At 33.8% G+C, this 57,671-nt stretch carries 57 protein-coding genes and 2 tRNA genes (1 of these 59 running past the window's edge); 25 read left to right on the top strand and 34 right to left on the bottom strand.

The window, feature by feature from the left end:
• Nucleotides 1-841: the 5' end (the start) of an alanine--tRNA ligase gene (gene alaS / locus DMA14_RS01545; protein WP_111422582.1), read on the bottom strand. 1,799 nt of this gene lie to the left of the window's left edge; 841 of the gene's 2,640 nt are visible here — the first part of the coding sequence; the start codon lies at nucleotides 839-841; the stop codon falls past the left edge of the window.
• 276 nt (nucleotides 842-1,117) lie between these two features.
• On the opposite strand from alaS, the gene DMA14_RS01540 reads away from it, so the two are divergent.
• From DMA14_RS01540 to DMA14_RS01505, 8 genes are all read left to right on the top strand, one after another.
• Entirely contained in the window at nucleotides 1,118-2,095 is a 978-nt protein-coding gene (locus tag DMA14_RS01540; protein WP_111422581.1) for a M23 family metallopeptidase, read from the top strand.
• Nucleotides 2,096-2,142: 47 nt separating this feature from the next.
• Nucleotides 2,143-2,475, top strand: coding sequence for a MerR family transcriptional regulator (locus DMA14_RS01535; RefSeq protein WP_111364203.1), 333 nt, complete (start codon nucleotides 2,143-2,145; stop codon nucleotides 2,473-2,475).
• A 34-nt stretch (nucleotides 2,476-2,509) separates the two neighbouring features.
• On the top strand, nucleotides 2,510-3,094 hold the full coding sequence (locus DMA14_RS01530; protein ID WP_111422579.1) for a LemA family protein: 585 nt from the start codon (nucleotides 2,510-2,512) through the stop codon (nucleotides 3,092-3,094).
• Nucleotides 3,095-3,187: 93 nt separating this feature from the next.
• Nucleotides 3,188-3,625, top strand: a complete 438-nt coding sequence (locus DMA14_RS01525; protein ID WP_111422578.1) for a TPM domain-containing protein — start codon at nucleotides 3,188-3,190, stop codon at nucleotides 3,623-3,625.
• Nucleotides 3,626-3,628: 3 nt separating this feature from the next.
• Nucleotides 3,629-4,462 (top strand): TPM domain-containing protein, encoded by an 834-nt coding sequence (locus tag DMA14_RS01520; RefSeq protein ID WP_111422576.1) that lies wholly within the window; start codon nucleotides 3,629-3,631, stop codon nucleotides 4,460-4,462.
• 93 nt (nucleotides 4,463-4,555) lie between these two features.
• A complete protein-coding gene (locus DMA14_RS01515) occupies nucleotides 4,556-4,969 on the top strand; it encodes an RrF2 family transcriptional regulator (protein ID WP_012023964.1) in 414 nt (137 codons plus the stop codon).
• Nucleotides 4,970-5,219: 250 nt separating this feature from the next.
• Nucleotides 5,220-7,781 carry a TonB-dependent receptor gene (locus DMA14_RS01510; protein WP_111422574.1) on the top strand — a complete coding sequence of 854 codons (2,562 nt, stop codon included), beginning with the start codon at nucleotides 5,220-5,222 and terminating at the stop codon, nucleotides 7,779-7,781.
• Between the two features lie 146 nt (nucleotides 7,782-7,927).
• Nucleotides 7,928-8,671, top strand: coding sequence for a DUF2490 domain-containing protein (locus tag DMA14_RS01505; RefSeq protein WP_238989905.1), 744 nt, complete (start codon nucleotides 7,928-7,930; stop codon nucleotides 8,669-8,671).
• A gap of 128 nt (nucleotides 8,672-8,799) precedes the next feature.
• Here DMA14_RS01505 and DMA14_RS01500 read toward each other — a convergent pair whose 3' ends face one another.
• The 3 genes from DMA14_RS01500 to era all read right to left on the bottom strand — a co-directional run bounded on the left by DMA14_RS01500 (nucleotide 8,800) and on the right by era (nucleotide 14,143).
• Nucleotides 8,800-11,553 (bottom strand): outer membrane beta-barrel protein, encoded by a 2,754-nt coding sequence (locus tag DMA14_RS01500; RefSeq protein ID WP_111422573.1) that lies wholly within the window; start codon nucleotides 11,551-11,553, stop codon nucleotides 8,800-8,802.
• 155 nt (nucleotides 11,554-11,708) lie between these two features.
• The gene (gene der / locus DMA14_RS01495) at nucleotides 11,709-13,019 is read right to left on the bottom strand and encodes a ribosome biogenesis GTPase Der (protein ID WP_111422571.1); all 1,311 of its coding nucleotides are present in this window, start codon (nucleotides 13,017-13,019) and stop codon (nucleotides 11,709-11,711) included.
• A gap of 242 nt (nucleotides 13,020-13,261) precedes the next feature.
• The gene (gene era, locus DMA14_RS01490; RefSeq protein ID WP_111422569.1) at nucleotides 13,262-14,143 is read right to left on the bottom strand and encodes a GTPase Era; all 882 of its coding nucleotides are present in this window, start codon (nucleotides 14,141-14,143) and stop codon (nucleotides 13,262-13,264) included.
• A gap of 117 nt (nucleotides 14,144-14,260) precedes the next feature.
• On the opposite strand from era, the gene DMA14_RS01485 reads away from it, so the two are divergent.
• Nucleotides 14,261-14,333: transfer RNA gene (locus DMA14_RS01485), tRNA-Met, on the top strand.
• A 227-nt stretch (nucleotides 14,334-14,560) separates the two neighbouring features.
• Here the strand turns inward: DMA14_RS01485 and DMA14_RS01480 are convergent.
• The 4 genes from DMA14_RS01480 to DMA14_RS01465 form a co-directional block, all read right to left on the bottom strand.
• Nucleotides 14,561-15,355 (bottom strand): hypothetical protein, encoded by a 795-nt coding sequence (locus DMA14_RS01480; protein WP_238989904.1) that lies wholly within the window; start codon nucleotides 15,353-15,355, stop codon nucleotides 14,561-14,563.
• Between the two features lie 333 nt (nucleotides 15,356-15,688).
• Nucleotides 15,689-16,189 carry an anthrone oxygenase family protein gene (locus DMA14_RS01475; RefSeq protein WP_111422565.1) on the bottom strand — a complete coding sequence of 167 codons (501 nt, stop codon included), beginning with the start codon at nucleotides 16,187-16,189 and terminating at the stop codon, nucleotides 15,689-15,691.
• Between the two features lies 1 nt (nucleotide 16,190).
• Nucleotides 16,191-16,817: an NAD(P)-dependent oxidoreductase gene (locus DMA14_RS01470; protein WP_111422564.1), complete on the bottom strand. Its 627-nt coding sequence runs from the start codon at nucleotides 16,815-16,817 to the stop codon at nucleotides 16,191-16,193.
• 80 nt (nucleotides 16,818-16,897) lie between these two features.
• Nucleotides 16,898-17,668, bottom strand: coding sequence for a helix-turn-helix domain-containing protein (locus DMA14_RS01465; RefSeq protein ID WP_111422562.1), 771 nt, complete (start codon nucleotides 17,666-17,668; stop codon nucleotides 16,898-16,900).
• A 235-nt stretch (nucleotides 17,669-17,903) separates the two neighbouring features.
• Here DMA14_RS01465 and DMA14_RS01460 point away from each other — a divergent pair, with 235 nt between their 5' ends.
• Entirely contained in the window at nucleotides 17,904-18,668 is a 765-nt protein-coding gene (locus DMA14_RS01460; protein WP_111422561.1) for a ThuA domain-containing protein, read from the top strand.
• 67 nt (nucleotides 18,669-18,735) lie between these two features.
• Here the strand turns inward: DMA14_RS01460 and DMA14_RS01455 are convergent, their stop codons facing one another.
• The 7 genes from DMA14_RS01455 to DMA14_RS01430 all read right to left on the bottom strand — a co-directional run bounded on the left by DMA14_RS01455 (nucleotide 18,736) and on the right by DMA14_RS01430 (nucleotide 23,953).
• Entirely contained in the window at nucleotides 18,736-19,287 is a 552-nt protein-coding gene (locus DMA14_RS01455) for a GNAT family N-acetyltransferase (protein WP_111422560.1), read from the bottom strand.
• A gap of 105 nt (nucleotides 19,288-19,392) precedes the next feature.
• Nucleotides 19,393-19,860, bottom strand: a complete 468-nt coding sequence (locus DMA14_RS01450) for a CPBP family intramembrane glutamic endopeptidase (RefSeq protein ID WP_111422558.1) — start codon at nucleotides 19,858-19,860, stop codon at nucleotides 19,393-19,395.
• A gap of 378 nt (nucleotides 19,861-20,238) precedes the next feature.
• A complete protein-coding gene (locus DMA14_RS22700) occupies nucleotides 20,239-20,394 on the bottom strand; it encodes a hypothetical protein (protein ID WP_157957641.1) in 156 nt (51 codons plus the stop codon).
• Nucleotides 20,395-20,810: 416 nt separating this feature from the next.
• Complete coding sequence (locus DMA14_RS01445; RefSeq protein ID WP_111422556.1) at nucleotides 20,811-22,142, bottom strand: DUF6734 family protein; 1,332 nt, start codon at nucleotides 22,140-22,142, stop codon at nucleotides 20,811-20,813.
• A gap of 189 nt (nucleotides 22,143-22,331) precedes the next feature.
• The gene (locus tag DMA14_RS01440) at nucleotides 22,332-23,129 is read right to left on the bottom strand and encodes an SDR family NAD(P)-dependent oxidoreductase (protein ID WP_111422555.1); all 798 of its coding nucleotides are present in this window, start codon (nucleotides 23,127-23,129) and stop codon (nucleotides 22,332-22,334) included.
• Between the two features lie 12 nt (nucleotides 23,130-23,141).
• The gene (locus DMA14_RS01435) at nucleotides 23,142-23,474 is read right to left on the bottom strand and encodes a helix-turn-helix domain-containing protein (protein ID WP_111422553.1); all 333 of its coding nucleotides are present in this window, start codon (nucleotides 23,472-23,474) and stop codon (nucleotides 23,142-23,144) included.
• Nucleotides 23,475-23,584: 110 nt separating this feature from the next.
• Nucleotides 23,585-23,953: an AraC family ligand binding domain-containing protein gene (locus DMA14_RS01430; protein WP_157957640.1), complete on the bottom strand. Its 369-nt coding sequence runs from the start codon at nucleotides 23,951-23,953 to the stop codon at nucleotides 23,585-23,587.
• Nucleotides 23,954-24,351: 398 nt separating this feature from the next.
• Between DMA14_RS01430 and DMA14_RS01425 the strand changes: the two genes are divergently transcribed.
• From DMA14_RS01425 to DMA14_RS01410, 4 genes are all read left to right on the top strand, one after another.
• A complete protein-coding gene (locus DMA14_RS01425; protein ID WP_111422549.1) occupies nucleotides 24,352-25,449 on the top strand; it encodes a Ppx/GppA phosphatase family protein in 1,098 nt (365 codons plus the stop codon).
• 124 nt (nucleotides 25,450-25,573) lie between these two features.
• Entirely contained in the window at nucleotides 25,574-25,900 is a 327-nt protein-coding gene (locus tag DMA14_RS01420) for an ArsR/SmtB family transcription factor (protein ID WP_111422548.1), read from the top strand.
• A gap of 59 nt (nucleotides 25,901-25,959) precedes the next feature.
• Nucleotides 25,960-26,433: a DUF6428 family protein gene (locus DMA14_RS01415; RefSeq protein WP_111422546.1), complete on the top strand. Its 474-nt coding sequence runs from the start codon at nucleotides 25,960-25,962 to the stop codon at nucleotides 26,431-26,433.
• A gap of 131 nt (nucleotides 26,434-26,564) precedes the next feature.
• Nucleotides 26,565-26,984, top strand: a complete 420-nt coding sequence (locus DMA14_RS01410) for an arsenate reductase ArsC (protein WP_111422544.1) — start codon at nucleotides 26,565-26,567, stop codon at nucleotides 26,982-26,984.
• A 32-nt stretch (nucleotides 26,985-27,016) separates the two neighbouring features.
• On the opposite strand, the gene DMA14_RS01405 is transcribed toward DMA14_RS01410, so the two are convergent.
• From DMA14_RS01405 to DMA14_RS01375, 7 genes are all read right to left on the bottom strand, one after another.
• Nucleotides 27,017-27,313, bottom strand: coding sequence for a hypothetical protein (locus tag DMA14_RS01405; protein ID WP_111422543.1), 297 nt, complete (start codon nucleotides 27,311-27,313; stop codon nucleotides 27,017-27,019).
• A 192-nt stretch (nucleotides 27,314-27,505) separates the two neighbouring features.
• Nucleotides 27,506-28,573, bottom strand: a complete 1,068-nt coding sequence (locus DMA14_RS01400) for a hypothetical protein (protein WP_238989902.1) — start codon at nucleotides 28,571-28,573, stop codon at nucleotides 27,506-27,508.
• Between the two features lie 73 nt (nucleotides 28,574-28,646).
• Nucleotides 28,647-29,126: a hypothetical protein gene (locus tag DMA14_RS01395; protein ID WP_111422541.1), complete on the bottom strand. Its 480-nt coding sequence runs from the start codon at nucleotides 29,124-29,126 to the stop codon at nucleotides 28,647-28,649.
• Between the two features lie 16 nt (nucleotides 29,127-29,142).
• Nucleotides 29,143-29,622: a YybH family protein gene (locus tag DMA14_RS01390; RefSeq protein WP_111422539.1), complete on the bottom strand. Its 480-nt coding sequence runs from the start codon at nucleotides 29,620-29,622 to the stop codon at nucleotides 29,143-29,145.
• 140 nt (nucleotides 29,623-29,762) lie between these two features.
• Nucleotides 29,763-30,830 (bottom strand): type II asparaginase, encoded by a 1,068-nt coding sequence (locus tag DMA14_RS01385; protein ID WP_111422537.1) that lies wholly within the window; start codon nucleotides 30,828-30,830, stop codon nucleotides 29,763-29,765.
• 23 nt (nucleotides 30,831-30,853) lie between these two features.
• Entirely contained in the window at nucleotides 30,854-32,302 is a 1,449-nt protein-coding gene (locus DMA14_RS01380) for an aspartate ammonia-lyase (protein ID WP_111422535.1), read from the bottom strand.
• A 37-nt stretch (nucleotides 32,303-32,339) separates the two neighbouring features.
• Nucleotides 32,340-33,461: a DcaP family trimeric outer membrane transporter gene (locus DMA14_RS01375; RefSeq protein WP_238989901.1), complete on the bottom strand. Its 1,122-nt coding sequence runs from the start codon at nucleotides 33,459-33,461 to the stop codon at nucleotides 32,340-32,342.
• A gap of 543 nt (nucleotides 33,462-34,004) precedes the next feature.
• Between DMA14_RS01375 and DMA14_RS01370 the strand changes: the two genes are divergently transcribed.
• Nucleotides 34,005-35,585 carry a tetratricopeptide repeat protein gene (locus DMA14_RS01370; RefSeq protein ID WP_111422533.1) on the top strand — a complete coding sequence of 527 codons (1,581 nt, stop codon included), beginning with the start codon at nucleotides 34,005-34,007 and terminating at the stop codon, nucleotides 35,583-35,585.
• A 71-nt stretch (nucleotides 35,586-35,656) separates the two neighbouring features.
• On the opposite strand, the gene DMA14_RS01365 is transcribed toward DMA14_RS01370, so the two are convergent.
• The gene (locus DMA14_RS01365) at nucleotides 35,657-35,902 is read right to left on the bottom strand and encodes a hypothetical protein (RefSeq protein ID WP_111422531.1); all 246 of its coding nucleotides are present in this window, start codon (nucleotides 35,900-35,902) and stop codon (nucleotides 35,657-35,659) included.
• A 388-nt stretch (nucleotides 35,903-36,290) separates the two neighbouring features.
• Nucleotides 36,291-37,757, bottom strand: coding sequence for a glycoside hydrolase family 130 protein (locus DMA14_RS01355; protein WP_111422529.1), 1,467 nt, complete (start codon nucleotides 37,755-37,757; stop codon nucleotides 36,291-36,293).
• A gap of 189 nt (nucleotides 37,758-37,946) precedes the next feature.
• Here DMA14_RS01355 and DMA14_RS01350 point away from each other — a divergent pair, with 189 nt between their 5' ends.
• The gene (locus DMA14_RS01350; RefSeq protein ID WP_111422528.1) at nucleotides 37,947-38,486 is read left to right on the top strand and encodes a helix-turn-helix domain-containing protein; all 540 of its coding nucleotides are present in this window, start codon (nucleotides 37,947-37,949) and stop codon (nucleotides 38,484-38,486) included.
• Between the two features lie 88 nt (nucleotides 38,487-38,574).
• Complete coding sequence (locus DMA14_RS01345) at nucleotides 38,575-39,513, top strand: hypothetical protein (RefSeq protein WP_111422526.1); 939 nt, start codon at nucleotides 38,575-38,577, stop codon at nucleotides 39,511-39,513.
• Between the two features lie 29 nt (nucleotides 39,514-39,542).
• Here DMA14_RS01345 and DMA14_RS01340 read toward each other — a convergent pair whose 3' ends face one another.
• Complete coding sequence (locus DMA14_RS01340; protein ID WP_111422524.1) at nucleotides 39,543-39,785, bottom strand: hypothetical protein; 243 nt, start codon at nucleotides 39,783-39,785, stop codon at nucleotides 39,543-39,545.
• 375 nt (nucleotides 39,786-40,160) lie between these two features.
• Between DMA14_RS01340 and DMA14_RS01335 the strand changes: the two genes are divergently transcribed.
• Nucleotides 40,161-40,706, top strand: a complete 546-nt coding sequence (locus DMA14_RS01335; protein ID WP_111422523.1) for a DUF4494 domain-containing protein — start codon at nucleotides 40,161-40,163, stop codon at nucleotides 40,704-40,706.
• An 89-nt stretch (nucleotides 40,707-40,795) separates the two neighbouring features.
• Here the strand turns inward: DMA14_RS01335 and DMA14_RS01330 are convergent, their stop codons facing one another.
• On the bottom strand, nucleotides 40,796-41,215 hold the full coding sequence (locus DMA14_RS01330; RefSeq protein WP_111422521.1) for a hypothetical protein: 420 nt from the start codon (nucleotides 41,213-41,215) through the stop codon (nucleotides 40,796-40,798).
• Between the two features lie 231 nt (nucleotides 41,216-41,446).
• Here DMA14_RS01330 and DMA14_RS01325 point away from each other — a divergent pair, with 231 nt between their 5' ends.
• The 3 genes from DMA14_RS01325 to DMA14_RS01315 all read left to right on the top strand — a co-directional run bounded on the left by DMA14_RS01325 (nucleotide 41,447) and on the right by DMA14_RS01315 (nucleotide 43,660).
• The gene (locus DMA14_RS01325; RefSeq protein ID WP_111422520.1) at nucleotides 41,447-42,979 is read left to right on the top strand and encodes a glycosyltransferase family 39 protein; all 1,533 of its coding nucleotides are present in this window, start codon (nucleotides 41,447-41,449) and stop codon (nucleotides 42,977-42,979) included.
• Nucleotides 42,972-43,496: a DUF4269 domain-containing protein gene (locus DMA14_RS01320; protein WP_111422518.1), complete on the top strand. Its 525-nt coding sequence runs from the start codon at nucleotides 42,972-42,974 to the stop codon at nucleotides 43,494-43,496. Before DMA14_RS01325 ends, DMA14_RS01320 begins: the two co-directional genes overlap by 8 nt.
• Nucleotides 43,497-43,587: 91 nt before the next feature.
• Nucleotides 43,588-43,660 (top strand) — tRNA-Met (locus DMA14_RS01315).
• Here DMA14_RS01315 and DMA14_RS01310 read toward each other — a convergent pair.
• The 5 genes from DMA14_RS01310 to DMA14_RS01290 form a co-directional block, all read right to left on the bottom strand.
• A complete protein-coding gene (locus tag DMA14_RS01310) occupies nucleotides 43,620-45,176 on the bottom strand; it encodes a recombinase family protein (RefSeq protein ID WP_111422658.1) in 1,557 nt (518 codons plus the stop codon). The two genes, DMA14_RS01315 and DMA14_RS01310, sit on opposite strands and share 41 nt — an antisense overlap.
• Nucleotides 45,133-45,342, bottom strand: coding sequence for a hypothetical protein (locus DMA14_RS01305; RefSeq protein WP_203418222.1), 210 nt, complete (start codon nucleotides 45,340-45,342; stop codon nucleotides 45,133-45,135). Before DMA14_RS01305 ends, DMA14_RS01310 begins: the two co-directional genes overlap by 44 nt.
• Nucleotides 45,343-45,602: 260 nt before the next feature.
• Complete coding sequence (locus tag DMA14_RS01300) at nucleotides 45,603-45,956, bottom strand: hypothetical protein (protein ID WP_111422516.1); 354 nt, start codon at nucleotides 45,954-45,956, stop codon at nucleotides 45,603-45,605.
• Entirely contained in the window at nucleotides 45,943-46,779 is an 837-nt protein-coding gene (locus DMA14_RS01295) for an RNA-binding protein (protein ID WP_111422514.1), read from the bottom strand. The genes DMA14_RS01300 and DMA14_RS01295 overlap by 14 nt, the downstream gene beginning before the upstream one ends.
• Nucleotides 46,780-46,793: 14 nt before the next feature.
• Nucleotides 46,794-47,642: a hypothetical protein gene (locus DMA14_RS01290; protein ID WP_111422512.1), complete on the bottom strand. Its 849-nt coding sequence runs from the start codon at nucleotides 47,640-47,642 to the stop codon at nucleotides 46,794-46,796.
• A gap of 173 nt (nucleotides 47,643-47,815) precedes the next feature.
• Here DMA14_RS01290 and DMA14_RS01285 point away from each other — a divergent pair, with 173 nt between their 5' ends.
• Nucleotides 47,816-48,223, top strand: a complete 408-nt coding sequence (locus DMA14_RS01285; protein WP_111422510.1) for a helix-turn-helix domain-containing protein — start codon at nucleotides 47,816-47,818, stop codon at nucleotides 48,221-48,223.
• Nucleotides 48,224-48,298: 75 nt separating this feature from the next.
• Here DMA14_RS01285 and DMA14_RS01280 read toward each other — a convergent pair whose 3' ends face one another.
• Nucleotides 48,299-49,360 (bottom strand): hypothetical protein, encoded by a 1,062-nt coding sequence (locus DMA14_RS01280; protein ID WP_111422509.1) that lies wholly within the window; start codon nucleotides 49,358-49,360, stop codon nucleotides 48,299-48,301.
• Between the two features lie 501 nt (nucleotides 49,361-49,861).
• On the opposite strand from DMA14_RS01280, the gene DMA14_RS01275 reads away from it, so the two are divergent.
• The 3 genes from DMA14_RS01275 to DMA14_RS01265 all read left to right on the top strand — a co-directional run bounded on the left by DMA14_RS01275 (nucleotide 49,862) and on the right by DMA14_RS01265 (nucleotide 52,021).
• Nucleotides 49,862-50,098 (top strand): hypothetical protein, encoded by a 237-nt coding sequence (locus DMA14_RS01275; protein ID WP_111422507.1) that lies wholly within the window; start codon nucleotides 49,862-49,864, stop codon nucleotides 50,096-50,098.
• Nucleotides 50,099-50,396: 298 nt separating this feature from the next.
• Nucleotides 50,397-50,789, top strand: a complete 393-nt coding sequence (locus tag DMA14_RS01270) for a plasmid mobilization protein (protein WP_111422505.1) — start codon at nucleotides 50,397-50,399, stop codon at nucleotides 50,787-50,789.
• Complete coding sequence (locus DMA14_RS01265; RefSeq protein WP_111422504.1) at nucleotides 50,777-52,021, top strand: relaxase/mobilization nuclease domain-containing protein; 1,245 nt, start codon at nucleotides 50,777-50,779, stop codon at nucleotides 52,019-52,021. Before DMA14_RS01270 ends, DMA14_RS01265 begins: the two co-directional genes overlap by 13 nt.
• A gap of 105 nt (nucleotides 52,022-52,126) precedes the next feature.
• On the opposite strand, the gene DMA14_RS01260 is transcribed toward DMA14_RS01265, so the two are convergent.
• Both DMA14_RS01260 and DMA14_RS22955 read right to left on the bottom strand, forming a co-directional pair.
• Nucleotides 52,127-52,816 carry a hypothetical protein gene (locus tag DMA14_RS01260; RefSeq protein WP_111422502.1) on the bottom strand — a complete coding sequence of 230 codons (690 nt, stop codon included), beginning with the start codon at nucleotides 52,814-52,816 and terminating at the stop codon, nucleotides 52,127-52,129.
• Nucleotides 52,817-52,864: 48 nt separating this feature from the next.
• Nucleotides 52,865-57,671 (bottom strand): DUF6443 domain-containing protein (locus DMA14_RS22955; RefSeq protein ID WP_162536271.1); only part of this gene is annotated, 4,807 nt, incomplete at its 5' end.

Here is a 57,671-nt window from a genome sequence, read left to right as displayed (position 1 = left end):
TGCCTGTTACATCATTAGTTGTATATTTTGCTCCAGTAATGGTTTCGATTTCTCTAATTAAAGGCATAAAAACATCCGTATCATAGTTTGATGTTTTCCCTTGTAAAGCCATACACAAACGCTCAAATCCCATTCCAGTATCTACGTGCTGTGCAGGGAGTTTTTCTAACGAACCATCTGCTTTACGGTTGAATTCCATGAATACGTTATTCCAGATTTCAACAACTTGCGGGTGATCATTGTTTACCAAACTTTTTCCTGAAACTAGTGCTTTTTCTTCTTCAGAACGTAAATCAACGTGAATTTCAGAACAAGGTCCGCATGGTCCTTGATCTCCCATTTCCCAGAAATTATCTTTTTTATTTCCAAGAATAATTCTATCCTCGTCGATTAACGTTTTCCAGATATCCCAAGCTTCTTGGTCAAACGGAACGTTATCTTCTTTACTTCCTTCAAAAACAGAAACATAAAGATTCTCTTTTGGAATTTTGTACACTTCTGTTAATAGTTCCCAAGCCCAGTTGATTGCTTCTTTTTTGAAGTAATCTCCAAAAGACCAGTTTCCTAACATTTCGAACATTGTGTGGTGGTACGTGTCAATACCTACTTCTTCAAGATCGTTGTGTTTTCCTGAAACACGAAGACATTTTTGCGTATCGGCTATTCTTGGACTTTTTGGAGTTCCGTTTCCTAAGAAAAATTCTTTAAACTGGGCCATTCCCGAGTTGTTGAACATTAGGGTTGGGTCGTCTTTAAGAACAATAGGAGCTGAAGGAACAATAGTATGCCCTTTACCCTCAAAAAAATCTAAAAATTGTTTACGTACGTCTTGTGATTTCATATTTAAATTAGAAAAATGTGTCAATTTAATGTGTCAATTTGATAACTAGATGATTAGCTAATTTATTCATTTGATGATACGTTAAGTTTTTTATAATGAAATTAAAAAACTTATATTTTAAACAATAAATTGCCTATTTTGCGCATTATCTAATGATAAAATAGCCCCAATATCTAATCATTAATCCTGGTAAAAAAGTGTCGAATAACTGAAACAATTAGCAGTTTTATTCGACTAACCTATTTTACAAGGTGCAAAAATAGCGTATTTTAAAATATGGCGAAAGTAAAATATTATTACGACCCAGAAAATCTGGCTTATACAAAAATAAAAACCAGAAAAAGAATAAAAATAGGTTACGCATTCTTGTTTTTACTGGCATCGGCACTGTTTGGTTTCTTAGTTTTTGTTCTTTTAATTAACACCCCTTATTTCGAAACTCCAAAAGATCGTTTACAGGCTCGTGAAATTGAAAATTTGAAACTTCAATATGCCATTTTGAATAAAAAACTGGACGAAATTGATGAAGCCGCAGATGCATTAGAAGAACGTGACAATAATATTTATCGTGTATATTTTAACAAAGCTGAAATTCCAGATTCGATTCGAAAAGCTGGTTTTAGAAGTTCTGACAAATACAAAGCGCTAGAAGGATATAACAATTCTCAATTGGTTTTGAATGCGACAAAAAGAGTTGACAAACTATCAAAGCAGTTGGCAATTCAGTCTAAATCTTTAGATGAAATTTTAAAATTAGCAGGAGCTAAAGAAAATTTATTATTAGCAATTCCTGCCATTCAGCCAGTTCGAAATGAAAATTTGAAACGTGTCGCGTCAGGTTTTGGGTATCGCATTGACCCTTTCACGAAAGTGAGAAAAATGCATAACGGAATGGATTTCACCGCCAATACAGGAGCTCCAATTTACGCAACAGGAGATGGCGTAGTTGAAAGAGCTGACAATACGGCTTCGGGATACGGAAACCATATTGTGATCAGGCATGGTTTTGGATACGAAAGTCTGTATGCCCATTTAAGCAAATACAATTGTCGTCCGGGACAAAGAGTGAAACGCGGCGATGTGATTGGTTATGTTGGAAGCACAGGAAGATCTGAAGGTCCGCATTGTCATTATGAAGTCCATAAAGACGGAAAAGTAGTCAATCCGCTGAATTTTTATTATGGAAATATTTCAGCTGTGGAATATGTGGCGATTTCGCAAATGGCAAACCAAGAAAATCAATCATTAGATTAATAGTACAAAAAATACTATTTTTGAAGTAAAATAGAAAAAAACGAATCATGCATATTGAACTTTCTAAAGACAAAAGATATTACAGTATTGGCGAAGTTGCCAAGGCTTTTAATGTCAATGCCTCTTTGATACGATTTTGGGATAGCGAATTTGACATTCTAAAACCTAAAAAAAATGCAAAGGGAAACAGGATGTTCACACCAGACGATATTACAAATCTTCAATTGATTTATCACTTAGTAAAAGAAAGAGGATTTACGCTTGAAGGTGCCAAAACACATTTAAAAGAAGGTCAGAAGAAAACGTTAGATAAATTCGAAATAATACGTAAATTAGAGTCGATAAAAACGCAACTGAACGACATCAAAAACGAATTGTAATTAAAAATAGAAATAAACTTAAATCAAAACAAATATGAAAAAGTGGTTAATCCCTGTAGGAATTATTGTAGTGCTTATTGCTATTATCGCATTTTGGTCGATTGGTATTAAAAACACTGCTTTGCAACACAGCCAAGCTGTAAATAAAGAATGGGGAAATGTTCAAACGGCTTACCAAAGACGTAATGATCTTATCGGGAATTTAGTAAACACTGTAAAAGGTGCTGCTGACTTTGAAAAAGGAACTTTAACAGCAGTTATTGAAGCTCGTGCAAAAGCTACTTCGGTAACAATTGATCCAAGCAACGTAACTCCTGAGCAATTAGCAGCATTTAACCAAGCTCAAAGCGGAGTAAGTTCTTCTTTATCAAGATTATTGGTTTCTGTTGAACAATATCCAACTTTAAAAGCTAATGAGAACTTCTTGAAACTTCAAGATGAATTGGCAAGTACTGAAAACCAAATTTTAACGGCTAGAACTCGTTTCAACGAAGCTGTACAAGTTTACAACGGTTACATCTTGTCTATTCCAAACAAATGGTTCTTGAGCGAATACAAAGAAAAACCATATTTTGAAGCTTCTACTGGAGCAGACAAACCTGTTGAAGTAAAATTCTAAAGATTTAATATTTTTGATTAACGATTTTAGATTTCAGATGTAATCTGAAATCTAAAATCTAAAATCTACAATCTAAACTCTAAAATAATTTCCATGTCAAAAGTAGAAGATTTTTTAACCAAAGAAGAAGAACACGAAATTGTTGAAGCTATTCGCATGGCCGAAAATAATACTTCTGGCGAAATTAGAGTACATATAGAAAAAACAACTTCTAAAGTCCATTTTGATAGGGCTTTAGAAGTTTTTCATGATTTACGAATGGATGAAACCAAACTAAAAAATGGCGTATTACTCTATTTTGCAGTTGAAGACAAAAACTTTGTGATTTGTGGAGACAAAGGAATTAATGATGTGGTAGCCAACGATTTTTGGGATTGCACCAAAGACATTATGGTGAATCATTTTAAAGCCGGCAATTTTAAACAAGGAATTGTTGACGGTATTTTGAATGCCGGAGAACAGCTCAAAAAATACTTTCCTTCTCAGGAAGATGATGTCAACGAATTATCTAACGAAATCTCAAAAGGATAAATAATGAAAAATTCCCAAATTAAAATCTTAAATTCTAATCGAATTTTTCAGCTTACTTTTTTGTTTATCGCATTTTTTATTAGCAATACTATTTTTGCGCAATTTGAGATTCCGCCAAAACCTAGTTTTCAGACTTCTGTTTACGATTACGCTAACATTTTAAGCTCTACTGAAAAAGCTCAGTTAGAAGAAAAACTAATTCGTTATTCAGACTCCACTACAACTCAAATTGTAGTTATTACTATTGAAAGTTTAAAAGGAGAAGATGTAAGTCAGTTGGCCACAAAATGGGGACAAACTTGGGGAATTGGAGGAACTAAAGAAGACGATAATGGAGTTGTGATTCTTTTGGCAAAAAACGAAAAAAAGATTGCAATTAATCCTGGATACGGGCTAGAAGATCGTTTGACGGCGGGAATTGGAGGAACAATCATCAGAAACATTATTATACCAGAGTTTAAAGCAGGAAGCTTCTACAACGGTCTTGATAAAGGAACTGATGCTATTATTGATGTTTTTAAAGGAAAATTTAAAGGTGAACGCAAACAAGCAAAAGGACAAGACTTCCCTATTTTGCCTTTTATCGTAATTGTTGTAATTGTTTTAATCTTAATGTCTCGAAATAAAAGAGGCGGAGGAGGAAATTCTGGCAACAATGGCGGTGGTGGCCCTAGCCTACTTGACGCTATTATTCTGAGTAATCTTGGAAGAAGCAGTGGTGGATTTGGAGGTTTCGGCGGAGGATCATCTGGTGGTGGTTTTGGCGGAGGCGGAGGCTTCGGCGGCGGATTTGGCGGTGGAGGTTTCTCTGGTGGCGGATCTAGCGGAGGCTGGTAATTTATTCTGGTTCTAATTTTCTTTGTTTGAGGTTTCAAGTTTAGGTTTCAATCTTAAAATATCATACATTTACATTTTACAATTTATTAATAGATGTTATCACATAAAGCAAAATACGCCCTTAAGGCCTTACTTTATTTAGCAGAACAAGACGAAAATCACATTTCTAGAACTGTAGAAATTGCTGATGGCGCTAACATTCCTAAAAAGTTTTTAGAGCAAATTTTATTAGATCTAAAACGCGGTCGTTTTGTGAGCAGTAAGCAGGGAAAATTTGGCGGGTACTATCTAATTAAATCCAAAAATGACATCACTTTGGCAGAAATTCACCGATTATTTGACGGTGCAATTGCACTTTTGCCATGCGCTTCTTTAAATTTTTACGAGCCTTGCTCTGATTGTAAAACCGAGTCTGAATGCAGTCTGCGTCACGGCTTGATGCTAATTAGAGACAAAACTTTGAAGGCTATGGAAGGCATTACAATCGCTTCATTGGTAAAAAAATAAAAAAATATTTTCTAAAGTCTAGTAAATCGATAGAATTAATTATATATATTTGCCAAAAATAATTAACTAATCATTTACAAAATTTTAACTCATGAAAGTACATTCTAGTAAATCAGGTGGACAAAATCTTTTGCAAAAAAAACATAATTATAATTTCACAAGAGTGAATACTACTTCATCTATGATGTGTATGTGTTGGTAAAAAAAATTTAATTTTAAATTCTACTAATCACATATACTTAATATAAAAATGAAAACATCTATAAAAAATATATTTACAATACTTGCCGTTTTAACGTTCTCAATCTCATTCGCACAAAAAATTGAAGGGGTTGTAACTACAGATCAAAATATTCCTTTAGAAGCAGCCAATGTGGTAATTAAAGGAACAACTTTTAGCTCCATTACAGATTCTGAAGGACGTTTTTCGATAGAATCACAAGGAAAATTACCTATTACTCTTTTAGTTCAATATATTGGTTACAATACTGCCGAACTCGAAATTACAGCTATCCCAGCTTCTCCATTATTAATCACTTTACGTGAAGAAAACAAACTTGTTGAGGTTGTAGTTTCTTCTAGAAGAAGAATCGAAAAAGTACAAGATGTGCCCATTGCCGTTTCTGTTGTTACAGGAAAACAAGCTGAAGCAGCAGGAGCTTTTAACGTAAACCGTATTAAAGAATTGGTTCCTTCTGTTCAATTATACTCTTCTAACCCAAGAAATACTGGAATCAACATTAGAAGTTTAGGTTCACCATTCGGACTTACCAACGATGGAATCGATCCTGGAGTTGGTTTCTATGTAGACGGTGTTTACTATGCACGTCCAGCAGCGACTACTTTAGATTTTATCGATGTAGAACAAATCGAGGTATTACGTGGTCCACAAGGTTCTTTATTTGGAAAAAACACAACTTCTGGAGCTTTCAATATTACATCTCGCAAACCAAGTTTTACAACTGGTGCCGATTTTGAATTGAGTTATGGTAATTATGCTTTTTTACAAGCTAAAGCTTCTATCACAGGAGCCTTAGGAAAAAAAGTTGCGGGTCGTTTATCTTTCTCAGGAACACAACGCGATGGTTTAATTGATAATATTGTTACAGGAAGACCAACTAACACTTTAAACAATCAAGGTTTTAGAGGACAATTATTATGGACTCCAACAGAAAATACAAACGTAACTTTTGCAGGAGATCTTACGACACAGCGTCCTGACGGATATGCACAGGTTGTTGCTGGTGTTGCTCCTACTCAGAGAGCTGCATACCGTCAGTTTGATGCTATTATTAAGGATTTAAATTATCAATTGCCAAGTTTAAATGCGTTTGACCGTAAGATCGATCATGATACTCCTTGGCGTTCTGGTCAAGATTTAGGAGGTGTTTCGTTAAACATTGACACCAAAATTGGAGGTGGAACACTTACTTCTACAACAGCTTGGCGTTTCTGGAATTGGGATCCATCAAACGACAGGGATTTTACAGGATTACAAGTTTTAGCTAAATCTCAAAACCCAACAAGACAAACTCAGATTACGCAAGAGGTGCGTTACGCTGGACAATTAACTTCAAAAATTAGTGGTGTTGCAGGTGTATTCTTCATTGATCAAACTTCTCAAACAAATGGTACAGAAGAATCTGGAAATGCTCAATGGAGATTCTCTCAAAGCTCAACTAGTCCGTTATGGAAAACTCCAGGTCTTTTTGAAGGTTACGGCATCCATACTGATGCAAGAATTAGAGCTTCTAGCGCTGCAGTTTTTGGTCAAATTGACTGGGCTATTACAGAACGTTTCCATATTTTACCAGGTTTAAGATATAACTTTGATAAAAAAGATGCTCATTATTCTCGTAAAACTTATGGAGGTCTTCAAACTACAGATCCAGCCTTATTGGCTCTAAAAAAATCAGTTTACTCTGATCAGGCATTTGATTCAGATACAGATAACACAGACTTTTCTGGAAATATAACACTTACTTATAAAGCGTCAGACAAAATTAATGTTTATGGTACTTTTGCCAAAAGCTACAAACCTGTTGGAGTTAACGTTGCAGGACTTCCGTCAAACTCTGCTGGACAGCCAATGACTGAACTTGCGGTAATTAAACCTGAAAAAGTGTATCATTATGAAGTTGGCGTGAAAACGTCTCCATTTAAAAATTCAATCTTCAACTTAACGTTCTTTAATACTGATATCAAAGATTTTCAAACCAACGTTCAAGCAGCTGAATTAGGAGTAAACCGTGGCTATCTTGCCAACGCAGATAAAGTACGTGTAAGAGGTGCAGAATTGGATGCAAGTTTTGTTATCAGTTCGCATCTAACAATAAATGGTGCTGCGACTTATACAGATGGTAAATATGTAAAATTTACAAATGCACCACTTCCGTTAGAAGAAACAGGACTTGTTGTTAATGGAGTTCAAGTAGCTTACAAAGATGTTTCTGGAACTGAATTGCCAGGTGCTTCAAGATGGGCAGGTTCTCTTGGAGGTGAGCTTTCTGACAAAGCAAGATTCTTTGGTAATGCTGGAAAAATTTTCTTCGCTGCTGACGGATATGCTCGTTCTGAATTTTCTTCAAGCCCTTCGGCTTCAAAATATTTAGTAGTGCAAGGTTATGCTATCTTTAATGCTCGTTTAGGTTTCCGTGCTTCGCAAGGTTTATCTATTCAGATTTGGGGAAGAAACCTTTTAAATAAAGATTACTATGAACAATTATTGCCTGCAAGTGGTAATACTGGGCAATATGCTGGAGTTCTTGGCGATCAAAGAACTTATGGAGTTACATTTAAGTATTCGCTGTAAGGTGGTTAGTTAGTTTTAGTATTAAAAAGAGATACATTTCAAAATGTGTCTCTTTTTTTTATTTCACAAAAAAACTGTCGAAACAAATTTTAAAATAAAAATAAATAAGATCATTTGTATAAATTCGCAGCCTGAATTTATTGCAATTGAACAGAAGCTTTAAAATTGTATTTTATTTACTCTTTATTAGCCAACTAATTACAGGGCAAAACCAAAGAAATATCGACCATCAGACTTTGACATGGATTCGGTACTATAATATTTTTCCATTATCCGAAAAATGGGCGCTACATTCTGAATTTGATAATCGAAGCTTTGTAAACCCTATTCATGAGAATCTTTTTGTTATAAGATCTCAAGCTCGATATAGAGCAAATAAAATGACAGAATTAGGTGCTGGATTTGCTTTTTTCAATGTAAATACTCAAAATCCGTATGTTGATCCTGATTATTCTGTACCCGAATATAGAGGCCAACAAGATGTAACATTGATTAATGATATTGCCAAAATCACTTTTCATAACCGTTTTCAGCTGGAAGAACGATTCATACAAAAAGCAGATAAAAACGGACTTTTAGATGAATTCTCATATGCTTTCCGATTTAGATATCGTTTACAATCCATGTTTACCCTTTGGGAAAAAGAAGGAAGAAGCATAAAAGGTACTATTTCAGATGAAGTTTTATTCAATTTCGGAAGAGACAATCGCAGAAACACATTCGATCAAAACCGTTTCTACGTTGCTTTACGTTATCATTTCAACCCAAATCTTGGATTAGAATTAGGCTATCTAAAAAATTTTCAAAGACGCGCCAGCGGTTTAGATTTCTACGATCGTGATATTATCCGATTTACAGTGTATCATAAAATTAATCGGAAAAAGTTATGAATTATGAGTTATGAGTTATACAAAAAATGCCTATCAAATTAATTTGATAGGCATTTTTTTGCAACCTTTAAACCTTTGTCCCTTTGAGCCTTTGCTCCTTAGAACCTTAGTACCTCAGAACCTAAAAATCAAGATCCTCTCTGTCTCCTTCCTCCTTTTTTGCTTTCTGCAAAGTTTCCGATTTTATAGGCTAAAGAAAACATTACATATCGTTTTAAAACTGTATTTTCTTCATCTCTTATTGAGGTTGGCGAAATAGTTCTTGTTGCACTTTGATTCTGATTTAAAACATCATAAACTTTCACTTTAGCATATAATTTTTTATCTAAAAATCCGTACGATAAACTCGTATTCCAAAGGAAGAAATCCTTTTTAAAATCGTCTGAAATGTTCGAATTATAAGTATATCCAAAGTCATTTCCGAATATTAAATTAGCTGGCCAATATGATGTTGTCTGCATATTAATTCTGTGAATCACGTTTGAAGTCGCATCTCTTGAATAGTTTTCATATCTCGTTTCGTTATACGATAAACTATAAGATGGCGCAATCGAAAGCACTTCACCATAATCGTAAGAAGCATAGACACTTGGTGTAACTACAACAGATTTTGCATAATACAGAACAGCATTAGTAAATCCTTTATCAAAATTATAATTACCGCTTAAACGCAAACCGTATCTTAAAGTATGAGCATCTTTTTTAACCTGTTGATTCCAGTTTCCTCCAATCGAAGCCGAATAAGTTCCCGAAATATTCACATAAGTTGTATTTCTTTTTCCGCTATCATCATAAATTGAAGTAGAAACGACATCATTGTTATAGTAATCACCTTTAAGAAATAAACTATATCCTGAACGCGTTCTAAAATCAAAATTCTTAAAATCGATGCCTGCTGTACTTTTCTCAATCGGATTAAGATTTGGATTTCCGATTACACTGTTCAACGGATTATTCAAATCTGCAACTGGCATTAATTGTGTTGCTGACGGAAGCGCATTAGAATAATCGTATTTAAAAGTTAAGTTTTTAGAACGGTTGAATTTGTATCGAAGCTGTGCCGTTCCGTAAGGCAACATATATCTCTTATTCAAATCTGTTGCTTGATTTAAGTAAAAAGAATGATTATCAAACTCTACAATTGATGTTCTTGAATTCACATTCAGCGTAAATTTACTTTTCTGCCAAGTAATACCCACTTTTGGCGTAATAGAATTTTGCTTAGATGTAGTATAATTGGTTAACGATAAATTTAAATCTGAATATTCTTGTGAGGCATCATCAAAATTAAATGTCTTTTGATCATTCATCGAACTCTGCCAATCAAAATCGGTTCCGAAACGCAACCTCAGCGAATCTGTTACTGGCTCTGTATATTCTAAATCAAGGGAATAAGCATCACTTTTAGAAGTATTCTTCGCATTCTGATTTCTTTCGTCATTTGGCTTATTATCTTGATAGAAAATAGTCTCAGAAATATTGATTCCGTTTGAGTCGCTCTTAGTGTTATTATTATTAAAAACCACACTTAAATTTCTCGATTGCTTTTTAAAAGTTTTGTTGAAATTAATACTGTTGGCAAAATTCGTATTCGAACTTTCTGTGTGTGATGTTCCTGTACTTTCGTTTAAAGCATCGCCATTCTCATTTTCAGAAGAAGTCGAGGAAGTAGAATTACTATTTGATTCTGATAAATTCAATTTAGGAGCAAAAACAATCTGCATAGTAGGATTGATTTTGTATTCTAACTCAAAATTGACTTTGTTTCCCGTATTCTCATTCCTAGTTTTAGAATCGGCTTCGGTTAAAATATTTCCTGTTGGCAAAAAACTAAGCTGGTTCGATTTACTTTCATTTTTAGTCACAGCATTTGTAAAGTTGTAACTGCTCATAAATTCCAAATCTTTTGTCCAATCATCAGAATAATTGATTCCAGCCAAAGTAGATTGTGTAATTCCTTTTCCTCCACTGCTAGCGCCTTGGCTGCCACCTTTTGCATTACGTCCGCCTCCCATATTATCAAAAACCTCATCCATAGCAAATCCAGTTGAATTGATATTGTTGGCCGAAGCTAATACACTTATTTTTTGTTTATTCTTAAAAAAATTCATCATTAAACTGCTCTCGTAGCGCTCATCCGAACCATATCCGCCAAGAACTTTTCCGAAATAACCTTTATTTTTTTTCTCGTCAATGGTAATATTTATACTCGAATAATCCGAAGTCGATTCTTGTTTAGCCAATTCTTCCTTTTTGGTTTTAAAATCAGAAACTTGAACTTTTTTGATGATATCAGCTGGAAGATTTTTAATCGCAATAGCACCATCTTTATCAAAAAATGCTTTTCCGTTGACTAAAACCTGATTGACTTCTCGCCCATTTACCGTAATTTTTCCTGTATTATCAACATCAAATCCTGGCAACTGTTTCAATAAAGTTTCCACATTTGCATCTGGACGAACTTTATACGAGCCTGCATTAAACTCTAAAGTGTCTTTTTTAATGGTAATTGGTGGTGCCTCACTTTTAATTACCACTTCATTTAAAACATTAGCATTTTCAAGCAGGTATAATTTACCAAAATCTTTACTTTCTGTAAGCGCTTTTTGCTCTTCAAAATAAGTTTGATATCCTGTATAATTTACTTTTAAGAAAACCGGCTTATCATACTTTTTAGTATTGATGATAAAATTTCCGTTTTTATCGGTTGTAGCATACTCAATAATAGTTGAATCTTTTACAGCTGTAAAATAAACGGTGGCGAGTTCTAGCGGAAGCTGCGAGTTGATATCAACTACAGTTCCTTTAATAACGATATTGTTTTGGGCATTTGCCGAATACACAAAAGCTAAAAACAATAGAAATGAATAAATTTTGGTCATAAAATTGGTTAGTTAGATCAGTAAGACTTAAAAAAACGCAAAAGGTTTAATTGTATTTTTTACATTTATTCAAATATGATGCCAATAAAAAATTGATCTTTTAATTATCTAGACACCAAACATAAAAAAATCCCCTATTCGAGGGGATTCTTTTTTTATTTTTCTCTTATATAAATATCGATCGGAACTCCTGCAAAATCCCATTTTTCACGAATTTTATTCTCCAAGTATCGTTTGTAAGGTTCTTTAACGTATTGCGGCAAATTAGCAAAAAACACAAATTGTGGTGTTTGAGTTGGCAACTGCATACAATATTTAATTTTGACATACTTTCCTTTCATTGCTGGCGGTGGATAAGATTCAATCACCTTCAACATGTATTCGTTGAATTTTGAAGTCGGAATTCTCTGTTTTCTATTTTCGTAAACCTGAACTGTTGCTTCAAGCGCTTTCAATAAACGCTGTTTTGTTAGAGCAGAAACGAATAAAATTGGCACATCTGTAAAAGGCATCAATTCTTTTTTGATTTTCTCTTCGTAATCACGTGTAGACATGGTGTCTTTTTCTACCAAATCCCATTTGTTTACCAAGATTACCACACCTTTACGGTTTTTCTCAGCCAACCAGAAAATACTCTGATCCTGACCTTCAAACCCACGAGTTGCATCAATCACCAAAATACAAATATCAGCATGTTCGATAGCACGCACAGAACGCATTACAGAATAAAACTCTAAATCTTCTTTTACTTTTGCTTTACGACGAATTCCCGCAGTATCAACTAAATTAAATTCGAAACCAAAACGGTCAAATTTAGTATCAATAGCATCACGAGTTGTTCCAGCAATATCTGTCACAATATAACGGTCTTTACCAATCAAAGCGTTGATAAAACTAGATTTTCCAGCATTCGGACGTCCTACAACTGCAAAACGAGGCAAATCTTCTTTAACCTCAACTTCTGGTTTTTCTGGGAAAGCCTCAATTAAAGCATCCAACAAATCTCCTGTTCCGCTTCCTGAGATACTTGCAAACGTAAAATAATCTCCTAAACCAAGATTATAAAACTCAATTGCATCTTTCTCACGCATTGCGTTATCTACTTTATTTACAGCCAATAAAACTGGTTTTGTTACTTTACGAAGTAATTTTGCAACAGTTTCATCCATTGGCGTGATTCCTTCTTCAACATCAACCACAAAAATAATAACATCTGCTTCGTCGATAGCAAGTTCTACCTGTTTACGGATTTCACCTTCAAATACGTCATCACTTCCACGTACGTATCCACCTGTATCAATGACCGAAAACTCTTTTCCGTTCCACTCGCTTTTACCATAGTTTCTATCACGGGTAACCCCAGATACTGAATCTACAATAGCTTCTCTTCTTTGTATCAGCCTATTAAAAAGGGTCGATTTCCCCACATTAGGTCTTCCTACTATCGCAACAATGTTATTACTCATTTTTTTGTTTTTTAGATTTTAGACTTTAGATTTCAGATTCTTAGCTCCCTAAAAACCTAATCACTTATAATCCAAAATGCCTTATTTAATTTTTTTGCAAAGGTAGTTAAAAAAAGTTGCTGAGACGCTAAGTTTCTAAGTACCTAAGATTTTATTATTTTTTGTTTCAAGTTTCAGGTTTCAAGTGCCAAGTTTTATACCTGACGTTTAACTTGAAACCTGAAACTTGAAACAATTATAAACTATTGATTATATCCGAAACGTTTCAGCATATTGGCATTGCTTCTCCAGTTTTTGTTCACTTTTACATAAAGTTCAATGTGAATTTGTTTTCCGAAGAATTTCTCTAAATCAGCTCTTGCATCGGTTCCTACTTTCTTCAAAGCTGCGCCTTTATGTCCAATGATGATTCCTTTTTGCGTATCACGTTCTACCATAATTACAGAACGGATTCTGATAATATTGTCGGTTTCATGAAATTCTTCTGTTACGATTTCTACTGCGTATGGAATTTCTTTAGCGTAATTCAATAAGATTTTCTCACGAATGGTTTCGTTAACAAAGAAACGTTCTGGTTTGTCTGTTAATTGATCTTTAGGGTAATAAGGTGGTGATTCTGGAAGTAATTCGATAATTCTTCCGAAAACTTCTGGAACGTTGAAATTCTGCAAAGCAGAAATTGGGAAAATCTCTGCATTTGGCACTTTCTCTTTCCAGAAAGTAACTTGCTGTTCTAATTGTTCTTGGTTTGAATTGTCAATTTTATTTAAAAGCAATAAAACAGGAATCTTAGCATGAATGATTTTCTTAAAGAAGTCTTCGTCTTTAAGATCCTGCTCACCTATTTCGACCATGTAGATTAAAATGTCAGCATCTTCAAAAGCCGATTTTACAAAGTTCATCATAGATTCCTGCATTTCGTATGCTGGTTTGATGATTCCAGGAGTATCAGACAAAACTAATTGAAAGTCTTCTCCGTTTACAATTCCTAGAATTCTATGACGTGTAGTTTGTGCTTTTGATGTAATGATCGACAATCGTTCTCCAACGAAAGCGTTCATCAATGTTGATTTTCCAACATTTGGATTTCCGATAATATTTACGAAACCTGCTTTATGTGACATTTTTTGCTTTATTTATTTTGCAAAGGTAGTCATATCAACTCAATACAGAAAATAAAACATTTTTTAAAGTTTTCGTTGGATTTCTAAAAAATCGGCGTATCTTTGCACCCGAAACATCGCGGGATAGAGCAGTAGGCAGCTCGTCGGGCTCATAACCCGAAGGTCACAGGTTCGAGTCCTGTTCCCGCTACTAAAGAAAAAAAGCTTCAGAGAAATCTGAAGCTTTTTTTTGTTTTAGACCACTTAAAATGATTTTGCGTTCACGATCTGGACGCTCGCGCCAGCTAGAGAATAGTCGGCTACTAAATCTGAGTTAGAATTTTCAAATCACTATGAAATGATTCGAAAATTGTCCCTTTAGACTACAACAACAAAAGCTTCAGAGAAATCTGAAACTTTTGTCATTATGTGTTTGATTTATTTAAAATGTATTGTTAACGGAACTTTACTAGTAACTTTTATACCCATACTTTTTGCTGGAATCCATTTTGTATTTAAAATGAATTCCTTAAGTTTTTTTGTATAATAAGATGAGTATTTATAATTTCCTTCATTTTGAAATTTTAGTTCAATATCTATATTGGTTACCGTACCATCTTTATGCAATATAAAGTCCGCCGAAATCCAAGAATACTTATCATTTTCTTTTCTAAATTCAAAATCTTCGGGATATTTTGCAATTTTTAAAAAATCGTTTTTATAATTTTTAAAAAAGTCCTCATAACACTTATCATTTGGATATCTTGATATGGTATCACATTCTTCAAAAGCATAAACTTTGTTTAGATTATTTTCTACATATTGTTTTTCAGCAATAGTTCGTAAAGAATCTATGAATTTTTTTCCATATCGTTTGTCTATTTCTTGTCGCATTTTACGTGCGTAACAATTTTGTAATTCACCTGGAACCGTACAGTAATAAGAAGCAGAACCGATACCAATATTATAGTTCGAAAGTAATTTGTTCATTTCTTCATTACTTCGATATTGCACTACCATTCCAAAATAATGAAAATAAGTTAATTTATTTTGTTTAATATCTTTTTCGGCATTTTTAGTTTCTATCTTGCAAATTGAATCCCAATATTTATTTTCTGTGTCAAGCCCAACTCTTTCTTCCTTTGGAGTTAGATTTGTTTTAGCTTGATTTTGAGAAGTTGATTTTCCACAACTAACTAGAATCAGAAATATTACAGAATATATTATTTTCATTTGTTTCATTTTTTTTGTAAAACATTGCCCAACTTATTTATTTACGCGACAAAACCATCCAAATTCAGGTAGATACACATGATGAGCTTCACGCATTATTTATTTTCAAATTTATTATTTTCCCATTATAAATAATTAAAAATATTTTTAATTTGATTGATACTTTTCGGAACTTATGTAAAGGGCTATACAAACAAAAAACATAGAAAAAATTAAGATGCACATACTAAAATACTTTAATAATCCAAGATAATTAAATGCTCGCTGCTACAAAAAAACACCACTTCTACAAGTGGTGTCTTTTTGCTTATATCAATTTATTTTTATTTAGCATCAATTACTTTTTAATTTATGCCCATTATAAACACAGGCTAAAATAACGAAAAACACGCTACATAAGGATGATAGGGATCTAATATCATTCCAAAAATTCCAACGGCCTTCGAAAATATTTCTCATTTGCTTCACACTTGCGCTTGAGGCATTTGTAAGTTCAAATAACTCCAGCTTATTATTCAGAGGAACGTTTACAAACACTGTTACAGCAAATACACCAAGTGAATAAAATACAGTAGCTATAATGAGCAACAGAAAAGATTGCTTTTTGTAGTGCAGAAAACTGGTAATTGGGAGCATAATCAACGTTCCGAAAAAACAAATGAAAAATGGAATATTCTGAATCTCTCGATTGATGTTCTGCATGGCATTTAGAAATTCCTTATCGTTTAGTTTTCCCAATCCCAAACTCACCGAAATCGAGTACGAAAAGAAAAGCCCAGCCATTAATGCTGTTATCGTTGCCGTAATAATTAATAGAATGTTTGATGCTCTCATTTTAATTGGAAATACTAACGGTTCTTTTTAAATATTCATTTGTATCTAGCTGACGAATCATAAAATCGGCAACTTCCTTACGGGCAATTTTTAGATTGAGTTTTTTATAATTTCCGTCAAAACCTATTCGATACGTATTGGTAATTTGGTCATCTGTAAAAGCACTTGGCCTAACAATTGTATAATCCAAATTACTGTCCAAAATATATTTTTCTTGCAATTTATGATCTTGAAATGCTTTTTTTAGCAACATTCCGAACATAATATGTTTCCAGATAAAATTAAGATTTCCATAGCTTTCACCCAAGCCGAGCGTCGTTTGGCAAATCAATCTCTTTGATCCTTTTTTTCTCATGGCCTCAATAATTTTTTTTGTTCCTTCTGCACGTATTTTGCCTTTTCTACCATCGCCTAAAGCACAAAAAACTGCTTCTTGACCATGCAACGCGTTTTCAACATCATTCAAACTCAAAACATCCCCTACATGAATATGAAGGTTAGGATGAGAAATGTTTTGCAGTTTTTGGGGATCACGAACAAAAGCTGTTACTTCATCACCATTTTTTAATGCTTGTTTTACGATTTCAATGCCAACTGTACCTGTGGCTCCAAAGATTATTACTTTCATTTTGTATCAATTTTTAAGATTAGTGATACAAAATTGCAATAGATAAATGTCCTAAAATAGAATAAAAGCGACAGTGATTATTATTTCTCAAATAATTTTGGAGTTTTACCAGTAAAAGCTTTAAAAACTCTTATGAAATGAGATTGATCTGAAAAACCATTTTGATACACAATGTCGGTATGTTTTTCATAATCTTTAACCGTCAATTGATCCAATGAGGCTTGAAATTGGATAATCTTAGCAAACTGTTTAGGAGTAAGACCTGTTTCGGCCAGAAATCTTCGCTCAAAGGTGCGAATATTGAACTTTAGCTTACTGGCAATCGAGCGTATACTTTCCTGACCTTTTGTTTGAAAGATACATTCTATGCCTTGCCGTATTTCAAAATCAAGGTTTTCCTTTTTCTTTTCAAAGTACCGTAAAAGCAATTTTGATATAATTTCAATTTTATCTTTTGCGCTTTCACTCGATTCCAATTGTTTTTTAAGCCATCTTATATCTTCCTCAGTATCATCAAAGTAATAGCAATTATCATTTATGCTCTGGGGCAGGATATCAAAAAATGTCTTTAAGACAAAGGGATACAACTGAAAAACGATAATAAGAAATGCGCCCGAAATCTCAAGTTCAATTGGTAGAATTGTTTGTCCGTAGAGAAAAACTTCTGGCATCTTTTTATCATGAGGCTTTACAATCAATCCGCGATCAGTTTGCTGAAACATTAAACCCGGACAGCCATCTGCAAAAAAAGGCAATGTAGTATCTGTATTTTTATCTTCATTTTCAAACACCCATATGTTTTTCACAAAAAGCGAAATAGAGTCTTCGGGAACAATATTTTGATAGTTCATATTATTGTGATTACCAATTTTAGAATAATTGTTAATGAGATTTTATATATCAAATATCTGAAAAATTTTTAAAACGCAAATTTCGAGGCATTTGCAAAACTTTTCAATTGTCGACAGAAGTAATACCAATAGCAATCTGTACCGATTATTCAGAACTAGCCATTTTGTAATAGCCTAAAAAAGGCGCTCTGCAGAAATATTTTTTCTCTATCTTCCCCAAATAAAACTTTCCAAAATGAACCACCTGTTTTCGATAAAAAAATCTTTTTTATTCAGTTTCATTGTACTAACAAGCTATTTCTTGGTTTCTTTTCACATAAAAACCGAAGAACAGACTACTTCTTATAAAACCAAAAAAGTTCTGATTTTTTCTAAAACTAATGGTTTCAGACATGAAAGCATTCCTGCCGGAATTGCAGCGATAAAAAAATTGGGACAGGAAAATCATTTTATTGTAGACGCTACTGAAGACTCTCTGGCAATTAATTCAAAAAACTTAAAACAATATCGAGCTGTTATATTTTTAAGTGCCTCAGGTCATGTTTTAGACGAAAATCAAAAAATGGCTTTGCAAAAATTTATACAAAACGGAAATGGTTTTGTTGGCATTCATTCGGCCACAAACTGCGAACCAGACTGGTCTTGGTACACACAAATGATTGGCGGAATTTTTGAAGGACACCCTGAGCCACAGAATGCTAAACTTATAATTGTAAACCATGAACATCCGTCTACAAAGCATCTTCCTGCAATCTGGGAACGAAAAGACGAATGGTACAATTTTAAATATTTAAACCCAAACGTAAATGTGCTTATAAAAATTGACGAGTCTTCATATAAAGGCGGTAAACATAGTGATAATCATCCCTTGGCATGGTATCACGAGTATGATGGCGGCAGAGCATTTTACACTGCTCTAGGACACAGCCCTGAAAGTTACAGTGACCCTCTTTTTGTACAGCATTTACTTGGGGGAATTACTTATGCTATAGGAATGTAAGCTTTATACGAATGTACAGATAAAGAAAAGCTTCAGCGAAATCTGAAGCTTTTCTTTATTTGATTTCTTATACAGACTTTATTAAATTATCTTTGATTTTAGCATAAATATCAAGACTTATAAACTTGCCATTTTTAATTTCACAGTCTTTCATAGTTCCTTCGTACTGAAAGTCAAGTTTAGCCATTACGCTTTTACAATTCTTATTTTCTGTCTCAACAAATGCTTCAATTCTGTTAAGTTTTAAATTATCAAATCCATAATTGCAAATTAACGGTATTGCTTCTTTGATAATTCCATATCCCCAAAAATCTGGAATTAACCAAAAACCGATTTCTGCTTTTTTATGTTCTTTACTTAAATTATTTAATCCCGCCGCTCCGTAGAATGTTTTATTGTCAGCAGAGCAAATAGCAAACCAAATTCCTGTCTCGTTTTTTTCAAGGTCAGCAAAAAAAATCATTTGTTCTTTTGTTGCTTCCAATGTTTGAAAACTCACTCCATAATATTTAATAACTTCTGGATGTGAAAGCCCTTTGAAAACATTTTCAAGATCACTATCTGCAAATTGTCTCAGCAAAAGTCTTTCGGTTTTTATAGTTGGAAATTCTTTTTTCATGATTATTATTCGTTTCTGACCATTAGCTTTCTAGGCCAAAATCATCCTACATTCTTTAAGTGCTACCAAAATATTTTTCAAATAAAAACTCTTTTGACAATTAAATTAAGCTAAATAATATTTGCTAATAAAAACTATTCCATTATAAATTATGTGCGTCACTAATGGCAATAATATTGCATTTTTTTGATTCTTGCCCCTGACATATAAAAAAGCAAACAAAAGCCCTCCTACAAAGGCATATAAAAAATAAAAAATATTATATAAATGGAATGATGCAAAGACAAATGCTGATAAAAAGCAACAATATATTAATTTGATTTTTATACTTTTTAAAATTTCAATAACAGCATACTGAAATAGTAAAGTTTCGATGAGAGGAGCAGCTATAACAAATAAAACAATTTTTTCTTTAATTGTATAATGATAATTAAACCCCTTATTTAAAGAAATATCAAAAAGATTTGAAATAACCGAAAAGAGGTAATTATTTGTAAAATTTAGAAGAATTATAAGCAATATTAGTTCCCACTGCTTAAGTCCAAATACAATATTTTTTATTCTTGAGATCATTTAATATAGTGAAACCTTTAATTATTTATTTCTAATGAGTTGCAAAATACAGTGCTTCACCAAAAACTTTTCCAAAAAAATAAAACATTAAAGTAAACAGTATACTAATATAAATTATAATGAATAGTTTTTTATGCTTCTTACCTAAAAGAAGATTATCAATACTAGGTTCTTTTTTCATTTCTTAATTACTTTTAACAATTTTAGTGATTCCAACTTTTTAATATTTTTTTTCCCTTTTAGCATATAACATTATAGCCTTCATAACAAATAAGCCTAAGGCAGAACATTAATATGAAAAACACTTTCCAATTAAAAAAACTGCTGACAATTATGCCAGCAGTTTAATCAATTATTATGATATTACAATCTGCTTAATTAGCACTTATAATATTTACCAGACTCATAATCAAAGCATAGATTAGGGTATTGATAACCTCCCATAGTTTGTTTTAACTCTTTTTCAGTCAGTTTTTGCACATCACTTGGAGTAAATTTTTTAATTTCTGTGTTTTTTGCGGTTTTTTTAAACATAACTTAGTAATTTAAATTAATTAATATTTTCCAATAATTTAAAGACATTTGGAATCTCTGTCAATTCCTGCGCAGGACTTTTTTTTTATTTCTTTTAGAATGAAACCAAAATCACTTTGCTCAGATATTAGCTCCTTTTCAGCAAAGAATATTATATTTTTGAACTTAATATTTTAAAAAAAAATATGGAATTAAATCTATCATAGACTATCTATTTGGACTTGTATTCATAAAACCACAACTCTACTCACAAATATTATTTTTTATAACGACATTTTCTTACGGAAAACCACATTTACATAAAAATTTAACATTTATAATAGTTTTACAACACATTAAAACCTGAAAAAACCGCAATAAAAACAAGACATAATCAAAATATTTAACAAATATTATTTTTTATTTTTATTATAAAATCACCTATAAATAGCAATTATTTTCAAAACAATATAGTTAGTTAGCTTACTGTTTAAAAGAATCAGAATATCTTTTTTTGCCTCTTCTGAATCATAATCGAAATGAAGCAACATTTCAGAAATAAAATCTGAATATCGAATTCCTTGCTCAATTTCAGATAAAGCAATTTCATCTAAATTGTCCAATTCATATTTTTTAGATACTTCATTAAGCTCTTTTATTTCCAAAAAAGACGCTTCTTCCTCATCCTGTCCAATAACGACATCAAAACCCTTAAGTAGCACGATATTAAAATCTTCTTTGTCTAGTAAACTTCTAAAGTAATTTGGTAAAGCTTCGGTGTATAGATCTCTTCTCAGGAGATAATTGTCATCAAGAAACTTTTTATTTCTTAGTTCATAATCAAAATCTGAAATCAATTCTTCAACTTTCTCTTTATTAAGAAATTCGATTTCATTTTGATTTCCTTCCGCCTCATTAATTAAGGTTGCCATTTTCGAGTAGCATTCAGGATAGTTTCTCATAACATAAATTTCCATCGCTTTACATACGGCAGGGTTTCTTTTATATTCGCCTAGCAAATGTAAGTACTTCTTTTCGGGCACATCCTGAAACTCTGCAAAGCCATCATAGTAACCATCATTATATACTTCGTCAAACAGAAACTCAAGTTTTACCCCCCTATTTTGAGCATATTGATAAAACAAAATTTGTTCGAAAAATAAATTAAAATTATGGCAGTTAATTTTTGGTGATATGGCTATATTTTTATCTAAAAAATCAATGCTAATTTTGGAATACTGCTTAAAAAAATCAATATCATTTCCTCCTACAACTCCCATATTGCAAGCAAAATTGTTTGGCGTCTTATGGTATTTCTCCATTTCAACCGGCATATACAGGAGTTCTGGCGAAATTTTGTCCCACATTTTAGTATAATTATCAGCAGTAATTTCTAAATTTTGTGTAAGTACAGCGGCATTTTGAAATTTAGTTTCCAAAGATTCCCATACAAAAACATCTCCGTCAACATGCAAAAAAGGTTCGTTCAGCATCTGATATACTTTAATTTTAGAAACAGCCCATAAATCTTTAGGATAATTATTTAAATCATCTAAAACTACATGAACTTTGGTATAAGGCAGATTCAATTTTTCAATTAAAATTTCATATCCAAAACGATCTGTATAAAGTTCAACTTCTTCATGAAATTTCACTAATTGATGACAGCTTAAAATCCAACTCAGCCAATTATATTTATAAGAACTCCAGCCATAATTGCGTGTTAAATCAGTTAAATTTCCAGACCAAAAGCTTTGTATTATTTTCATTTAAAGATGATGCTAAAAAATTATTATGTGCAATATAACCTAATTGCTTGTAAGTTTTTTACGGCATCCCGTACACCATAATAATTCTTGTTACTAAAAAAGCTCCAGAGAAATCTGAAGCTTTTTTGCTTGGATAAATTCAATCGTACTAATGGTATAGATTTTATTAGAAAATTCCAGAAATATACTTTACATGCATTTAATGGTACCGCCATCTACTCTAATAGTAGCTCCGCTAATGTAATTGGCATAAGTACTGCAGAGATACGCGACGGTTCCAGCAATTTCCTCAGGTTCTCCAAAACGTCCAGTATCATTTGGAATTAGTTGTTGAACAGCCTTAGATTTTATTTCATCTAAATCTGTCCCCCAATTAAACTTAGGTGCAGCATTTACAAGCCAATCTTCAACCATAGGGTTAATAATTGCTCCAGGAGACACAATATTTGAGGTTATTCCGGTTTCTTGCAATGATCTTGCTAACGAAATAGAAAGGTTATGCCTTGCAGCAAGGGTCGCATTATAATGTGGCTGCTCCTTAATAGGCTGTATGCCTAGCCCTCCACCGATATGAATAACTCGTCCCCAACCTAATGTTTTCATTTGTGGCACTACACGTTGAATCATTCTTACATATGAAACCACATTGTTGTTATAAATTTCAGACCAATCATCTGTTGTCGCCTCACCCCAAGATTTATGCGATGTTGCGCCGGCGTTATTAATTAAAATATCAATTTGACCATTTTTAAGCGCTGCAGAAGCAACGTCATCAGCTCCTTTATCGGTACTAAGGTCTCCTAAAGCTATTTCTGCCTTTCCGCCATTGTTGATAATTTCCTGACACACAACATTGGCACGATCTTCATTCCTACCATGAACAATAACGGTCGCTCCTTCATTTGCCAACATTTTAACTATTGATTCTCCAAGTCCCGAACTCGAACCCGTAACAAGCGCTCTTTTTCCTTTTAATTTTAAATCCATTTTATGTGTAAATTAGTTGTTGTTATTCGTATGTAAAGGCGACATCCCAAACTCTTTTTTATAGGCATAAGAGAAATGAGACATATTAGCAAAGCCGATTTCTAAGTAGATATCGCTTGGACGCTGCTTGCAATTTTCTATTAAATATTTTGCTTCAGAAAGCCGTTTTTTAGTAAGCCATCTGCTTGGAGTAATCTTAAACAATTTCGCAAAATCCCTTTTGAAACCTGACAAACTGCGCCCTGTAAGGAATGCAAATTTTTCTAACGAAACATTGTATCTATAATGACCATTCATAAACCCTTCCAAATCCAATTTTCCAGGCTCGTTAAATTCAAACAGCATTTGCTTAATTTCAGGATCGGCATCTGCAAGTATTAAAACCAGTTCCTTAATTTTAATCCGTAAAATTTCATTATCAATATCTTTTCTTTGCCCATATTCATTTAATAGAGTTACAGATTTTTCAGCATATTATTTGCCTTTATAATCTTTACCCCTTCACCATGAAACCTTTCTGATTTGAATCCAAATTCTTTTGAAATTTCTTTAAGAGTATTTTGGTCAAAATGAACAGCTATAGACTTAAATCCGTCAGATTCTGTATGCTTAATTGATTTTGTTAATTGATTTCTTCTAAAGAATCGGTAATCGCCAGCAGTAAACGTGTATTTCTTATATCCTATCCAAACATCATGTCTGCCACTTATGATATAGCTAAAGATGTGATCGGACACAAAGGCTTCGTTTTCAACATTCGTTCCCGAATAGAAGTTTTGCATGAGCTTTGGCTCTGAAAGAATTTGATCTTTTTTTGATTCCATTTTCTCTTCATTTTTATCTGATACAAATTTCCCAAATATTTTAATCGGCAAGTTTGTTCAAACGTCCAAATTCATTTGTTCTTTCTAGAAAACAGTTTCTTAGTAAATTGTTTAGCTATTTGAAGACATCAGCTATCAAACAAAAAAGCTTCAGATTTCTCTGAAGCTTTTTTTATAAATATACTTTCTCGAAATAAAACCCGTTATTACTTTACAATAATTTAATGTCACGTTTTCTTAATTACTGATTTTATATTATTAAATGTTTTCTTAAATTCGCAATTCCGTAATGAAATCATTTGTTTTCATTCTAAAATTGTGATTTTCACATAAATACCACCAAAAAGAAACTTTATAATTCTTAAAAACAAATTATATTATAACTACAATTCAACACAATGCTTAAAAAACACAACCCCAAATTTTTATTTTTTACCCTTTTAACATTATTTTTTTCTGTTACTTCATTCTCGCAAAAAAATATTTATGCTGGAATTGAAATTGGCCGAAGAGCAATCAAAGTTTCTGTTATTGATGTGAGCAACATCAGAAAAGCGGATTACAAAATCCTTTCTTTCTGGACTGAGAGAATTCCTTTTGCTGACCATATTGACTCAAAAGGTGAACTTACTCAAGAAGACATCACAAAAACTAGCTTGACGGTTACAAACCAATTGCAAAAAATTAAAGCTGAGAATAAAATTCTTGAAGAAAATATCTTTGTTGTAGCGGCTCCAGTTTTTGCATCTGCTCGCAACATTGATGTTCTAAAAAACAAAATTGCTATTTTAACTGGTAAACAGTTAGAAATATTAGAGGTTAACGAAGAAGCAAAAACACTTGTAAAAGGTGCAATACCACCTGTAGATTTTGCTAATGCTTTCCTTCTTGACATTGGTGCTCAAACTACAAAGGGAGGTTATATCGACGAACTTAAAGATGGTAAATTAGAGTTTGTTCCTTTAGAACTTAGTTTCGGAACAATGACGCTTACTGATGCTGTTGAAAAAACAGTGGTAAATAAAAGTCAGGTAAATGATATGTCTACTTATCAGGAAAAGTCTTTTGACTATAATGTAATTCTACGTAAAAAAACTAAAGAGTTATTTGATGCTAATCCTCCTTTAGCAAAAAAGAATAAACTATACTTATCTGGTGGTGCTGTTTGGGCATTTTCAACTCTTTTTTATGATGAAAATGCGAATAAAGAGCATTATGTTGCTTTAACTCTTCAGGATGTTATCGACTATGATGCTGTTCTTAAAAACAACTTTGGTAAATTTACTAACCTTGCAAAAACAAACAAAGAAGCTGCTAGAGTTTTGAGCACTTACGATCAAAAGTATTTGATTTCGGCAAACAATATTCTTGTAACTTGTCTTGAAAGTATTCCAGATTTGGCAACAAAGAAAGTTTACTTTGTAAAAGAAGGACAGGTAATCTGGTTAATCTCTTACATCGCAGATCGTTCGAAAAAGATAAATACTAATTTCTAAAAAAGTATTTTTCAATATTATAGAGCCTCAGAGAAATCTGGGGCTTTTTTATTTTAAATTAATCAATCAAAAATTGCATCTTTTAAAATTAATATCGTAATATTGCAATATTAATATATTCAACATGGGAGCAACTAAAACTGAACATTTTACAGACGCGCAAAATAAAATTGCTACAATTGCTAAAGCATTGGGGCATCCTGCAAGAATTGCTATTATCGAATATTTACTTAAAGTGAATGAATGTATTTGCGGAGATATTGTAAATGAACTGCCTCTTGCCCAGCCTACAGTTTCTCAACATTTAAAAGAGTTGAAAAATGCAGGAATCATTAAAGGAAATATTTCTGGAAATGCAATTTGCTATTGTATCGATGAAAAAACAATCGGTATTTTAAACTCCTATTTTTTAAACATCACACAAACTATTTCAAAATCAAAATGTTGCTAAAACATTTTTTTTGACAAACCATATCGCAATATTGCAATTAACAAATAAATAAGAACAAGATGAAATTATCAGAAGTAAAACAGATTTTACCAACATTAGATAATGTTGAATTTCAATTAGAAAACGGAACTTTTGTACCAGAACATTTTCATGTGACAGAAGTTGGAGTCGTTACCAAAAACTTTATTGATTGTGGCGGAGTAATCAGAAATGAAAAAGCAGTAAACTTTCAGCTTTGGGATGCTAACGATTTTGAGCATCGTTTAAAACCTAATAAATTATTACACATTATTCAATTGTCTGAAGATAAATTAAACATCGAAGATTTAGAAATTGAAGTGGAATATCAAAATGCTACAATTGGAAAATATGATTTAGAATTTAACGGACAAACTTTTGTCCTAAAAAACAAAACAACAGCTTGTCTAGCACAAGATTCTTGCGGTATTCCAACAGAAAAGCAAAAAGTTAATCTCACTCAATTAACCAATGATGCTGCTTCCTGCTGCACACCAGATTCAGGATGTTGCTAAAAAATGAAAGAACAAATCTTTAAATACAAGAAACCAATTATAATAACTACTTCTGTTATTTTACTGCAGCTCCTTTTCGGTTTTGAACCAAAATTCTGCATCATAAATATCATTTGGCTATTTGTTTAATTATGAAAAAGAAAATATTAATACTCTGCACAGGAAATAGCTGCAGAAGTCAGATTGCTGAAGGTTACATGAAGTTTTTTGCTGGAAATAAAGCTGAGGTTTACAGCGCGGGTGTAGAAACTCATGGCGTTAACCCAAAAGCTATTTCGATAATGAAAGAGGACGGAATAGATATTTCAAATCATACATCGAATAATATTGATGAATATACTCATATCGATTTTGATTTTGTGATTACAGTCTGTGATAATGCTAAAGAGCGATGCCCGTTTTTTCCAACCAACGCTGTTAAATATCATTACAACTTTCCTGATCCTGCAAAAGCAACAGGAACAGATTCTGAAATTATGGAGCAATTTAGAACTGTGCGAGAGCTGATAAAAGAGTATTGCAAAAACTTTGTGGCAGAAAACTTAGCATAACAAAAAGCTTCAGAACAATCTGAAGCTTTTTTTTATTCCTTAACCAACATTTCGTTTATAATATCCAGCAATTCCATTTCGTCAGTAGGAAATAAATGAAGTGCTTGTTCTAAAACCAATCCGACATCTATTGAAGGTTTTTTATAATTATCATTTTCTAATGCCAAAATGCACACCTTTAACATATTTGTTATTACACAACCTAATTCGGAGTAATTTAAAACCTTGAGTTCTGCATGGTAACCTTTATTAGCCGATTTTAAAATATTTAAATATTGAGTTGATTGTTTTTTAAGATAATTTACTTTCTCTATTTCTACAGTTTCCATTCTTTCAATTTTATATTATTTTCAATAATTCAAATATCAAAATATACTTTCAGAAAAAGGTTATCTTATATGATAACCAGTAAAATAAATGCCCTTTTAAAATAAAAATTATATCGGATATAAAAAACAAAAAAGCGTAAACCCAAAAGGATTTACGCTTTTTTCCTGATGAAACATTATAAAAAACGCCGTTTATCTTCTTCTTCCGCCACCTCCGCCGAAGCCTCCGCCTCCCATACTGCGAGAACCGCCTCCCATTTGTCCGGCACTTGGTCTTGATGAAGATCCTCCTCCTCTATTAAAACTTGATCCTGAAGAACTTCCTCTATTAAGGTTTGAAGTCCCTGCACTTGGCGACGAACTCTGACGGGTTCTTCCAGATGCACTAGTATTTCCTACACGATTGGAATTTCCTGCTGATGGTCGTGTGCTTGCCGAAGGACGCGAGTTACCTCGATTGGTATTATACCTATTATTGGTAGAATTATCTCGTACAGTATTAGATCTTGATCTATTATTATTGTAATTATTAAAACTGTTTCTGTTATTAATATATACATTGTTATGTCCGCCATGGTAATGTCCGCCATGATAACCATGATGATGGTAGTAATGGTTATGACGATAAATTCCGACCGCCATTACGGTAAAAGCGGCGAAATAAGGTGGATAAAATCCGTAATAATAAGGTGGATAATACGGTACATAAGCTGGTGAATATACATATTGTACAATTGGCACCGTTTCTACCACAACTGCTGTTACAGCTGGTGAACTTTGTACAGGTTCGTCTCCTGTATAGCCAGGGTTTGCTGTTTTTGCTGGTGATGATTTGCTTACTGGTTCAATGACATAATCTTTTCCGTACAGCAATTCATCGCCTACAATCTGCATTTTTACCTTCCCGTTTTTGTCTTTATCGACCAAAATAACAGCAACGTCTTGGTTTTCGTTCTTGTTTACAGCAACTTGAAGAATAAAGGTAAACGAATTGCCATTTTTCTTTGTGACTACTTTTATAAAGTCTACTTTTTTATCCAAATTCAAATCCAAATTATTGATTCCTGTTTTCTCTAGATTCAGGTTTTTTTCAAATTCCTCAATGGTTTTTGATTTCTGAAACAGAGACATTACAGCATACAGATCAAGATTATCGCCAGGAAGCCCAAGTTCTGGACCATCATTTTCAGATTGGCAAAAAATCAACTGGGCTGACATGATTAATGCAACTGTCAAATATTTTGTAAATTTCTTTATCATAGTAAGAGTATAAAATATTAATAAGTGGAGTAGAAAATCTTTTTATACTTTCTACTCTGTACCCAGAAATTGTCTAATGCATTTTGGTTTTATCCAATTCTCCAATAAAAGGAATAGCGTTCTGAATTTCAGATCGTATGGTTACTTGCAAATACTGCTCAAGCTGTACAAATTTTGCAGCATTGATTCCGCCAATTGCTTTTACCAGTTTAGAATGCGTTTTGGCAAGGAGTTTTTCAGATTCTTGATTATATTTTAGATTTGCCGATGTTAATTCTGTCGCTTTAGCATCGCTCAGTGTGGCATAATTCTTTGCATAATCTTCAAGAATTTGAATCTTCTGCTGACTCAAGGCTTTGCGTTCCGATTCGTAATTGTCGTAAATCGGCTGAAATGCTGTAGCCTGCACGTCTGTTAAACCCAAATATTCTTTAACTACATCTGCCTTAGATTTTCCATAAAGATCTTGGATTAATTTTATTTCATCTACAGAACTTTGAGCAGTGGCATTCAATCCAAAAGCCAATAACAGTACAAATAGTATCTTTTTCATAATCTTTATTTATAAATTACTCTACCAATCCATCAGAAGCACTCATGTCTCTTACACATACATATTTGCCATCTCTTTTTTCGAAATAGCTCATGTAGTTTCCGGTATTAATTGGCGTTTTAGTAGAATCTATTACTTTATAATATCCTACTTCTAGAACCATATTTCCGTCATGCGAAACAAAAACTTCTTTGGTTTCAAATGATATTGTATTGGTATTGTCTGTTAAATCTGATTTCAAAAATTCATATCTCGCCTCTTTACCAATAATCGGTGGTCTGTTCTGATAAAAAGTTATCGCATCATCTGCATAATAGCCTATCTCTTTTAGCTGGCCTGCATTGTATGTCGCAGCATATTCATTTTCTTTTGCCTGAATTTGCTTCTTGATTTCTTTTAAATCAATCACAGTATTTTCGTCCTTTTTTGTATTGCAGGAAACCAATAAAGCAAAGACCCCTCCGAGAACCGCTTTTACCACTATTTTATTTTTCATACACGTTAAATTTTCAAGTTGATATTACATTATTCCCTTTTACTAACAGACCAAAAAGCAGCTGTTACCTTTAGCATTGATTTTATCAGCATCAATAATAGTATTAGGATCATAAGTTTAGATTTGCTTAAAAAATAAGATTAATATTCTTCGAATATCTTCTGAAGTTCTGCCAAGCTTCTTTGTTTCAATAATGCTACTGACAATAAGATTCTAGATTTCTGCGGATTCAAAGCGTACGAAGCAATAAGTCCAAGTTCATCATCATTGCATTCCACATTACGGCTTACCAGTCCAGTCGCAACACGTGTGCTTCGAACTACGATAATTCCTTTTTTACTAGCTCTCGCACAAGCATCTAGAGAAGCTTTGTTCATATTTCCGTTTCCTACTCCTGCAATTACAATTCCTTTGGCACCGCGCTCTATTGAAGCATCAATTAAATCTGGTTTCATATCTGCATCGGCATAAATAATATCTACTCTTGGAAAAGAGCTAACACCTTTCACATCAAATTCTGAGTTTTTTCCAAATTTTTGACTAGGGTAATTAAAGAAATCATTTGTTCCGTAAGAAGTAATACCAATAAGTCCACGAAGCGGAGACATAAAAGTCTGAACGGCCGTTGTGCTTACTTTTGTTAAAGATTGAGCCGAATGAATCCAGTCATTCATTACCAAAAGCACTCCTCGTCCTTTTGCTTTAGGATCGCCTGCTACAGCAATAGCATTATAAAGATTTAAAGGTCCGTCTGCACTAATGGCTGTAGAGGGACGCATTGATCCTACAAGCACTACTGGCTTATCTGTTTTTGTAGTTAGATTTAAAAAAAAGGCCGTTTCTTCCATCGTATCAGTTCCGTGCGTAATTACGAAACCATCTACATCATTGCTATTGGCTAATTCATTAATTCGATTGGCTACTTTCAGCATAATTTCAAATGACATATCCTGAGATCCAACATTCGCAATTTGCTCGCCTTTTATATCTGCCACTTTTAAAGCATCTGGAATCGCATTCACCATCGCATCAATGGTTACCTGACCCGAAGTATATCCGGACTGTACTCCTGTTTTAGCAGAACCTGCAATTGTTCCGCCTGTTGCCAAGATTAAAACTTTAGGTTTAGCCTGTCCGAACATGCTGATGTTTAATGAAAGTATCAGCAGTAAAAGTATTTTTTTGTAAAAGTTGATATTTAATTTCATGTTTTTTCTGTTTAAGGTTGAGGTTATTTTTGGCCTGTTAAAGTTGCTGGATCAAGTAGTTTCTTGATTTGATCTTCTGTCAGCAATTTCTTTTCGCGTATAAGTTCCAGAATACCTTTATTGGTTGCCAGCGCTTCTTTGGCTAGTTCGGTTGTTTTTTCGTAACCCAAAATAGGATTCAGAGCCGTTACAACACCAACACTTCTATCCATATAATGTGCTAAAACATCTTTGTTTACCGTAATACCATCGATACAGTTTTTTCTAAACAATGGCATTGCTTTAAAAAACAATCCTTGAGATTCCATCATGGCAATGGCTTGAACAGGTTCAAAAGCATTTAACTGCAATAAACCAGACTGCGCCGCAACCGTTACAGTCAGGTCATTTCCCATAACTTTAAAACACAATTGGTTCATAAGTTCTGGCATAACCGGATTTACTTTTCCCGGCATAATTGACGATCCTGGCTGAAGTGCTGGCAGATTGATTTCGAAAAACCCAGTACGTGGACCAGAAGCCAAAATGATCAAATCGCTGCTTATCTTTGCCAAAGCAACTGCCATGCTCTTAAGTGTAGAAGAATACATTACAAATCCTTGTTGGCTGGTCGTAGCTGCAATAAGATCTTTGCTCATTACGATTGGTTTTCCTGTAATTTTTGCAAGATGTGCGGCTACTTTTTCTGCATATCCTGGAGAAGCAGTAATTCCAGTCCCGATTGCTGTAGCTCCCATATTTTGTTCACATAAATAAACTTCCGCCTTTTTTAAAGCGCTAATTTCTGCATCAAGCTGGTTACCGAAAGCATGAAACTCCTGCCCAACGGTCATTGGCACAGCATCCTGTCCTTCAGTTCGTCCCATTTTTAAAACATCTTTAAATTCATCGCCTTTTTTATGGAAAGCTTTAGCCAAAAGATCGGCTTCTTGAAGCAGTTTGTCGTTATGAAGCAGTAATGCCACTTTTATCGCTGTTGGATACACATCGTTGGTTGATTGCCCCATATTAAGATCATCGTGAGGTTCAATGTATTGATATTCTCCTTTTTTATGTCCGCTCAGTTCCAGTGCAATATTGGCCAAAACTTCGTTCACATTCATATTTGCAGAAGTACCAGCACCTCCTTGGTACAAATCAACCAAAAATTGATCATGATATTTACCATCAATAACAGCCTGACAAGCTTTTTCTATGGCAGCCAGCCTATCTTTTTTAAGTCGGCCGACATCAGCATTGGCGCGTGCCGCAGCTAGTTTAACCATTGCAAAAGCTTTTACATAATCAGGGTAAGATTGTGTAGTTAAGCTACTTATCTGAAAATTTTCTAATGCACGTGCGGTCTGCACACCGTAATAAGCATTTACTGGAATTTGTTTTTCTCCTAAAAGGTCTTTTTCAGTTCGAGTTTGAGCATTAAGAATGCCTAAAGACAATCCGAAAAATAGCAGGTATTGTACAGTTTTACACATATTTTCTTTTTTTTATTGATTAAAAAACTAAAGGCTTTTACTGATTTCTTTTATAAAATGATTGCGAAAAATTATATCTAAAAGAAAACTGTATTTTATTTATTGAGGTACTCCATCCATCGTTGAAGTTTTCGCGGTTTCCCCACTGAAATTCCATACCTACCATACAATTTTTCACAGGAGTGTATAAAAGGTTTCCAAGAACGTATTGCCCCTTTTTGAAAGCATCATTTGTCTGTCCGTCTGAATTGTCAATATCGATCATAGAGTATCCTATCGCAGTGCTAAACTTATCGCTCCAATTATGATCTAAAAAAGCTACAACTCCAACCAAAGGAAGCGCAACACCTTTTACCGGAGTTACTGGATTGCCAAAATTGTTTTCAATACCTATATCTACCGGAGCATCGTTCATGTAGTTTTGTATTCCTTCTCCATATACTACCTGTCCTCTAAAAACATCATTTTTACTAAAATTAATGTTGGTACTTAAATTAAGCCCCCAACCTACTGCGTCTCCAGACAAGTTATATTGGTCATTATTTTGGTCTTTCCATTCAATTTTTCGAACTATACCAGCTAACTCAATATACCCCCATTTTGTAGCATGATGGTATTCTGCAGAAAGGTCTGGCAGAGGAAATCTTGCTTTTACTCCTTGCAACTCAACACGATTCGCATAATCTCCTTGATCGGCACTTGCTCCAGGTCTTTCTAATGCAATAGTTAAACGGGTATCACCTTGAATTGGCATATAACGTATTTGAATATTTCTAAAAAACACCATTCCGGTTGGTCCCCAATATTCAAGCGAATTAGGGAATACACCAATATCCATAAAAGGGCTCCAAGTTTGTCCAGCTCCAAATTTGCCTAATTCTGCATAGGCATGACGCAGACGAAAAGTAGTTTGTCCTGCATCGACGCCCGTACCAAACAATTCGAACTCAAAGTGTGTTTTTAATTCTCCTATTCCAGTATCAAAATAATTTTTGAAACCTAGTCTAGTCTGACGTACAGAAGCGTAATAGTTGCCATCTGGTCCGTATTGGTCTTTATAAGCAGGCAGTTTCGTAGGCCTTACTACATCATACCAATCTGATTGTATCTGATTGAAATTATAACCAACATCGGTCATAATAAAACCATAAATCTCCATGCTTTTATTCCCCTCATCTTGAGCCCGAGTAAAAGCGGAAATGAGAAAGCAAATTATAAGGACACGATGCCTCATAGTTGCCATTTGCAAAAACCTTTTTTTCATAATGATTATAGTTTGTTTGTTATGGGATACAACTTTTAATCTGATTTTTGCAGTCCTGGTTTAAAATAAAAGTCTTTTATTTTAAAAAAATCGATTTTTCTCAGTACGAATTTTTATTCACCTCAAAAACTTTCATCTGATCCTAAAAGCTTTTAATAATGGGAATGCAAAAATTTCAACACCTAATTATTACAGTCTTTTTTTGTTAAAAAAAGAAAACAAACACAGTTTTTAACTGATTATCAAACAAATATAACTAATACAACAGCACAAATAGGGTTATTAACCGTTACATTTAACGGTTAAAAATATCAGATTAATAATACTAACATGTTAAAAATTTTCATAAATTTATATCTTCATAATTATTTGGTCTTTAACATTTTATACGCCCCAGTGACTTTTTTTTTGACATTAATAATTTTCAAATAATTTATTATGGAGTCTACAAAAAAAATCCCCTCGGATAAAATCTATAATGAACTGGAGAATGTTTTAAAGTTTTATTCTTTTAAAAACTCAACACTGCTAAGTAACTTTCTGCGCTATATTGTGACAGAGACGATAGATGAAAGACAGCAGTTTATCAAAGAATATTCTATAGCTGTAAATGCTTTAAGCAGGCCTTCTCATTTTAATCCTCATGATGACGCAATGGTTCGAATTCATGCAGGACGCTTGAGAAAATTGCTTCATGAGTATTATTCTACTGACGGAAAAGACAATCCGCTTATTATTCATGTACCAAAAGGCGGTTATGTTCCAGAATTTGTTCATAATAATAAACCGAGACATACTGATTTACCTATCAGTACCACTAAAACTAATCCGGTCATTACAGTTTTTCCTTTTAAAACAATTGCCCATCGTCCAGATTTAGAAGCCTTTTCGCAGATTCTTTCTGAAGAAATCAGTGCAGAACTTTCACGTTTTCAGGATATCTCTGTTATTGGCCATTTCTCTTCTGATATTATTACAAAAATTAATGAAAATGTTCTAGAAGCTGCCAGTCTTCTCAGAGCAGATTTTATTATCACAGGACATATTCAAATTATTAGCAACAAACTGCAAATCAGAGTCAACTTGATAGACTCCTCCTCAGGAAAGTTTATATTAACCAAATTATTTACACCCGCCACTCTAGACGACGGCATTAGGATTCAAAATGAAATTGTAAAGGATATTGTAACTTCTATGGGCGGTTATTATGGTATTATTTTTAAAGAAATGATAAAGACTGCACCATCAAAAATAGCAAACAATTCAGTCGTTTTAAAGGCAATCTGCAGTTATCAAGAATACCATTGTTCATATTCTATCGAAAATTATGCTAACGCTTTGTCTAATTTAACTGAAGCTGTAGAATTAGCCCCAAACTATGCAATTGTCTGGGCAATGCTGGGCGAAATGCAGTTGGCTTCTATTGCCTTGGGATTAGACAATTCCCAAAAAACAATCGAAAAAAGCAGTCATTGCATTACAAAAGCTTTAAACATTGATCCAAATTGCCAGCAAGCCTGGTACGCCTTATCCATTATAAACTGCTTTAAAAAAGATCAGGACAACTGTCTAGCAGCAGCAGAACAATGCTTGAAAATAAATCCTAATTCTTCTGGCATTACCTCTGGAATAGGCTGTGTATTGATATTTGCAGGTTATTTTGAAAAAGGTTTTAATTTATTAGAAAATGCAACCAATATAAATCCCGCACATCCGTGGTGGATTAATGTGGGATATTGTTACTATTACATCCATAAAAAAGAATATCAAAAGTCTTTATATTGGGCAGAAAAGATGGATTTTAACGAGACCATTTGGGATTCTTTGCTTAAAGCGGTGTCTTTATCCCTACTAAGTGAAGACGCGAAAGCCAAAATACACTTAAACAACCTTCTGGAACTACAGCCCCAAACGGCAACAGAATTGAAAGAAACGCTTTCCAGCTTCATGTTTTCTGATGAAATTGTTTTTAGAATCATAAACAGCTTGAAAAGAATTGGACTAAAAAATGGGATTTGACTCTTATTAAGCGCAAAAAACTACGGAGAACTTTATTATCTTAAATTCTTCATGGTTTTTTTATACCACGTCTAAGCCACTTTCTTTGCAACGCGTTTTTTCTTTTCTAATAATTTAAGATGATTTTCAGCACATAGAATTTTCTCTGTTGTGCCATTTTTTTGTATCTCAATAAGATAATGAAAATCTCTTTCTTTTGAAGTCGATTTTATTATAAGCCCCTTTTTAAAATCCATTTTTCTTTCGATAATGGTTCCTCTGTAAGATATCCCACTCAATGCTGTGTAGGAAACATCTTGTCCTTTTACAAATTTCATTGTTTTAGCCTTTTGTTCCTAATATTTGCTAATACTTCTAAATTTGAAAAACCAATGTTAAGGGGGGAAATCAGTTTTTCTATTTCGGCGAATGTATAAAGTTTTAACAATCTACAACCCCGTATTTATACCTGTTTTTTGAATTTTAAATATAGTTATTTTTTTAATGTAAAAATAACCTTCCAAAAAAAATAATACAATTTAGAACAGCTTATTTGGCTAATTTTCTAACATCAATTCCTGGTATTGAAAAAATGGCTTTTCGCTCCAAAAAACTAAAATTCAGCCGCGTTAATATCAAATCAAGAAAAAATACCAAACACATGCCAAAACGATATTGGAGAAACCTGACGAAGAAAATCCCTAATCTTAAAAACAAAAGATAAGTTTATTTACTTTTCCTCAGCGCATCCAGCAATTCAACCATATCCACCACAGCATAAGTTGAGCAATAATCTGAAACGGCATAAGGAAGAATCAAACTATTATTATGAATAATCGCTCCACAAGAATACACGACATTTGGCACATAGCCTTCTCGCTCATCTTCCGAAGGCGAAAGCAAAGGTTCGGTCAATCTTCCTATTTCCTTAGACGGATCATCTAAATCAAATAATGAAGCGCCAATACAGTAACGTCTCATTGTACCGACTCCATGGGTAATAACAAGCCAGCCTTCTTCTGTCCATAATGGAGAACCGCAATTTCCTATTTGGGTCAATTCCCAAGTAAATTTAGGTTTTTGCAAAAGAATTGGCGTATTCCATTGTGTTACACGATCAGAATACATAATGTAATTATTCACACCATCAATTCTCGCCAGCATAGCATATTTGCCTTTTATTTTTCGAGGAAATAAAGCTAGGTTTTTATTCTGCGCTCCTTCTCCATGAAGTGGCATAACTCTAAAGCTATAAAAATCTTCAGTTGAAATTAATTTTGGCAAAATTGTGTGTCCGTTATAAGCCGTGTAAGTTGCCATAACACGATCAGAACCATTGTCATCAACAAAACGCACAAAACGCGCATCTTCTATTCCGCGACTTTCAGAATCAGAAATCGGAAAAATGACACGTTCTGTTATATCTGAATCGTGTTGAAACTGCAAATCGTAAAAAGAATTCGCCAGCCACAGTATTTCTTCCAATGCTACTTTTCTTTCTTCACGAATTAAAGGATCTTTTAAAGCTTCAATAAGCGTGTTTTTCAAAACAGCAAATTCAAATTCTTCTGGCAGATCCTGCATAATCTGAGCTATATATTTGTCTGTTGTATGCATTTCATACAGCTTGGTCAAAAATCGCTCTTTATTAAATAATGTTTTATGTTCAATTTCTGCCTGATCAATATGATTTCCAATTTTCATGATATGCAGATTATTGTCGCGATCTAAAATGGCTCTTCTAAAAACAATCGACGAAATATGGCCTTCGCCCGTTGCACGAAAAGAAATAATAACACGTTTTTCTCCCATTTCCAATCCCGTCTGATCAAAATCTTCAACAATTGAAGGGTTAAAAATCGCCGCCGATTCTATGGCATACTCCATTGTACAATAAGACCCAATAAGCATTTTTCGATCGAGAGACATGGCCTCATAATTGATCTCCATGCTTTCAATTATAGGACGAATTCTTTCACAGTGTCTAAAAAATACAGCAGAAATATTTCGATGTCTCCTCGCAAATTCACGAAGTGTCTGCTCCAAAGTCTGCAGCACTTGTTTCTCGTCTAGCGTCATTATCCGAAGCACCATTTGCTGGGTCCTTTCCTGCCCATTCATAAAATATCTGGCAACAACTCTCTTGGAATCTGGCAACAACTTTACATTTTTTCGGACAACGGATACTCGCATAACTGGAAATTTTATGATAACATCATTAAAGGAATCATTTATTACACAACAAGTTAGTGAATTTTGTTAAAGAAAAAAAACTAATTTTTTATTAAAACTTTGAATTAGTCTATAATTGAAGGTTTTATTCATACCCATTTCATCAAAAGTTTTTTCATAATTTCGTCTTTAAACCAGCAGTTTAAAACCATGAAGAATAAAGTTAAACTTTTGAGAGAAGAAAAAAACATGACTCAAAATGAACTTGCCGAAAAATCGGGTCTTTCATTACGAACCATTCAGAGAATTGAAGCTGGAAATATTCTCAAAGGTTTTACCTTAAAAACACTTGCCGAAGCTCTAGAAACCAATCCCGAAAATCTTATTTTCAAAAAAGAAAGCGTCCAAATCGAAAGAGCCAAACTGATTAATCTTTCTGTTTTATCAGGACTTATCATTCCGTTTGGGAGCATTATTTTTCCTTTAGTTTTAACTTATAAAACCCAAGATCCAATAAATAAAGAAATAGGCAAACAAATTGTAAGTCTTCAAATTGTTTTAAGTCTTATTCTTTCGGTTTTAATGATTGCAAGTCCGTTTATCCAAAAATCATTTACTTTTAGATTTCCTCTTTTTATTATTCCTTTAATTACCATTTTTAGCTTAAAACTCATAATCGTTATTCTAAACGGAATCAGTTTAAACCAAAATCAAAACTTGGCTATAAAATTAAAAACCAACTTCTTATAATATAAGTCATAAAAATGGCGTAAAACTGTCGTATTGATTTCTCAGGAAAATCGGAATCAAAATCCGAATCTTGCAGAAAAAACAGACTATGAAATTATTCAAGAAAATTGCATTCGTATTTTTAACTATTATCGTTTTATTCTTGGTCGGAGGATATTTTTATTTTCAAAAGAAATTTACTCCGCCAGAAAACTATTTAAATGTTTCAGGAATTGCAGAAAATATTCCAACAATATGGATTTCTGATAACGAAAACGCTCATTCTGCTCTGCTTTTACCCGTTAAAATAAAAGGAATCAATCGTACATTCTATATGCAATTTGATTCGGGTTCGCCTATTACCGTTTTCTACAAAAAATCATTAGAATCTATCGCTGAAAAATTTCAAAATCAGTTGAAAATTGATAATGAAAATGCCACGATTTCTACTGCTTTTACAATCGGAAATATGAATATAACTTCAGATAATTTTGAAGTTTTGAATTATGGTGAAAAAATCAATTTTGACAATTTAAAAGCCGTGAACATAATCGGTACAATTGGAACCGATTTATTCGAAAAACGAGTTACTGTTTTAGATTTCAAGAACAATCAATGTTCATTCATCGAAAAAATCAAAGAAGCTGATTTCATCGATTTTGAATTCAAAAAACGTAAAATACTCATTCCTTCCGCTATCGGAAATGAAAAATTAAAACTGCTATACGATTCTGGAACGAGTGGTTATGAATTGATTACCACAAAAGAAATCTGGCAGCAATACCGCAATAAAAACAGTTCGATAAAAACCGAAAAAGGAAATTCGTGGGGAAATACTTTGAGTATTTATTCCGCTTCTGCGAAAAAGAAAATACAATTTGGAAAAGTAACATTGAACCTTTCTGAAGTTACTTATATCGAAGGCACTTCAGATCTTCAAAAATTCTTGATGAAACGTTCTGGAATGCAGGGAATGATTGGCAACAAACTTTTCCTGAACCATAAATTGATTCTAGATTGCAAAAACGAAAAATTCAAATTGGAGTAAAAACAAAAAATATACAATACTAAACAGTTTTACGAATTGATTTCGATGATATTTTTGACGCTCGCGATAAAGGTTTCTGTGTCTTTGATTTCTTGTTTTATCAATTGATGATAGTGAGATAAATTGTGCTGTTCCATCATTTCTTTTTTTAGATAATTAATCATCGATTCTAGACTTCGTGTGTCTTTCTTATCTTGTCTTTTTAATTCGCGCTGTTTGCTTTCCAGATATTTTAAAGTTTCTGCCAACTTCTGAACGTTTAATTTTTCCAACCTTTTATTTTTAATAGTGATAAAAATAATAGCTGGAAATGCGAAAATTCAATATGCTCCAAAAACCAATATCATTTGAATTTAATTCCATTCCCAGCCATTATTATTGGTACTTACGAATAAATGGATTATTTGGATTTCAGAAAATTTATATTTTTTTTTTTATAATATTTCACTTTAAAAAACAAAGAATTGTTTCTCAGTGATTTACATTAAAAACATAAAAAATAAAGACAAATTATTTCGTAAAATCACAACTTTCAGATTCTCAAAACATTACCTAAAATCATCTAAAATTGTGAATATCTATTTGAAGATTTAACTATTATTTCTGCTGTAAAATTTATCTTTGGCATCCTTAAAATTTAAAAAGAGATGAGCGCAGTTTGGTACGAATGCAAAGTAAAATATAGAAAAACAGATGAAACTGGAGGACAAAAAGTTTTAACCGAGCCTTATTTGGTCGATGCTTTGTCTTATACAGAAGCTGAAAAAAGAATGACTGAGGAGATGGCCGCTTATACTAGTGAAGAATTTAAAATCACGGCTATCAAAGTGGCAAATTATGCCGAAATTCATCCTTTTGAAAATGCAGATAGATGGTTTAAATCTAAAATCACTTTAATCGCTTATGATGAAGAAAGCGGTAAGGAAAGAAAAACAAGCATGTATATGCTGGTTCAGGCAAATGACGTTCGCGAAGCTTATGACAATACACTTCACATAATGAAAAATACAATGGGAGAATATTCTATTCCTGCTATTACAGAAACACCAATTATGGATGTTTTCCCTTATTTCAGTGGTGAAGAAGGCGAAACAGAAATGTTGGAAAGATTTAATGCACTGAAAGCGTCTAAACCAGAAAAGCCAGAAGCAGAAATTATCGACCACATGGAATTTGAAACTGTCGAAGAATAAGACCTTTCGATCGAAGATATTTTCTGAAAATTTGAAAATAAAAAAAGCAAAATAGATTTCTATTTTGCTTTTTTTATTTTTAGGCTATTTTAGTAAAGCATTTTTGCCAACGGCGTTACTGCCGAAGCTGATTTGGGCAATAAGGATGTAAGTGCATCAAATTGAGTTGGACTGATATTCTTTTTCATTTTAGATATAAAAGATTCTCTAGTCGTGGTCATTTTAGAAGTATAACCAGCCTTGTCAGTAGCCATTGTAGGCAAAATATTCTTCTTTTTGTTTAGAGTTTCATTTACCAATGAATTTACCACCGGTTTTTGAGCATCTGTTAATTTTAATTTTGGAGATAGTACCCCCATAACCTGATTCGCTAAACTAGCAACATCAAAACCGGGTACTGCCGCTGTCGACGCCTTACTCGCCGCTTTTGTAACATCTCCTATACTTTGTGCATTTGTAAATGAAATTGTCCCTAAAAAGACAACTAAAATCAATAATTTCTTTTTCATGGTATTTTCTTTTAAAGTTATTTGCTTGATAATAAAGGTAATAAAAATGTAAATTCAATTGACATTTTAAAAACACAAATATCTAAATACGTGCACTTTACATTGTTTCAACAAGAAACATTCCCAATATTCAAAAATCAAAATAAGTCCTATCTTAGCTACAGAATTATCCTTTGAGTTGAAACCACTTGCAACACAAAAACTAATCAAACCAAAGAAACCAGAATCTACATGAACAAAAAGACATTTATTTTAATTGGATTTATCATTTTAAAATTTGCACTTCAATACATTTTGCTAAGTCCAGAATACGACTTACAGCGCGATGAATATCTACATCTGGATCAGGCGCATCATTTGGCTTGGGGATATTTATCTGTTCCGCCAGTTACTTCTTGGTTTTCGTATATTATTTATCTGCTTGGAAATTCGGTTTTCTGGATCAAGTTCTTCCCTGCCCTATTTGGTGCTTTGACGCTTTTGGTGGTCTGGAAAACTATAGAACTTTTAAAAGGAAACCTTTATGCTTTAATTCTCGGCGCTTTGTGTGTTTTGCTTTCTTGTCTTCTTCGTCTCAACACGCTGTATCAGCCAAACTCTTTTGACGTTTTATGTTGGACTGCATTTTATTATTTTCTGATACAATACATTACTTCAGAAAACACAAAATGGATTTATTTCGCTGGAATAACTTTCGCCTTTGGTTTCCTAAACAAGTACAATATCGTGTTTTTATTTCTCGGATTAGTTCCCGCTATTTTACTTTCTAAACAACGAAAAATACTGGCAAAAAAAGAGTTTTATTTTGCTTTGATTTTAGGATTAATGCTAATTCTCCCAAATCTTTACTGGCAGTATAGCAATCATTTTCCGATTGTACACCACATGAAAGAATTGGCCGAAACGCAATTGATCAATGTAGATCGAGCTAATTTTCTTAAAGAACAGATTCTCTTTTTTATTGGCGGATTATTGGTGATTTTAGCTGGACTTTATGCAGTTTTATTTTACCAGCCCTTCAAAAAATATCAGTTGTTTTTTGCAACCTTTGTTTTCACGCTTTTGATTTTTATTTACTTCAAAGCAAAAGCGTATTACGCTATCGGACTATACCCAATTTACATTGCTTTTGGAGCTGTGTTTTTATCTGAAATTCTAAACAATGGTTGGAAACGTTTTCTAAAGCCTATTTTTATCTTACTTCCACTATTGTTTTTTGTTCCGATGTACAATATTGCTTTTCCAAATAAAAGTCCAGAATATATGGTGGCACATTCAGAGAAATATAAAAAAATGGGAATGCTTCGTTGGGAAGACGGAAAAGACCATCATCTGCCTCAGGATTTTGCTGATATGCTGGGCTGGAAAGAATTGGCCAGAAAAACAGATTCTCTTTACGATTTAATGCCCAATAAAAAAGAAACTATTGTGCTCTGCGACAATTACGGTCAAGCAGGAGCCATTAATTTTTATTCTAAAAAAGGAATAAAAGCGGTTTCTTTCAACGCTGATTATCTCAATTGGTTTGATCTCACCACTCATTACAAAAATCTGATTCGTGTTAAGGAATTTGACGAAAACAATGAAGAACTGAAAGAAACAAGTCCGTATTTTGAAACGGCTGCTATTGGCGGTCAGATAAAAAATCAATATGCCAGAGAATATGGAACTACAATTTTTGTTTTTACGAATGCTAAAATCAACATCAATAAAAGATTAGAACAGGAAATCAACGAAGAAAAAAGCGATATTATAAATGATTAATTTCAAAGACATATCGTATTTAAAAACGGGAAATTCAAAACAACAAGCCGCATTTCATATTCTGACCAAGTATCAAGTTTTGGAAAATCTTACTGAGTTTGATCCTATCCTGGTTGGCACGATTCCGATAAATATTGATATTGAAAACAGCGATTTGGATATTGTCTGTTATTGGCAAAACAAATCTGCTTTTATTGAAAGAATTAAACATTTGTTCGAAAAAGAAAACCGTTTTTCGATTCGAGAAATCGTAATTGACAATAAGGAATCAGTTGTAGCAAACTTCTTTATTGAGACTTTTGAAATCGAAATCTTCGGACAAAATATTCCAACAGAACTTCAAAATGGCTACAGACATATGGTTATTGAAGACCAAATTCTTCGCTCTAGAGACGAAAACTTTAGATTAGCCATCATAAAACTAAAAGAACGCGGTATAAAAACCGAACCTGCATTTGCCATGCTATTAGGCTTAAAAGGAAACGTTTACCAAGAATTATTGGATTATAAAATATAAGAAAAATCATCTTTTATAAAAATTATAAAAAATAAAGTACTAAAATTATTTGCATAACCGTATTTAGTGTGTATCTTTGCACCCGAAACATCGCGGGATAGAGCAGTAGGCAGCTCGTCGGGCTCATAACCCGAAGGTCACAGGTTCGAGTCCTGTTCCCGCTACTAATTGGGACAAAGAAGAAATTTTCTTCTTTGTCCCTTTTTTATTTAGCCCTATCAGCCTGTTAATACTGTAGATGAGATGCACCACTTCATTTACTCTAGCGGTTCGAAACCCGTTTTCTGAGATCGTAAAATTCTCAGGAAAAATCGAACCTAATAAGTCTCTCGATTCAATCCAGTTGCCGTTTTCATAATATTCGTTAAGCTTCATCAGGTTGTCTACTCCCGCTTTTAAAAGCTCTTGAATATCTTTATTCTCATCGTCGATACCAGATAATTTTAATTCAAGCCTTCTTACCATCTCTCCGTAATCTGACTTCATATCACGGTAGTCTGAAGCATCTATCTGTTTTGTTGCAAGAAGATCTCTTGCATTTGAGATTCTGGCTTCATAATCTTTGATCTGGCTTATGATTTTAGTCTTTTCTTCCAATACATCCTTAATCTGTTCTTTATAACAGTCGCCTATGACATTGGCATAGATATTTTTAATTTCAGGAATAGGAACATATTTTTTCAGGTTTTGTATAAATATCTCATTGGCTGTTTCCGAATTAATCCTGTATCTGCAACCTGCACTGCAATGGTAATACGGATAATATTTATGTCGTCCTTTAGATATGCTTCCAGTCAATATTTTCCCGCAGTCGGGACAGATGAAAAAACCTCTCAGGGGAAAAGGCTTGGCTGAAAGAGTTTTTGGAAGATATTTGCGAGATCGCCCGTCAAGCACATCCTGAACTTTATAGAAAAGCATTTCCGAAATTAAAGCTTCGTGCTGTCCTCTCACTAAAGTGCGTTCCTCATCCTTATATTTAGGAACTTCTATCTTACCGCAGTAAAGAGGATTGCGGATCGCTCTCCAAAAATGGTTCTTGCCTGCTTTAAGACCCTTTTCTTTTGCCATGTGAAGCACCTGTTCCGTATTAAAGATTCCTTTGGAAAGTTCTTCAAAAGCCCATTTTAAAATAGAGGCTTCTGGCTGGTCGAATGCAATATATTTTGTACCGTCTTCTTTTACTCGGTTAACATATCCAATGGGAGCAATTCCCATGTATCTTCCCTCTTTTCTAGCTCTTCTCATTCCGTGAAAGGTATTCAGGGCTCTACGGTCATTCTCCACCTCGGGAGCAGCCAGATAAAAAGCCAGCATCATTTTGTTCTCAGGTATTGATAGATCCAAAGGCTGTTCTATTGCCTGAGGCTCAACTCCTAATTTTCTGAGGATACTGATCATCTGGTATGCATCTCCTGCATTTCTGCTGAACCTGTCCCATTTGGTAAACAGGAGAAGATCGGTTTTATTCTTATGCTTCTTTAAATCCGCAATCAGTTTCTTCCACTGCGGACGGTTGAATGTCTTTGCCGAATGGTCTTCATAAATAACATGTCTTATTTCAACTGCATTTATTTCGCAGTACTTGCGAAGCATTTCTTCCTGATTTCTCTGTGAGTAGCCCCTGTCTGCCTGCTCATCTGTACTCACTCTCACGTATAGGTCTGCTATTCTTCTCATCTTTTTTCTTTAAATAGTTTGAAACTGCCATGTTTGCCAGTTTTCTTAAAAATTCTAAAATCATTCCCGCCTGTTCCAGCGTCACTTCCACTCCTTCATCTTTCAGCATTTTTCTGGTTTTTTCTGCCGTCATTTTTCCTCTTTCTTCTCTTCCATCCTTCTCCATTTGAAATTCCTCTTCATTAAAAAAAGACCGAGCCTCGGTCTTTTTTGTTCCACAATCATTCATCGCTATAAAGTTATAACACTTTTTTCATTTTACCCTGATCAAAATATGGTGGGGATAATACAAATATAAAACCTAATCCACTGAGGATCATAAGCAAAATTTACCTATCATTACTCGATCCATTTTCAGATTCTTTCCCAAAGATAAATCGCTTTTCTGTCAATGTCATGGACATAATATGTACATCAAAACGCAAATCATGAATTGGAATCTAAATTACCTTCATCTTTCATATCCTTACATAAATAACTTATTTCATTTATAAGCTCAAATTCATCGATCGGGAACAGCTGAAGCGTTACTCCCAATATAAGCCCTACATCAATATTCTGGTTTAGAACCGTAGGCGGAACTTCTGCACTGTCGTTGTCCAAAGCGATTATGCAGAGCTTCATCAGGTTTCTTATAATTGAAAGAAGTTCGCAATAATCATATATTCTGATCTCTGCATTATACATGCCTCTTTTATCCTGTGCTGGTTTTAAAGTATTAAGCAGTCTATTGCTTAACATTTCGATTTTTTTCAGTTTTACAATTTCATCTGTTTCCATGATTATTAAATATTTCTTTAGCTTTTTCTATCTTCTCCAGAAAAACTGTCTCAACTTCTTTTTTCATCCATTGCAGTTTCTCATTTGCATAATCTGCACTCTCAATATCAAAAGGCTCAGCATGTTCTCCCCATTGCACAGCCTTACGGGCGGATTCCATCTTCTCTAAGGCATCCTTTTCTTTTTCAATATTTACATCAAATACATTTCCGAATGAGCTTTTAAATGCACCGACATGTTCCTGCTGGTCAGCTATGCCTTCATGAGGAATCCATTCCCCTGTCAAAAGCCATGAAACATTTATGAACATATACCTGAACTGCTGATGAAGAACATAAAATGCCATTAAGAGATTATCGTTATTATGATGATACTTGAAATCTCTGCCGATTGTAACTGCTTCCGATCTCCACATTTGGTATCTCTTCTTTGTCTGCTTTATAAGACGCTTTAGTTTTATACTTTTTATATCCATAACGGGCTTCTGCCCATCATTTATATATATAAGATCCGTTTCTCCGCAGTTTAGAATAAAAAAGAGATTTCCTCTTTTCAATTCATCTTTTATGCAGTCCCTGTTAAAAAAACAGAATACAAACTCAGTATGATTCTGGATTACTTTCCATAAATGGTCATTGACATCGTCATAATAATGTTCGCTTTCTCTGCTTATCACTAAAGACATAATCCCGATTTTTGATTCTAAATCTGATTCAGTAAAATAAATGCAGTCAGCTTCGACAAATTCCAAAAGAAGTTTTGCCATTTTCTTTACAGCCCTATATCTGGGATGTTCTTTATGGGTTAGAATATTACAATACATAACTTCCGCTTTTACTATTCAACAGCACACAAGCTTTCTTGTCGCAGTAATTCCGCCTCGGCAATCTCAGTAGCTTTTGCATAAAAAACATCGCATCTTTTCTCTAGAAGTTCTATATCCACTAAACAGGATTTTTTCACATTGCTCCAGCGTAGCGAAGCTGGATTTGCTTTTAACAGGTCAAACATCGCTTTATCCTCAGTGGTAGTTCGTGGAAAAATATCCGAAGTCAAAGGAGTAAATATTTCACATATTTCAAATAAATACGGCAGTGAAAAATGATCGGGATAATATCCTAAAAACACACTGATAAGTCCCAAGCATATTTGCTCTACAGCGATATGATACATAGATTCCTGAACAAATCCAGTACTGGTGTAATCAAGCTGGCTTACGCTTGCCAAATAGCTCTCAGCGATTATATTTCTATTTTTCCAGTAAGACTTTATTCTTTTGATTTTAAAGTCTGGAGCCTCCTCAAAGGAAATATGTAAAGGCGAATTTTCACGTTCATACGCCTTATAGCCTCTTGTCACAACCTGATGATAAAAATACAGTTGGTTGTGTGTGAGAGAATGCTTGAATTTTGTTTTATAAAATAATAATGTTGCCGTATAACGGCCTTCAGTTTTGTGTTTTATTATATCGCTGATATCTGCAACAGCATTTATAATATATTCATCCGTTAAAACGAGCAGATAATAATGGGTATGCGCTTTTTCTCCAGAAACAGATTCTTGAAAAGGGTTTTCAACTGCGTCAAAGTGCTTTTTTTCTCCAAAGCAGTATATACTGCCTGTACTTATGCAGTCAGTAATAATACCGCTCACTGTCTGCAATCCTAAGTTGTCAATTGTTTTCATAATTTTACTTATTTTAGTTAATACTTGTGTGAAAAATTGTATTTTTGCTTAACACACAGGCAAGTAAGCAATTACTGATACCGTACCGTATCAAATTTTACCGTACCGTACATGGGATTTTTTGTATCATACATGAATCTCACATTTTTATTCTTAATTATTATCTTTGAGCTATGAGTACATTAACAAAACAAAACCACATGGGGCGTAAAATCAGCCGCATCCGTGAACTGAAAGACATGAAGCAGGAAGCACTGGCACAGGCTATGGGAACAAACCAGCAGACTGTTTCGATATTAGAAAATAGTGAAGAAATAGATGATGAAAAATTAAAAGAAGTGGCAAAAGCCCTAGGAATAAGCGTGGAAGCAATTAAAAATTTTTCTGATGAAGGCGTAATTAATTACTTCAACAGCTTTAATAATTTTAACGATAATTCGTCATTAAATAGCCAATGCACTTTTAACCCACTGGATAAATTAATGGAATCTGTAGATGAGAATAAAAAACTTTACGAAAGATTATTGAAATCTGAACAAGACAAAATTGAATATTTGGAAAAATTACTAAAAGCTAAATAAGCTTTTATAAAAGATATATTAATTCAAAAAAAAAGAGACTGTAGAGTCTCTTTTTTTTTGAATATCTGACAAAAACTACAGCATAGACTGATAAAGTTTATATTGTTCACAAAAGTGTTTAGCATTTTGAAAATTGCTTATATAATATAATTCATTGATCCCTGACTCGGTTTTTATATGAATAGATCCATATAAAACTATTGGGATCTTATAATTATTAACAAACCTTTTATCAGGCGAGCCGTCTCTGTTTACTCTATACCAAGTTTCACCAACAATTTCAGTATCCGTCTGTATATTTTTACTTTCCTCTAAAAATCGAGCTTCTGAATAGTGTAATTGGAGATCAGAATAATCAAGAACAGCAATATCATCTTTGGTTTTAAAATATATTATGAAACTTGGATAAAAATAAAAATCCCCACCGTTATAATTTTCAAAATAGAAACTTTTTTCATCTGTTTTAATTGCGGGAATTGATTCTATTGAAAATACTACCTCATTTCGATGCATTGAAGTCTGTGCTGCAGCTTTCGTATCTGTATTAGCTTCTGAATAAGTCATATCCCAGATTTTATCCGAATTTTTTAATGAAGTAAATGCACTTACAAGATCGGAATATTTATCTTTAAACTCGACCGTTTCAAATTCATATCTAATATTTAAATACGATTCCGTTTGAGCCCGCTTTACGGCCTCAAGAGCAGTTCGGCTCTCTTCTAATTCTTCTGTAAGTCTCAGTAATTTCTTTTTATATAAAAATCTAAAAATTGAGTTTTTTGTTTTTAGATATTGCCCATTAAGCGTCTTGTGTTTTTCTGAAAGTTTTGCTACTTCATCTGTAATTATTTCTCTTTGGTAGTAAAGATTTATAATTTTTTCCCTGACACTGTTAAGATTTTTAGAATTTAACCTTTCAGTATTAAAATGGCTTTCAATTTTGCCATATTCTACTTTATCAAAAAGCTGTTTTAAAATATCATTTCCCAGTTCTCGTCCCTTATTCTTTGCTTCCTGAAATTTTGATTCATCTAAGCTACTAACTCTGTCTGTTTCGGTGCGTTTACCAACTGTGAAAACAATCTGATGTGAAATAAGAGACTGATTTAAAAAATCATTTTGTAAGGCTGTGTCCATAATCTATAGGTTTTAAAACCAAATTTATTTAATATCAATTCATATTATTTACGGAAAACCATAATTCATAAAAATAAAGAGTTATTCATCTGAAAAAATCTAAACTGGCTTTATGCTCTTTTATTCGACATGTAAAATCTACATATGCCTGAAAAACCTTTTTGTTGATTATTTTAGTGTCCAAAGGATTATTCTATACAACGCAAAGACAAATGAAACTTCCGAAAAGAAAAAAAAGCAAAGCAAAATATTGGGCACAGCCAGAGAAGTGCGCATAACATTTTTTTTCGTTCCTCAAAAAATGCCCTTCGGGACTTATAGCACTTCACCTGTCTGCTTGTCCAATTGAAGACTGCTTTCTTTTTTCCCTTTTTCTTTTAAAAAATTTTCAATCGAGACACACCTGCTTCTAAACACATGTATTATAGTAAATTAAAAATTTTACTATATATTTATCACTAATAAAAACAAACGATTTCTAATTCAATAATTCATTTACTTATGAATCGTCCTAAAATTCTTTTTGTAATTCTTTTAAGCCTTTTATTCTTCACACTTATATCTTTTTTATATCGCTATGAAAAAAACAAGATTTTGGAAAAGGAGCTTTCCCGCATTGATAAAGAAATTTATTTAAAAGAGGTGTACTACAAAAAGAAAGTGAAAGAGTTTGAAGAGCTGGAAAAGAAACATAAAAAGCAGACTGACCAACTAAAAGCAGAGCTCTCAATTAAATGATATTTTTATGATTCTCAAAATCTCTTTCTAAGAGCATTCAATTTTTATAGAGTTCTTTAGTAAATAGTTAAAAGATAACATCCTACAGCCATCATGACCATATTTTGCGCATGATACATTCAAATATTTTTTCTAAATTAGAAGCCTGCTTTTAAAAAATCTCCAAAGATGTCCACGTTCCTGACATCAGCAAGATGAACGGTTGTTTAACAACCGCCTATCTTGCCACCCATTTGCCTCGAAACTCGGCGGTGGAGAAACTTAAATGCAAAGAGTTTGATAACAATGAAGATGAAAGATGATGAAAAGAGAAAATTCAAACAGAACACGAATCGTGGGACTGCGATTCACTCCTTTGGAGTATGCCGAACTGGAAAAAAGATTTAGAGCAAGCACCTGCCGAAAATTAAGCGACCACATCAGAAGCCACTTATTCAACAAACCAATTGTAGCCACTTACAGAAATCAGTCTTTAGACGAACTGATGGAAGAAACAGCCGTCCTTACTTCCGAATTGCGGGCAATCGGCAATAATATCAATCAGATTGCCAGAAAGATAAACACGCTCAAAACAGTTCCCGATTTCAAGGGACACCTTTACCTGTTCGAGATACAAAGAAAAAGACTTTTTGATAAAATGGAGGAGGTCTCAGGCCACACCCAGAAAATAGCAGAAAAATGGTTGCAGTGATAAAAACAAGCTCGTCCATAAGAGGCATTCTGAATTACAACGAAAATAAAGTTGAAATTGGAAAAGCGGAATGCATAAGTGCTCTGAATTATCCGCTGGAGCTGGAAAAATTGAGTTTCAATTCAAAATTAAACCGCTTTCTAAAACTGGCAGAACTCAATACTAATGCGAAGCGAAACACAGTGCATATCTCGCTCAACTTTGATCCTTCGGAGAATCATTCGAAAGAAAAACTGGCTGAAATTGCAGACACTTATATGGAAAAACTGGGTTTCGGCAGACAGCCTTATCTGGTGTATCAGCATTATGATGCGGGTCATCCGCACTGCCATATCGTGACAAATAACATTCAGAGAGACGGAAAAAGAATCGATCTGCATTTACTGGGAATCAGAAAGTCAGAACCTGCCCGAAAAGAAATTGAAGAAATGTTCGGGCTTGTAAAAGCCGAAGGAAGAAAACAGAAAGAACCTTTTTCATTAAATCCGATAGATGTCGGCAGAGTCCAATACGGAAAAGCAGAGTCCAGAAAGGCTATCAATTCAGTTTTAAACAAGGTGCTGTTTGACTATAAATATTCAAGCCTGCCTGAACTCAACGCGGTTTTAAACCTCTATAATGTTCATGCTGACAGAGGAAGCGAGGAATCGAGAGTTTTTAAAAACAATGGACTGCTTTACAAGATACTTGACCAGAATTCAAAACCGATAGGCGTGCCGATAAAAGCAAGCGAATTTTACAGCAGACCTACCTTAAAATTTCTGGAGGAAAAATTCAGGATAAATGAAACAAAGAAGCAATACGCCAAAAGCCACATTAAAAATACTTTGAGACAGGCTTTTTATGATGAAAGAATTACTTCTGTCGAGAGATTATCTGAAAAGCTCAAAGATGAAGCTATTCATACTGTTTTAAGAAAAAGCAGTGAGGGAAAACTTTATGGAATTACTTTTGTCGACTTTAAAACACAGTCGGTTGTCAATGGAAGCAGTCTTGGAAAAGAGTTCAGTGCAAAAGGAATTCAGGAAAGCTGTGTAATGAACATTCTTGCACTTGAGAGAAAATATGAAAGCTCTATTTCAACAAATTCAGAGAACTTTCAAAATCTAGATTCAAAAGAGTATGTGAAAGAGAATCTTGCTGATATACTGCTCCGAGGAGAAAAGATAAATGAATATGTTTCTAAACAATTTAAACCAAAAAAGAAAAAGAGACTTTATAAGGGTATATAAATAGTTAAGGGTGCATAAATGCACCCTTAACTTTGTCTTCTATTTCGGTTGGTATATTTAATTTGATATTGTTAATTCTATACTAACACTAATATTACTGTTTAACTACAAGGCTTTATAAAATTTCATTTTCTTTTCTTGTAAATTTAGTTTTACTATTCCACTTCTAATTCCTAAATAGACAATTGTCTCATCAATAACAGCAACGGAATTCGGATATAGATCACTCCAAAAAGCATTCATGAAAATATTTTTTATTTTAAAGTTATCTACAACAAAGAAACTCTTAAATCCAGCAATGTAAAGTTTATTTTCAAAAATATTCATGGCTAAAGGAGCATCTTCGAATTTAAGCATAGTTTTGTAAGAAAATCCATAAGTAGTATGCTCTAATTCATACAATTCTCCCTCATTAATTCCCAAATGAGATAACCCTTCTATAAAGTATATTTTATTATTAAGCTGGAAAACAAACTTCACATTTCCCTCCTTAATATTAACAGTTTTGCCATCGTCAGAAATAAATTCGATTTTTCCTCCCCATTCCCCTTTATCTTGTGTCTTAAGAATTCCATTAGAAATCTTCAATTCAGTAAAAAAGTTGTGTCGCACAGAATCAATCTTTAATTTCTCATCATAAATTTCCACAGAAAAATCTTTTTTCGAAGCATTTAGTTCTCTTTTTTCTGAGCTACCACCCAGAGGTATCGGTTGTTCTGTAAAGTTTTTAAGAAGATTATCTCTTCCGCAATTAGCAAAAATAAAAAGGAGTAATATAAATAGATTTTTTTTCATGTTATTGATTTTTATTAATAAAACTTTTATTGTCTGACCGAAGACTATTTAGGTAAAACCATAGCCAGTTCTACCTGTTGGCTTCTTATCTGGCCTAGGTTTAGGCGCTGGTTTAGGCGCTGGTTTTGGTGTTGGCGTTGGTGTTGGCAATGGGTTGTAAGTCTTATTTGTCGGTTTAGTTGTTGGAGTAGTTGATTTACTTAGGTCTATCAATAAAGGCCCTATTATATTTCTATTCTTTCGAATTGTTAATAAACTAAATGAAGATGGATTATCAGGATCATAAGGATCATAAGACAAATCCGTCCTTAAAGTAGTAGGAACCCTAGTTGAAAGTGGGTATCTTTGTAAACTTCCATTCGGAGTTGATACATAAGCATTAATATTGTGATTTACTCCATACCACATATCCGAACTTGAGAATTCATTGTTTGCATACTCTTCTTGATAAGCACCATGACTATGAATATAGGCAACTGGAGTTGTTCCAGGTGGGGCGTCACTAGGGTGAACTGTGTTCTCTAATGCAATGGCAGGAGGTCCATAAGAATACCATACCTTGCCATTTGCATCAACATTTTTCCCAATTGTTGATCCATATTCTCTTTTATCTCTTATAGATTTATAATTATATATTTCAGCCCAATTTCCTGCGGCATCTTTTTCGCTTCCAAATAATCTATAAGGTTCTAAACCTTCTAGTTCAACTGCATCTATCACTCTATTGCCACTAAATACATAAGGGGACCAATCATTATATTGTTCTGTTAGTGGATCAATACCCATAAATCTTCCAATAGCGTAATCATAGTTTCTCCATTTAAAACTGTCCCAGCCCAGTCCCAGCTCGTCTTGACGCTCTTGGCCTTGGTACTTATACTTATTCGCTGTCGGCAGATAATCATTATATGCTTTGTGCTTTAATCCAAAAGGATAATAATTATTCTCTTCAATAATTTCAAGAACCTGTGTTGTCGGGTTTTTAGCATAGCTTAGTCGAACGTTTCCTAAATGGTCTTTGTATTGGAAAACATACGAAAGCGCTCCTGCCGTATTTTTTACATACCCTTCTGCTGTCGGGAAAAACTCCAGAACATTGTCTTTGTATTGGTAGCCTCCCAAATAATCAGTAACGGCAGTAACAGTGCCTTCAGTAACCGCTTTTTTCAGTTTTTGCCCAGATGCATTGTAAAAGTACTCAATGCTTCCTGTTGTTCCAAATGTTATTTTCTTCGGCAGGTTTAAATGATTGTAACTTATGTCAGTGATATTCTTGTTCTTGTCGGCAATCATATTTCCGTTATCATCATAACTGTAATCATCACCAATTTTATTTGCATCGTTAAATCCGCTGGTGTTATTGGAATTATCTTCAACTTTAGACAGCTGGTTTGAGTTTGCCGGATAAGTATAAACTAAATCGTCCATATCAAGATTGCCTACTTCAGGGTCGTAATCTCCCTTGCGGATCAGCTTCATTATATTTCCGTTTTTGTCATAAGACAGATTCTCGTCATAGGCGCTTGTAGTCATACCGTTCTTTTCATAAACGGCATTTGTAAGACGGTTCAGATTATCATATTTATAGCCATAAGCCCTTTCGTTTAAATCGGAAGCCGTTTTCCAGAATGTTTCTGAGATGTTTCCATTGTAGAGTGCCCTTACATCTGATATATCGGTCTGTGTGGTTTCGTAATTGATCTTGAAGGCAAATAAATCGACAGGGTCTGTATCCTGCTGCAGATTGCCTGTTTTATTAATTTCTTTCAGCCAGCCTCTAATGTTATACTTATAATCCACTTTCTGAAGCGGGTTTCCAACGCTATTTCCCACTTTCTTGCTTACAAGCTGCCCTAAGGCGTCATAGAAATTATCGGCCAAAAGTTCTACTGTTCCGCCGTTTACCTGGTGCGTATGCGTAAGAAGACGGTCTTGAGGAGAATAGGTAAACTCTTCTCTTACCGCAATCTCTGGATTGCCAGAAGTTCTTTTGTGTTTTGTAATTGTATAAAGTGTTTTTCCTGCAAAGTCCAGCTTGCTTTCACTTAAGGTATACCCGCCCAAATAGTTCTGAAGATAATTTTTGACTGGTCTTGCCTTATCATCATAAAATATTGTGCTGGTTTCGCCTGCTGTTGAAGAAGATGTAGTCACCGCTCTTGTCCAGCTTCCGGAAGCCATGCCTTTTACATTTGCCAGAATATATTGCCCTTCTACTGAGGTCGGAAGTCCCTGTGCATTTGGAAATGCATAATCATCATAATAATTAACGGTTAAAAGCTTAAAGCTTGTCGGCGCTATGACATTGCTGTAATATGCTTCGACTCCGTCAATTGTTCCAGAAGTCTGTTTTGTTTCAAATAGAACCGTCGCTGCATTCTGTGCATCCTGCAGAGATTTTCGCGTCGCAGCATTTGATGTCTGGCTGCTCCAGCCTGTATATATTGGTCTATTAAAAGCATCGTATTTTGTTATAATCCAACCTAAGGCATTCTCATCTTTAAAAGGAGAATATGCCGGTCCGGTAGCAACCGGTCTGTCTAATTTGTCATAAACAATAAACTCCCATTGCTTGCCTGGAAGTTTTTTCTCTACCAGACGGTTTTTACTGTCGTATTTGTATTGATAGCATAAACTATTTAAAACATTGAAATCTACGGTACCTTCTGCCTTTGGCGGAATTACATAAGTAAGATTTCCATAGATATCGTAGACATAATAAGTATCGTGTTTGTCTCCCGCATTATAGGTTCGTTTCAATACAACTTGGCCTTCTTTATTCTTAAATTCAACTGTAGAACCCGATCCCTCAGCAGGACTCGCCGATGTATTTTCATCATAGGTAACGCTTTTATACAAGGCATTTTCCCCATATGTTCCGTCTTCTGAAATGGAAATATCATAAAGCCCTGAACCTTCATTCCAAGAGGCTACTGCCTGATACATTTTTACGGCATCTGCTGTCAGATTGCTCTGATATTCCATTTTTATTTCATGCCCACTGCCCATTGCCCATGAATTTCCAGAGGCTGCCTGCTTTAAAACTCTGCTTAACGGAGAAGACTCCAGTTCTTTTTGTGAATATGGATTAGACGTATTATCATATTTATTTACATTGTAAAAAGCTATTGTATTATCTTTCGCACTGGCTTCAAATGCCATATTAGCTGAAGATGATTCATAAGGCAAATACTCCTGAAACTCTCTGCCTAAATTATCATAGCCAATATGAGTGACAATATCCTTCCCGGCATTGGATTGCCTGTTGGCAATTTTTTGCACAGGTCTTCCCAGCCCATCAAAATAAGTTATACTGGTCTGTGCCTGTTCTAAGGATGGAGATTCTAAAACAGCATCGGTTGGTTCTTTGTAAATTTTACTAATAATATAATTCTGGTCGGAAGGAGCAATGATATTATTGCAATCTGAACTGGTGCCAAAAACAAAAGGACAATTATCTGTATTGTTTCGCACATATTTCCCAGTCGGCATTGTACATTGCTGAACATAATTTGACGGATCTCCTAAACCATCTGAATCATTGTCAGCATACCATTTTGTATCTGGATTTAAAGTAATATCACCGTCATGACAGTCTAAATTGTTGGTTACGTAACCATCTGGAATTTTACTGTAGAACACACTTGAAGCAGGATTTCCAAAACCATCCTTATCTACATCCTGATAGAATGTTTGCGGAGCTATGTTAGTAATATTTCCAGTGCTATCATCATAATCTGCTCCATTAGACACGTAGCCTATCGGCTGTATGCAGCCGATAATCGTTGCTGAAACCAATCCAAATCCATCTCCATCTGTATCTCGATACCAAACCGAATTTGGATTAAGCGAAATAACAGCATCATTACAGTCCGCATTGTTGTCAACATATCCATCTGGCCGCAGACAACTCAACAGCACTACATTATTGTCTCCGAAACCATCTTTATCAAAATCGCGATACCATTTTGTCTCGGGATTAATCATTTTATTGAAGTCATTGCAATCTAAATTATTAGCAACATAACCTGTCGGCATATTGCTATAATATACATAATTTGCGGGATCTCCAAAAGTGTCAGTATCGTAATCTCTGTAAAAATGCTGCGGGGCAATATTGGTAATATTGTCTGTGGAATCATCATAATCAGATGCATTGTCAGCATAGCCTTCCGGTTTCTGACAACTTTTTGTCGTTACGGAGGCAACTCCATAACCATCACGATCTACATCACGATACCAAATTTTGTTGGGATTAACCGTATCATCAGAATCATTGCAATCAAGAGCATTGTCAATATATCCATCTGGAGCCATACTATAATAAACAGTGTTAAGAGGATCCCCAAAACCATCACGATCAAAATCTCGGAAATAATATCGAGGAGGAATATTGGTAATATTTCTGGTGCTATCGTCATAATCTGCTCCATTAGACACGTAGCCTATCGGCTGTATGCAGCCGATAATCGTTGCTGAAACCAATCCAAATCCATCTCCATCTGTATCTCGATACCAAACCGAATTTGGATTAAGCGAAATAACAGCATCATTACAGTCTGCATTGTTGTCAACATATCCATCTGGCTGCAGACAACTCAACAGCACTACATTATTGTCTCCAAAACCATCTTTATCAAAATCGCGATACCATTTTGTCTCGGGATTAATCATTTTATTGAAGTCATTGCAATCTAAATTATTAGCAACATAACCTGTCGGCATATTGCTATAATATACATAATTTGCAGGATCTCCAAAAGTATCAGTATCGTAATCTCTGTAAAAATGCTGCGGGGCAATATTGGTAATATTATCTGTGGAATCATCATAATCAGATGCATTGTCCACATAA

It is taken from the genome of Flavobacterium sharifuzzamanii (assembly GCF_003254585.1).
Lineage (GTDB): Bacteria > Bacteroidota > Bacteroidia > Flavobacteriales > Flavobacteriaceae > Flavobacterium > Flavobacterium sharifuzzamanii.
Note: the sequence above shows the minus strand (reverse complement) of the source record. Positions and strands in the feature narration are given on the sequence as shown.

Excerpts from the sequence above, each read along its gene's own strand:
- DMA14_RS01540 (WP_111422581.1), top strand. The coding sequence starts at position 1,118 with ATGGCGAAAGTAAAATATTATTACGACCCAGAAAATCTGGCTTATACA.
- DMA14_RS01535 (WP_111364203.1), top strand. The coding sequence starts at position 2,143 with ATGCATATTGAACTTTCTAAAGACAAAAGATATTACAGTATTGGCGAA.
- DMA14_RS01530 (WP_111422579.1), top strand. The coding sequence starts at position 2,510 with ATGAAAAAGTGGTTAATCCCTGTAGGAATTATTGTAGTGCTTATTGCT.
- DMA14_RS01525 (WP_111422578.1), top strand. The coding sequence starts at position 3,188 with ATGTCAAAAGTAGAAGATTTTTTAACCAAAGAAGAAGAACACGAAATT.
- DMA14_RS01520 (WP_111422576.1), top strand. The coding sequence starts at position 3,629 with ATGAAAAATTCCCAAATTAAAATCTTAAATTCTAATCGAATTTTTCAG.
- DMA14_RS01515 (WP_012023964.1), top strand. The coding sequence starts at position 4,556 with ATGTTATCACATAAAGCAAAATACGCCCTTAAGGCCTTACTTTATTTA.
- DMA14_RS01510 (WP_111422574.1), top strand. The coding sequence starts at position 5,220 with ATGAAAACATCTATAAAAAATATATTTACAATACTTGCCGTTTTAACG.
- DMA14_RS01500 (WP_111422573.1), bottom strand. The coding sequence starts at position 11,553 with ATGACCAAAATTTATTCATTTCTATTGTTTTTAGCTTTTGTGTATTCG.
- der (WP_111422571.1), bottom strand. The coding sequence starts at position 13,019 with ATGAGTAATAACATTGTTGCGATAGTAGGAAGACCTAATGTGGGGAAA.
- era (WP_111422569.1), bottom strand. The coding sequence starts at position 14,143 with ATGTCACATAAAGCAGGTTTCGTAAATATTATCGGAAATCCAAATGTT.
- DMA14_RS01480 (WP_238989904.1), bottom strand. The coding sequence starts at position 15,355 with ATGAAAATAATATATTCTGTAATATTTCTGATTCTAGTTAGTTGTGGA.
- DMA14_RS01475 (WP_111422565.1), bottom strand. The coding sequence starts at position 16,189 with ATGAGAGCATCAAACATTCTATTAATTATTACGGCAACGATAACAGCA.
- DMA14_RS01470 (WP_111422564.1), bottom strand. The coding sequence starts at position 16,817 with ATGAAAGTAATAATCTTTGGAGCCACAGGTACAGTTGGCATTGAAATC.
- DMA14_RS01465 (WP_111422562.1), bottom strand. The coding sequence starts at position 17,668 with ATGAACTATCAAAATATTGTTCCCGAAGACTCTATTTCGCTTTTTGTG.
- DMA14_RS01460 (WP_111422561.1), top strand. The coding sequence starts at position 17,904 with ATGAACCACCTGTTTTCGATAAAAAAATCTTTTTTATTCAGTTTCATT.
- DMA14_RS01455 (WP_111422560.1), bottom strand. The coding sequence starts at position 19,287 with ATGAAAAAAGAATTTCCAACTATAAAAACCGAAAGACTTTTGCTGAGA.
- DMA14_RS01450 (WP_111422558.1), bottom strand. The coding sequence starts at position 19,860 with ATGATCTCAAGAATAAAAAATATTGTATTTGGACTTAAGCAGTGGGAA.
- DMA14_RS22700 (WP_157957641.1), bottom strand. The coding sequence starts at position 20,394 with ATGTTTAAAAAAACCGCAAAAAACACAGAAATTAAAAAATTTACTCCA.
- DMA14_RS01445 (WP_111422556.1), bottom strand. The coding sequence starts at position 22,142 with ATGAAAATAATACAAAGCTTTTGGTCTGGAAATTTAACTGATTTAACA.
- DMA14_RS01440 (WP_111422555.1), bottom strand. The coding sequence starts at position 23,129 with ATGGATTTAAAATTAAAAGGAAAAAGAGCGCTTGTTACGGGTTCGAGT.
- DMA14_RS01435 (WP_111422553.1), bottom strand. The coding sequence starts at position 23,474 with ATGCTGTTTGAATTTAACGAGCCTGGAAAATTGGATTTGGAAGGGTTT.
- DMA14_RS01430 (WP_157957640.1), bottom strand. The coding sequence starts at position 23,953 with ATGGAATCAAAAAAAGATCAAATTCTTTCAGAGCCAAAGCTCATGCAA.
- DMA14_RS01425 (WP_111422549.1), top strand. The coding sequence starts at position 24,352 with ATGCTTAAAAAACACAACCCCAAATTTTTATTTTTTACCCTTTTAACA.
- DMA14_RS01420 (WP_111422548.1), top strand. The coding sequence starts at position 25,574 with ATGGGAGCAACTAAAACTGAACATTTTACAGACGCGCAAAATAAAATT.
- DMA14_RS01415 (WP_111422546.1), top strand. The coding sequence starts at position 25,960 with ATGAAATTATCAGAAGTAAAACAGATTTTACCAACATTAGATAATGTT.
- DMA14_RS01410 (WP_111422544.1), top strand. The coding sequence starts at position 26,565 with ATGAAAAAGAAAATATTAATACTCTGCACAGGAAATAGCTGCAGAAGT.
- DMA14_RS01405 (WP_111422543.1), bottom strand. The coding sequence starts at position 27,313 with ATGGAAACTGTAGAAATAGAGAAAGTAAATTATCTTAAAAAACAATCA.
- DMA14_RS01400 (WP_238989902.1), bottom strand. The coding sequence starts at position 28,573 with ATGATAAAGAAATTTACAAAATATTTGACAGTTGCATTAATCATGTCA.
- DMA14_RS01395 (WP_111422541.1), bottom strand. The coding sequence starts at position 29,126 with ATGAAAAAGATACTATTTGTACTGTTATTGGCTTTTGGATTGAATGCC.
- DMA14_RS01390 (WP_111422539.1), bottom strand. The coding sequence starts at position 29,622 with ATGAAAAATAAAATAGTGGTAAAAGCGGTTCTCGGAGGGGTCTTTGCT.
- DMA14_RS01385 (WP_111422537.1), bottom strand. The coding sequence starts at position 30,830 with ATGAAATTAAATATCAACTTTTACAAAAAAATACTTTTACTGCTGATA.
- DMA14_RS01380 (WP_111422535.1), bottom strand. The coding sequence starts at position 32,302 with ATGTGTAAAACTGTACAATACCTGCTATTTTTCGGATTGTCTTTAGGC.
- DMA14_RS01375 (WP_238989901.1), bottom strand. The coding sequence starts at position 33,461 with ATGGAGATTTATGGTTTTATTATGACCGATGTTGGTTATAATTTCAAT.
- DMA14_RS01370 (WP_111422533.1), top strand. The coding sequence starts at position 34,005 with ATGGAGTCTACAAAAAAAATCCCCTCGGATAAAATCTATAATGAACTG.
- DMA14_RS01365 (WP_111422531.1), bottom strand. The coding sequence starts at position 35,902 with ATGAAATTTGTAAAAGGACAAGATGTTTCCTACACAGCATTGAGTGGG.
- DMA14_RS01355 (WP_111422529.1), bottom strand. The coding sequence starts at position 37,757 with ATGCGAGTATCCGTTGTCCGAAAAAATGTAAAGTTGTTGCCAGATTCC.
- DMA14_RS01350 (WP_111422528.1), top strand. The coding sequence starts at position 37,947 with ATGAAGAATAAAGTTAAACTTTTGAGAGAAGAAAAAAACATGACTCAA.
- DMA14_RS01345 (WP_111422526.1), top strand. The coding sequence starts at position 38,575 with ATGAAATTATTCAAGAAAATTGCATTCGTATTTTTAACTATTATCGTT.
- DMA14_RS01335 (WP_111422523.1), top strand. The coding sequence starts at position 40,161 with ATGAGCGCAGTTTGGTACGAATGCAAAGTAAAATATAGAAAAACAGAT.
- DMA14_RS01330 (WP_111422521.1), bottom strand. The coding sequence starts at position 41,215 with ATGAAAAAGAAATTATTGATTTTAGTTGTCTTTTTAGGGACAATTTCA.
- DMA14_RS01325 (WP_111422520.1), top strand. The coding sequence starts at position 41,447 with ATGAACAAAAAGACATTTATTTTAATTGGATTTATCATTTTAAAATTT.
- DMA14_RS01320 (WP_111422518.1), top strand. The coding sequence starts at position 42,972 with ATGATTAATTTCAAAGACATATCGTATTTAAAAACGGGAAATTCAAAA.
- DMA14_RS01310 (WP_111422658.1), bottom strand. The coding sequence starts at position 45,176 with ATGAGAAGAATAGCAGACCTATACGTGAGAGTGAGTACAGATGAGCAG.
- DMA14_RS01305 (WP_203418222.1), bottom strand. The coding sequence starts at position 45,342 with ATGGAGAAGGATGGAAGAGAAGAAAGAGGAAAAATGACGGCAGAAAAA.
- DMA14_RS01300 (WP_111422516.1), bottom strand. The coding sequence starts at position 45,956 with ATGGAAACAGATGAAATTGTAAAACTGAAAAAAATCGAAATGTTAAGC.
- DMA14_RS01295 (WP_111422514.1), bottom strand. The coding sequence starts at position 46,779 with ATGTATTGTAATATTCTAACCCATAAAGAACATCCCAGATATAGGGCT.
- DMA14_RS01290 (WP_111422512.1), bottom strand. The coding sequence starts at position 47,642 with ATGAAAACAATTGACAACTTAGGATTGCAGACAGTGAGCGGTATTATT.
- DMA14_RS01285 (WP_111422510.1), top strand. The coding sequence starts at position 47,816 with ATGAGTACATTAACAAAACAAAACCACATGGGGCGTAAAATCAGCCGC.
- DMA14_RS01280 (WP_111422509.1), bottom strand. The coding sequence starts at position 49,360 with ATGGACACAGCCTTACAAAATGATTTTTTAAATCAGTCTCTTATTTCA.
- DMA14_RS01275 (WP_111422507.1), top strand. The coding sequence starts at position 49,862 with ATGAATCGTCCTAAAATTCTTTTTGTAATTCTTTTAAGCCTTTTATTC.
- DMA14_RS01270 (WP_111422505.1), top strand. The coding sequence starts at position 50,397 with ATGATGAAAAGAGAAAATTCAAACAGAACACGAATCGTGGGACTGCGA.
- DMA14_RS01265 (WP_111422504.1), top strand. The coding sequence starts at position 50,777 with ATGGTTGCAGTGATAAAAACAAGCTCGTCCATAAGAGGCATTCTGAAT.
- DMA14_RS01260 (WP_111422502.1), bottom strand. The coding sequence starts at position 52,816 with ATGAAAAAAAATCTATTTATATTACTCCTTTTTATTTTTGCTAATTGC.